Here is a 57,671-nt window from a genome sequence, read left to right as displayed (position 1 = left end):
GATCCGCTCGATCAGCGCGTCGAGGAGCTCCTCGTGGGTGGCCTCGGGGTGCTCCAGCGCCCACTGGGCACCGGCGGCGACCTCGCGCAGATTGTGCGGCGGGATGTTGGTGGCCATGCCGACCGCGATGCCCGCGCTGCCATTGACCAGCAGGTTCGGGAAGCGGGCGGGCAGGACCGTCGGCTCCTGGTTGCGGCCGTCGTAGTTGTCCGTGAAGTCGACGGTCTCCTCGTCGATGTCCCGGAGCATCTCCATGGACAGCGGCGCCATCTTGCACTCGGTGTAGCGCATGGCGGCGGCCGGGTCGTTGCCCGGGGAGCCGAAGTTTCCGTTCGAGTCCACCAGCGGCATGCGCATGGACCACGGCTGGGCCAGGCGGACCAGGGCGTCGTAGATCGAGGAGTCGCCGTGCGGGTGGTACGTACCCATGACGTCACCGACGACGCGGGCGCACTTGTAGAAGCCCTTCTCGGGCCGGTAGCCGCCGTCGTACATCGCGTAGAGCACGCGGCGGTGGACGGGCTTGAGGCCGTCCCGTACGTCGGGCAGCGCACGCGACACGATGACGGACATCGCGTAGTCGAGGTAGGAGCGCTGCATCTCCGTTTCGAGCCCGACGGGCTCGATCCGCATGACCGGCTCTTCTTCTTCGGTCGTGGCGGGGATGTTCTCGTCGGCCATTGCTGGTCGTCAGTCCTTTCGTGCGGTCAGCTGAGACCGACTCAGATGTCGAGGAAGCGAACGTCCTTGGCGTTGCGCTGGATGAACGAGCGCCGCGCCTCGACGTCCTCACCCATCAGCACCGAGAACAGGTCGTCGGCCTGCGCCGCGTCGTCCAGCGTGACCTGGCCGAGCACCCGGTGGTCCACGTCCATGGTCGTGATGCGCAGCTCCTCGGCGTTCATCTCGCCGAGACCCTTGAACCGCTGGATCGAGTCCTCGCGGATGCGCTTGCCGTTCTGCTTGCCGAGCTCGACGAGCGCGTCGCGCTCACGGTCGGAGTACGCGTACTCGAAGTCGTCCCGGCCCCACTTGATCTTGTACAGCGGGGGGCGCGAGAGGTACACGTGCCCGGCCTCGACCAGGGGGCGCATGAAGCGGAACAGGAACGTCAGCAGCAGGGTGTTGATGTGCTGGCCGTCGACGTCGGCGTCCGCCATCAGGATGATCTTGTGATAGCGGAGCTTCTCGATGTCGAAGTCCTCGTGGACCCCGGTACCGAAGGCCGAGATCAGCGCCTGGACCTCGGTGTTCTGCAGGATCTTGTCGATCCGGGCCTTCTCGACGTTCAGGATCTTGCCTCGGATCGGCAGGATGGCCTGGTACATCGGGTTGCGGCCGGACTTGGCGGAACCGCCGGCGGAGTCACCCTCGACGATGAAGATCTCGCACTGGGTGGGGTCGTTCGACTGGCAGTCGGAGAGCTTGCCCGGGAGGGACGCGGACTCCAGGAGCCCCTTGCGGCGGGTCAGATCGCGCGCCTTGCGGGCCGCGACCCGGGCCGTGGCGGCCTGGATCGACTTACGGATGATGTCCGTGGCCTCGTTGGGGTTGCGGTCGAACCAGTCGTTGAGGTGCTCGTGCACGACCTTCTGCACGAAGGTCTTCGCCTCCGTGTTGCCCAGCTTGGTCTTGGTCTGGCCCTCGAACTGCGGCTCGCCCAGCTTGACGGAGATGATCGCCGTCAGACCCTCGCGGATGTCCTCGCCGGTGAGGTTGTCGTCCTTCTCCCGCAGCAGCTTCTTGTCGCGCGCGTACCGGTTGACCAGGCCCGTCAGCGCGGCCCTGAAGCCCTCCTCGTGCGTACCGCCCTCATGCGTGTGGATGGTGTTCGCGAAGGAGTACACGCCCTCGGTGTACTGCGAGTTCCACTGCATCGCGATCTCGACCGAGAGCAGACGCTCCTTGTCCTCGGCCTCGACGTCGATGACGGTCGGGTGGATGAGCTCGCCCTTGCGGGAGTTGAGGTACTTCACGAAGTCGACGATGCCGCCCTCGTAGTGGTACGTCACCGTCCTCGCCGGCTGCTCCTCCGCCGCCTCGGCGTCGGGGTCGTCGGCGTTCATCGTCGCCTTGGCCGACTCGCGCTCGTCGGTCAGCGTCAGGGTCAGGCCCTTGTTGAGGAAGGCCATCTCCTGGAAGCGGCGCGCGAGCGTCTCGAAGGAGTACTCGGTCGTCTCGAAGACGTCCGGGTCGGCCCAGAACGTCACGGAGGTGCCGGAGTCCTCGACCTGCTCGTGCTTGGCCAGCGGCGCGGTGGGCACACCGAGCTTGTAGTCCTGCGTCCAGCGGTAGCCGTCCCGCTTGATCTCGACCGAGACCTTGGTGGACAGCGCGTTGACGACGGAGACACCCACGCCGTGCAGACCGCCGGACACGGCGTAGCCGCCGCCGCCGAACTTGCCGCCCGCGTGCAGAACGGTCAGGACGACCTCGACGGCGGGCTTCTTCTCGACGGGGTGGATGTCCACCGGGATGCCCCGGCCGTTGTCGATGACGCGTACGCCGCCGTCGGCCAGGATCGTGACGTCGATCGTGTCCGCGTGGCCGGCGAGCGCCTCGTCGACGGAGTTGTCGACGACCTCTTGCACAAGGTGGTGAAGTCCGCGCTCACCGGTCGAGCCGATGTACATGCCGGGGCGCTTGCGGACCGCGTCCAGCCCCTCGAGGACGGTGATCGCGCTCGCGTCGTACGAGGCGTTGACCTCGCCGTTCTCGCCGGCAGCAGTGGACGGGGTGTTCTCGTTGGGGTTGCCGGAATCGGCCACGAAGCGCCCTTTCTGGCACAGCACAAGCCGTCTCTCCGGGCATCCGGGAGCGGCTGCGTCGTTCGACATGTTCCGCAGTGGGCGGGATTACCCACCAGTCTACCGGTACCGCTGACATGAATGGGGGTTTGCCGGTACCTGAGTCCGCATGTGCCGCCCTGAACCGGCGCCTTCCGACTCCCCATATCCGGGAAGGGGCTCCAGGAGGCTCACACCGGCACTCAGCGCTTCCACCTGTCAACCTCCAGCAACGGTGACGGGCACCTCACCCGAGGGGCCGTCCGGGGGACCCCGGGAGCCGGTGGGCAGGGGGTCCGACGAGACCCCGGGCGGAAGCGCGGCGGTCACGACGGCGCCCGCACCGGGCGGTGGCCGAGGGCACTGAGCGTGCGAGGGGGGAGCGGACAGGGGGACGGGCACGGGGGCGGTTCGGGGGCGGTAGGGCCCTGGCCCGCGGCCCTGGCCCGCCGCCGCGCGTTCCGCGGGCCACGGTCCGCGGAACGCGCGGCGGGCGGGGCCCAGGACGCCGGAGCGGCGGAGCCGGGGTTGCCGGGGTTGCCGGGGTTGCCGGGGTTGCCGGACAAGGGGGATAAGGGGACACGGGGATACCGGGATGCGCGGTTCCGCGGGGTGGATAAGGGGACACGGGGGTGCGGGCCCCCTCGTTCGGTCCGGGAGCCGGCACGGGGCCGGCGCCCGGGCGGTACGGACCCGGCCCGCCCGGCGCGGGGCCCGCCCGCCGCACGGTCCGCGGGGCCCGCTCAGCCGTAGGTGTCGCCCGGCCCCGTGCTGCCCGGGGCCCGCAGCGGACCGTATCCACGCCGGGGGCCGCCCGGCCCCAGCACCTTGATCAGGCGTACGGTGCCCTGACCCAGGTCCTCGTTGAGCCGCGCGACCAGTCGCGGCGCCAGCAGGCGCAGCTGCGTGGCCCACGCCGTGGAGTCGCACTGCACCGTCAGCACCCGCTCGTCCGGGTCCTCGTCGTACCGCAGCGGCACACAGTGCTTCGCCAGGTCCTCGCCGACGATCTGGGGCCATCGGCCCATCACGCCACCGACCGCCGCGGGTGTCTCCCAGCCGCGTTCGGTGATGAGGCGGTTGATCGCGGCGCCGAGGGCCATCGGGTCGCGTCCGTCCGCCCGCGCGCCCGAGCGCAGCCCGCCGCCCCGCTTGGCCTGCTTCTTCTGCTGGGCCGCGGCGCCCCGTGCCTTGGCCTGTTCCTTCGCCGCGCGCAGCGCGACGCGCGCCAGGTCCACGCCCGACGACTCGGGCGCGCCCGACGGTGCCTTGCCCGATCCGCCCGAAGAGCCCGGGCCGCCCGGGAGAGAGGGGTTCACAGCCGCTCCACCGTCCCCTCGGAGACCGCGTACCGGGCTCCCGCGAGCACCGCCGGCACGTCGTCGTCGACCGCGGCGGTCACCAGCACCTGCTCGCCGGGGGCCACGAGCTCCGCGAGCCGCTCCCGGCGGCGGGCGTCCAGCTCCGCGAAGACGTCGTCGAGGACGAGCACCGGCTCGTTGCCCTCGCCGCGCAGCAGGTCGTACGAGGCCAGCCGCAGCGCCAGCGCGTACGACCAGGACTCGCCATGGCTGGCGTACCCCTTCGCGGGCAGCTGTCCGAGCTTCAGCGTGAGCTCGTCCCGGTGCGGCCCGACCAGCGTGACGCCACGCTCGATCTCCTGCTTGCGCACATCGGCCAGCGCCGACATGAGGTGCTCGTACAGCGCTTCCCTGCCCTGGGCCTCGCCGTCGCCGGCCCCCCGGTACTCCAGGGTGACCGGACCGCCGCCCGGAGCCAGCTGCTCGTACGCCTTGTCCGCCAGCGGTTGCAGGACGGCGATCAGGTCGAGCCGCTGCGCCAGCAGCTCCGCCCCCGCGCGGGCCAGGTGCTGGTCCCACACGTCCAGGGTGGACAGGTCCATGGACCGGCCGCCGTGCCGCCGTGCCATGGCGGCGGACTTGAGCAGGGTGTTGCGCTGCTTGAGCACCCGCTCGTAGTCGGAGCGGACGCCCGCCATGCGCGGGGAGCGCGCCGTGATGAGCTCGTCCAGGAAGCGGCGCCGCTCGCCCGGGTCGCCCTTCACCAGCGCGAGGTCCTCCGGAGCGAACAGCACCGTCCGTACGATTCCCAGCACGTCACGCGGCCGGACCTGCGAGGACCTGTTGATCCGGGCCCGGTTGGCGCGCCCCGGGTTGAGCTCCAGCTCGACCAGCTGGGACCGTTCGCCCTGGGTCACGGCGGCCCGGATGACGGCTCGTTCCGCACCCATCCGGACCAGCGGCGCGTCCGATGAGACGCGGTGGCTGCCGAGGGTCGCCAGGTATCCGACCGCCTCGACCAGGTTCGTCTTCCCCTGTCCGTTCGCCCCCACGAACGCGGTGACGCCCGGGTCGAGGCCCACCTCGACCCGGGCGTACGAGCGGAAGTCGGCCAGCGACAGATGCGTGACGTGCATGGTGTGCGCCGACCTTCCCCGGCAGTGCCGTGCACTCCGTGCACAGCCTGTGGATCTACTTCTTGGACTCGACCGCGTGGCCACCGAACTGGTTGCGCAGCGCGGCGATCATCTTCATCTGCGGCGAGTCGTCCTGCCGGGAGGCGAACCGCGCGAACAGCGAGGCCGTGATCGCGGGCAGCGGCACGGCGTTGTCGATGGCCGCCTCGACGGTCCAGCGGCCCTCGCCGGAGTCCGCTGCGTAACCCCGCAGGTCGTCCAGGTGCTCGTCCTCGTCCAGCGCGTTGACCGCCAGGTCCAGCAGCCAGGACCGGATGACCGTGCCCTCCTGCCAGGAGCGGAAGACCTCGCGCACGTCGGTGACGGAGTCGACCTTCTCCAGCAGCTCCCAGCCCTCGGCGTACGCCTGCATCATGGCGTACTCGATGCCGTTGTGGACCATCTTGGCGAAGTGGCCCGCGCCGACCTTGCCCGCGTGCACCGAGCCGAACTCGCCCTCGGGCTTCAGCGCGTCGAAGATCGGCTGGACCTTCGCGACGTTCTCGGCGTCGCCGCCGTACATCAGCGCGTAGCCGTTCTCCAGGCCCCACACACCGCCGGAGACACCGCAGTCCACGAAGCCGATGTCCTTGAGGCCGAGCTCGACGGCGTGCTTCTCGTCGTCCGTCCAGCGGGAGTTGCCACCGTCGACGACGACGTCGCCGGGCGAGAGCAGTTCCGCCAGCTCGTCGATCGTGGACTGGGTCGCGGCACCGGCCGGGACCATGACCCAGATGACGCGCGGGCCCTTGAGCTTGCCCACAAGCTCTTCGAGGCTGTGGACATCCGCGAGGTCCGGGTTGCGGTCGTATCCGATGACGGTGTGACCTGCGCGGCGGATGCGCTCGCGCATGTTGCCGCCCATCTTCCCGAGACCGACGAGACCGAGCTCCATCAGAGATTCCTCAATCGTTGTGTGCGAGTTCCTACCCGTGTCCGAGACTACGCCCGGACACGGGTGCACACCTGTGGGGTCAGGCGCTCACTCGACCACTGCCCCGGGCCGCTCAGCCGCTCAGGCGAACCGGCATGATCAGGTACTTGTAGGCCTCGTCCGCCTCCGCGTCCACGGCCGGCTTGCCACTGAGCAGCGCGGGCTTGGTGGAGGTGGTGAAGGAGAGCTGCGCGACCGGGGAATCGATGGCGCTCAGGCCGTCCAGGAGGAAGGTCGGGTTGAAGGCGATCGAGATGTCGTCGCCCTCCAGCTTGGCGTCCACGCGCTCCACAGCCTGTGCGTCGTCGCTGGAGCCGGCCTCCAGGATCAGCACGCCCTGCTCGAAGCTCAGCCGCACCGGGGTGTTCCGCTCGGCGACCAGGGCCACACGCTTGACGGCCTCGACGAACGGCGCCGTCTCGATCACCGCGACCGAGTTGAACTCGGTGGGGAAGAGCGTCCGGTACTTCGGCAGATCGCCTTCCAGCAGACGGGTGGTGGTGCGCCGCCCGGCTCCCTCGAAACCGATGAGACCCTCACCGGCGCCGGAGCCGGAGAGCGCCAGGGTGACCGTGTCACCGCTCGTCAGCGCCTTGGCGGTGTCCAGCAGCGTCTTCGCGGGCACCAGGGCGACCGCGGAGGCGTCCGGCGACTCCGGCTTCCACAGGAACTCGCGCACCGCGAAGCGGTAGCGGTCGGTGGAGGCCAGCGTGACCGTGTCGCCCTCGATCTCGATGCGCACGCCGGTGAGGACCGGCAGCGTGTCGTCGCGGCCGGCCGCGATGGCGACCTGGGCGGCGGCGGAGGCGAAGACCTCACCGGGGACGGTGCCCGTCGCGGTGGGCATCTGGGGCAGTGCCGGGTACTCCTCCACAGGCAGTGTGTGGAGGGTGAAGCGGGAGGAGCCGCAGACCACGGTCGCCCGTACACCGTCTGTGGAAATCTCCACGGGGCGGTTGGGGAGAGCGCGGCAGATGTCGGCGAGCAGCCGGCCGGAGACCAGGACCGTGCCGTCCTCCTCGACCTCGGCCTCGACCGAGACCCGCGCGGAGACCTCGTAGTCGAAGCTGGAGAAGCTGAGCGCGCCGTCCTCGGCCTTCAGGAGAAGGCCCGCGAGCACAGGCGCCGGCGGACGGGCCGGGAGGCTGCGGGCCACCCAGGCCACCGCCTCCGCGAGTACATCTCGCTCCACCCGGATCTTCACCGGAACCGCCTCCTGCTGTTGCTGGCTCGCCCTGCTGGCCTTCGTCGTCGTCCGGCACCGGTGTCCCCGCTGCGGCAGGGACCGGATGCCGGGAACCAGTCTGACGCACGTCGCCGACAGTCGGTGCGGCTCGGGGTCAAATCCCGACGGGAGGTGCCGGACGCTCCGGAGCCGAGTTGTGCACAGGGCCTTCTTCGAAGCGAATTTCCCGGTAACTCTAAGTGGGAGTAGTAGTAGGGCCTGTGGAAACCGTGGATAACGTCATCCGCGCAGGTCAAGGCCGCTTTTTTGTCCACCGCGCCTGTGGGTGGCGCCCGTGGACAACCCGGGGGATCTGTGGACGCCCGAAAGTTCTGCACACCTGATGCACAGCCCACAGGGAGTTCTCCCCAGTCCTGTCCCCAGCTTTACCCACCTTCCCCACAGCCCAACCGACCTCTTTGGTGTGACGGCTTTCACTCGGCGCAGTGAGCTCGGGCGTTTCGTTGCCGAACAGTGGACAGCGGTGTGGAGAAGCTGTGGACCGCCGGGCCGTGCCTGTGGGCCGACCGTGGACAACGTCGGCCGTGCCCTGTGGACAAAAATTTCGTCCACAGCCTGTGGAGCGCGCTTGGCCACAAATCCACAAGGCTCTGACCTGCATCGATACACTTTCCCCCGGGCTGCCTGTGGACGCTGTCGGGACAACTCGACAGTCCCCAGCCTGTGGATTGAAGATCGTCCCAGTATCTGTGGAGAACCCGGCGGCCGCCCGACGTATTCGAACACCGGACGCTGTGCACAGGGCCGTGGAAGCCCGGCCGAGGTCCTGTCGAGGAGGTCCCAGGGCTCCGACGGGGCCTTTCGGGGACCGTTTGAGGAGGCTCCTCCGGGGCCGCGTGAGCCGCCCCAGGCGCTCTGTGCGGCCGACCGGGAGCGGTGTACGCGGCCGGTGCCGCGGCGCGTATGCGGCCGGCGGTGCGGCGGCGAGCGCGCGGGGTGCCGGGCGCACCGGGCGCTGTCCACACCTGGGGACGCGGTGTGCCGGTGATGACGACGACGGAGGGCGCCCCGGAAACGTGTCCCGGGGCGCCCTCCGTCGTCGTCATCCTCGTCTGTGCGGTGCCGGCCACCGGTGAGCCGGGGTTCCGCGCGATCCGTGGGCCGGGTCAGCCGTTCTTGATGCGGTTGGTGAGTTCGGTGACCTGGTTGTAGATGGAGCGGCGTTCCGCCATCAGCGCCCGGATCTTGCGGTCCGCGTGCATCACCGTCGTGTGGTCGCGCCCGCCGAACTGCGCGCCGATCTTCGGGAGCGACAGATCGGTCAGCTCCCGGCACAGGTACATGGCGATCTGGCGCGCCGTCACCAGCACCCGGCTGCGCGAGGATCCGCACAGGTCCTCGACCGTCAGCCCGAAGTAGTCGGCGGTCGCCGCCATGATGGCGCCGGCCGTGATCTCCGGAGCCGCGTCCTCGCCGCCGGGGATGAGGTCCTTGAGGACGATCTCGGTGAGGCCGAGGTCGACCGGCTGGCGGTTGAGGCTCGCGAACGCGGTCACCCGGATCAGCGCGCCCTCCAGCTCACGGATGTTGCGCGAGATGCGGGAGGCGATGAACTCCAGCACCTCCGGCGGGGCGTTGAGCTGCTCCTGGACCGCCTTCTTGCGGAGGATCGCGATACGCGTCTCCAGCTCCGGCGGCTGCACGTCCGTGGTCAGGCCCCACTCGAAGCGGTTGCGCAGCCGGTCCTCCAGCGTCACCAGTTGCTTGGGCGGGCGGTCGGAGGACAGCACGATCTGCTTGTTGGCGTTGTGGAGCGTATTGAAGGTGTGGAAGAACTCCTCCTGCGTCGACTCCTTGCTGGCCAGGAACTGGATGTCGTCGACCAGCAGGATGTCCACGTCGCGGTAGCGCTTGCGGAACGTGTCGCCCTTGCCGTCTCGGATCGAGTTGATGAACTCGTTGGTGAACTCCTCGGAGCTCACGTACCGCACACGCGTCCCGGGGTAGAGACTGCGCGCGTAGTGGCCGATGGCGTGCAGCAGGTGCGTCTTGCCGAGACCGGACTCCCCGTAGATGAAGAGGGGGTTGTACGCCTTGGCCGGCGCCTCGGCGACCGCCACGGCCGCCGCGTGCGCGAAGCGGTTGGACGAGCCGATGACGAAGGTGTCGAAGAGGTACTTGGGATTCAGCCGGGCGTGCGGCTCACCGGGGCCCCCGGCCCCGCCCGCCCCTGTCCCCGCTCCGCTTCCGGGGCCGCCGACGGGCCGCGGGCTCCCCGGGCCTCCGGGACCGCCCGGGCGGTGCTGGGACTGCGGCTCGTGGAGGTCGCGTCGCTCGGGGCGCTGGGGCTCGTACGAGCCGTGCTCGGGTCCCTGGGGTCCCCGGTAGTCGCGGTGCGGCTCCGGCGGCCGCGCCGTCGCGTAGGGGTCGCGCTCCTGGAAGCCGCCGAGGCGCTGCTGCTGCCAGGACAGGTCCTCCTGGCCGCGCGGCCAGGCGCCCGGCTCGGGGCGCTGCTGCTGGTAGTCCGGGTAGGCGGGCCGGGCGGTCGGCAGGCCGCCGTCGGGCATGGGCGGCCGGTGGCCGTAGTTCTCGTACGGTTCACCCTGCTGGCGCTCGTCGTAGCGCGGCGGCTGCTGGGCGGAGGGCGCCTGCGGGGCGGGCGGCGGTTCGCCCACGGAGTCGTCGACGGTGATCGCGATCCGGATGGGGCGTCCGCACTCGCGGCTGAGCGTCTCGCTGATCAGCGGGGCGAGCCGACCCTCCAGGACGCGCTTGCCCCATTCGTTGGGGACGGCGAGGAGGGCGGTGTCGGCCACCAGGGCGAGCGGCTGGCACCGCTCGATCCACTGTTTGTCCTTGGGTTCGATGCCTTGCTGGCCTTCGCCGAGGAGCTGCTCGAGCACGCGTGGCCATACTGCGGCAAGATCGGCAGGTACGTCAGCCACAGGGCACGCTCTCTCACAGGTCCCACGAATGTGTGCTTCTAGGGACGGGATGGGAAGACAGGCAGGAAAGGAATCCGAGTCCAGCCACGGTAGTCGTGGCAGCTCGCGCGGTTCAAGTTGTTGTCCACAGCCTGTGCATAGTGGGGCCCCGTGCGGTGCCGGTTTGACCGGATGGCGTAGCCGCGCGTACCGTAACCAGGTCGAGTTGTCGATGGCTGCTGCCGCCTGCCTCCGATGGGCAAAGATCACGGTCCAGTGATTGTGAAGCGGTGCACTCGGGCGTATTGCGAGCTTCTCGTGGGCGCACGGTGACAGCCAGGCGATGTCCCGCCACCACACGATCATTTCTGGAGCCCCCGAGTGAGCAAGCGCACCTTCCAGCCGAACAACCGTCGTCGCGCGAAGACCCACGGCTTCCGCCTGCGCATGCGTACCCGTGCCGGTCGCGCCATCCTGGCGAACCGTCGCAGCAAGGGTCGCGCCAACCTGTCCGCCTGATCACGTACAGGTCGTGACGTGCTGCCTACCGAGAATCGGCTGAGGCGGCGCGAGGACTTCGCGATCGCGGTACGCCGAGGACGCCGGGCAGGTCGCCCACTCCTTGTCGTACATCTACGAAGCGGTGCAACGGACCCGCACGCGCCTGGGGAGAGCGCTCCCCCGACGCGTGCGGGTTTCGTCGTCAGCAAGGCCGTGGGCGGTTCCGTCGTACGCAACAAGGTGAAGCGCAGGTTGCGGCACCTCATGCGCGACCGGCTGCCCACGCTGCCCCCCGGTAGCCTGGTTGTTGTACGGGCGCTGCCCGGAGCGGGCGACGCCGAGCACGCACAGCTGGCCCGAGACCTGGACGCCGCCTTGCAGCGGTTGCTGGGAGGGGGCGCGCGATGAAGTACCCGCTGCTGGCGCTGATCAAGCTGTACCAGTGGACGATCAGCCCCCTGCTGGGGCCCGTCTGCCGGTACTACCCGTCGTGTTCCCACTACGGATTTACGGCCATCGACCGGCACGGTGCGCTGAAGGGCACAGCCCTGACCGCCTGGCGAATCCTGCGGTGCAACCCGTGGTCGCCCGGCGGTGTGGACCATGTCCCTGCACGTAAGCGCCCGCGCTGGCACGAACTGCTGCGCGGCGTGCTGCGTGGCGGCAAGGGCGGGCCCTCCGCCGAGACGAGCCCGGCCGCAGAGACCTCGCCCAATGCTCAAGGAGCCTGATTAGTGGACACGATTGCCAGTCTGTTCAGCTTCATCACCACACCTGTTTCGTGGGTCATCGTCCAGTTCCACAAGCTGTACGGGGCGATGTTCGGTCCCGACACGGGCTGGGCCTGGGGTCTTTCGATCGTGTCCCTGGTGGTGCTGATCCGGATCTGCCTGATCCCGCTGTTCGTGAAGCAGATCAAGTCGACCCGGAACATGCAGGCGCTCCAGCCGAAGATGAAGGCGATCCAGGAGCGCTACAAGAACGACAAGCAGCGTCAGTCCGAAGAGATGATGAAGCTGTACAAGGAGACGGGCACCAACCCGCTCTCCTCGTGCCTTCCCATCCTGGCGCAGTCGCCGTTCTTCTTCGCCCTGTACCACGTGCTCTCCAGCATCGCCTCGGGCAAGACGATCGGTGTCATCGACCAGCCGCTGCTGGAGAGCGCCCGCCAGGCGCACATCTTCGGTGCTCCGCTGGCCGCCACCTTCACGGACAGCGCGGAGAAGGTCGCGTCCCTCGACGCCTCGATCACCTCGGTGCGCATCGTCACCGCGATCATGATCATCATGATGTCGGCGTCCCAGTTCTACACGCAGCGCCAGCTGATGCAGAAGAACGTCGACCTGACGGTGAAGACGCCGTACATGCAGCAGCAGAAGATGCTGATGTACATCTTCCCGGTCATCTTCGCCGTGATGGGCATCAACTTCCCGGTCGGTGTCCTCGTCTACTGGCTGACCACCAACGTGTGGACCATGGGCCAGCAGATGTACGTGATCAGCCAGAACCCGACCCCGGGCAGCAAGGCGCAGGACAGCTACCTGCAGCGTCTGGTGAAGAGCGTCACGTCCCACGGTGAGGTGCGCGGCCGTCGTCGGCGCGGTGTCGTCCAGGCGATCGTCGCCAAGGGCCCGGACCGCAACGACAACGAGCGCCGGTTCATCACCTCCCTCGCCAAGGCCGGCTTCGCCGCCCAGGCCGACGGCAATGTCACCAAGAGCGACCCCGCCACCGCCGAGGCGGAGAGCAGCGCGGCGGCCCGCCGCCAGCCCAAGCGCCAGACCAAGGCGAAGCGCCAGGCCGGCACCACCCAGCCGGGTGCGGCGGTCGGCAAGACCTCCCTTGAGAAGGCCGAGAAGGCCGAGGAGACGGACGCCCCGAAGCCGGCGGCCAAGTCCGCCTCCGGTTCAGGCGCCGCACGCCAGCCCAAGTCCGGACAGCGCAAGGGCCAGCAGCGGCCCAAGCACCCGTCGTCCAAGAAGTAAGAAGGAGTCCATCCGTGACGGAAGGCACCACCACCTCCGCCGCCGAGGGTGTCGACACCCTGTCCCGCCTGGAGCAGGAGGGTGAGATCGCGGCTGACTACCTCGAGGGTCTGCTCGATATCGCCGACCTCGACGGTGACATCGACATGGACGTCGAGGCGGACCGCGCCGCGGTCTCGATCATCAGCGAATCCGGCAGTCGTGACCTGCAGAAGCTCGTGGGCCGTGACGGTGAGGTGCTGGAGGCACTGCAGGAGCTCACGCGCCTCGCCGTGCACCGGGAGACCGGGGACCGCAGCCGGCTGATGCTGGACATCGCCGGCTTCCGGGCCAAGAAGCGCACGGAGCTCGCCGAGCTGGGCGCCCAGGCCGCGGACGAGGTCAAGAGCACCGGTCAGCCGGTGAAGCTGGACCCGATGACTCCCTTCGAGCGCAAGGTCGTCCACGACGCCGTGGCGGCCGCCGGTCTGCGCAGTGAGTCCGAGGGCGAGGAGCCGCAGCGCTTCGTCGTCGTGCTCCCTGCCTGACCCCATCGTTGTCATCGGCCCCGTCTGTTCGCAGGCGGGGCCGATCTTTGTCAGCCTGTTAGTCAGCCACCCAGTGCGGTAGTAGCGGTACGGAAGGACGGTTCCCGTGACGGAGGCAGAAGAGCTCCCCCAAGCACCCGAAGAGGCACGGACGGTCTTCGGTGAGTTCTTCCCGGAGGCGGTCCGGTATGCGGAGCTGCTCGCGGACGCGGGAGTGAAGCGTGGCCTGATCGGTCCCCGAGAGGTCCCGCGACTGTGGGAGCGGCACCTGTTGAACTGTGCGGTGCTCTCCGAGGTCGTGCCCGAGGGTGTCACGGTCTGCGACGTCGGCTCGGGCGCCGGGCTGCCCGGTATCCCGCTGGCACTGGTGCGTCCCGATCTGAAGATCACCCTCCTGGAGCCGCTTCTCCGGCGGACGAACTTCCTCCAGGAGGTCGTCGAGCTGCTGGGTCTGGACCATGTGACCGTGGTCCGAGGCCGTGCCGAGGAGGTCCTCGGCACGCTGACCCCCGTCCATGTCGTCACCGCTCGGGCGGTGGCGCCCCTGGACCGGCTGGCCGGCTGGGGTGTGCCGCTGCTGCGCCCGTACGGGGAGATGCTGGCGCTGAAGGGCGACACAGCCGAGGAAGAGATCCAGGGGGCCCGCGCCGCACTCAGCAAGCTGGGTGTCGTGGGTACCTCGGTGCTTCATGTCGGTGAGGGCATCGTCGATCCCACGTCGACGGTGGTGCGGGTCGAGGTCGGGGAGAGTCCGGGCGGTGTGAGGTTCGCCGCCAAGCGCGCCAAGGCCGCCCGCCCGTCCCGTCGGCGACGCTGACGCTGGTTGTTCCTCATACGTACGCATTTCGGAGTGTCGTGAGGTTCTGACCTTGTGGCGCGTGCATCGTGTTTCACGTGAAACGTCGCTCACTGCTGCAGGGAATCATCAGCCGTGGCCGCGCGGCTGCGACGCCGCGCGACCGTAGGACCGTGAGGGTTACGGAGATGTCCACAGTGGTGGATTCATCCACAGAACGACGGGCCTCGCTGGTTCACGACCCCGAAAGCATGGCAGGCTCTGCTCATCGCGAGCCTGAAGCCGAGGAGAGTGAATCCTTGCGGTCCGACGCCAACATCGCGGGACCGATGACCGATCCGGTCCCCGGTCCCCGAGCCGAATCGGTGGGGGAGGATGTTTCACGTGAAACACCGCCTCCGATGGACGACACCCCTATTGGCCGTGCTGCCCAACTGGCGGTAGAGGCTCTGGGCCGTGCCGGTGAGGGTCTTCCGCGACCTGAGCAGACACGGGTCATGGTCGTGGCCAACCAGAAGGGCGGGGTGGGCAAGACGACCACGACGGTCAACCTTGCCGCCTCCCTGGCGCTGCATGGTGCGCGCGTTCTGGTGATCGACCTCGACCCTCAGGGCAATGCCTCCACGGCACTCGGCATCGATCACCATGCCGAGGTTCCTTCGATCTATGACGTCCTGGTGGAGAGCAAGCCGCTCTCCGATGTGGTCCAGCCGGTCCCGGACGTCGAAGGTCTCTTCTGCGCCCCCGCCACCATCGATCTCGCCGGTGCGGAGATCGAGCTGGTGTCGCTGGTGGCGCGGGAGAGTCGACTGCAGCGGGCCATCCAGGCGTACGAGCAGCCCTTGGACTACATCCTCATCGACTGCCCACCGTCGCTGGGTCTGCTGACCGTCAACGCGATGGTGGCGGGTGCCGAGGTGCTGATCCCCATTCAGTGCGAGTACTACGCGCTGGAGGGCCTGGGTCAGCTGCTGCGGAACGTCGAGCTGGTCCGCGGGCACCTCAATCCCACGCTCCATGTGTCGACGATCCTGCTCACCATGTACGACGGTCGTACGAGGCTCGCGTCCCAGGTGGCCGACGAGGTGCGCAGCCACTTCGGTGAAGAAGTGCTGCGCACCAGCATCCCGAGGTCCGTGCGCATCTCGGAGGCGCCGAGCTACGGACAGACGGTACTCACCTACGATCCGGGTTCCAGCGGATCCCTGTCGTACCTGGAGGCCGCCCGGGAGATCGCATGGCGCGGGGTCGGGATCCACTACGACGCCCAGCACTCCCACACGGGAAGCCAGCACACCCAGCACAGCATGTCGGAGGGGAATCAGTGAGCGAGCGACGTAGAGGGCTGGGGCGCGGCCTCGAAGCCCTGATTCCAGCTGCTCCCCAGGAGCGGCACGTACCTTCCATCGTGCCGGGTTCCGCCTCACCCGGGGCGATTCCGTCCCTGGCCATGGACCGGGGCGTGGCAGCGGCCAAGCTGGCGACGCTGGCGCAGAAGCCGTCCTCCGCGGAGGCGGGCCTGCCGGAAGGGGAGCCCGAGCCGGCGGCGGAGACCAGGTCGCCCGCCGTCGCCCACTTCGCCGAGCTTCCGCTCGACTTCATCACGCCCAATCCCCGTCAGCCGCGTGAGGTCTTCGACGAGGACGCGCTGGCCGAGCTCGTCACCTCGATCAAGGAAGTCGGGCTGCTGCAGCCGGTCGTCGTACGACAGCTCGGCCCGGAGCGGTATGAGCTCATCATGGGCGAGCGCCGGTGGAGGGCCTGCCGTGAAGCCGGTCTGGAGCGCATTCCCGCGATTGTCCGTGCCACGGACGACGAGAAGCTTCTGCTGGACGCTCTCCTGGAGAACCTGCACCGGGCTCAGCTGAACCCCTTGGAGGAGGCAGCGGCCTACGACCAGCTGCTCAAGGACTTCAACTGCACCCATGACCAGCTGGCCGACCGGATCGGACGCTCGCGCCCTCAAGTCTCCAATACGCTGCGGCTGCTCCGTCTCTCGCCGCCGGTCCAGCGCAGGGTTGCCGCCGGAGTGCTTTCGGCGGGACATGCCCGGGCGCTGCTGTCGGTGGATGATGCAGAGGCCCAGGACAAGCTGGCCTACCGGATCGTGGCCGAGGGGCTCTCCGTACGAGCGGTCGAGGAGATCGTCACGCTGATGGGCTCGGAGCCCAGCACCGCGGCGAAGGTGAAGGGGCCGCGAGCCGGTGCCAGGGTTTCACCGGCCCTCACCGATTTGGCCTCTCGGCTCTCGGATCGTTTCGAGACACGTGTGAAGGTCGACCTCGGGCAGAAGAAGGGCAAGATCGTCGTCGAGTTCGCTTCGATGGAGGACCTGGAGCGGATCCTCGGCACTCTCGCCCCGGGCGAGGGACGTGTCCTGGAGCAGGGGCTCTCCCAGCAGGACGCGCAAGACGCATAGGAGTGCCGCGAGGGCTGAGCCTCTTTCCACGCGGTGGGCAGGGCGGTCCGTGTTCCGGTGTTCACCGGAACACGGACCGCCCTTTGGCCTTTTCCCGTATGCGAGTCATCACCCGATCGATACGATGCGTTGTGGTATGCGCATCCATCTGTCCTATCTGATCGAGGGAGAGCCGGCCCATGCGAGAGGTGACCCGCAACCAATGGGTGACAGCAGGACTGGGACTCGGTGCGGTCGGAGGGTTCATCGGCAGCCTGCTCCGGGAAAGGAGTGCGCTGACAGCCGCCCTCGGGGCGGCAGACGACGGAAGTGAGGAACAGCCTTCATGGGGCGTCGGCTCGTACCGCTCACGCTGGACAACCTTCCGGACCTTCCCCAGCGGTGCCGCTCGTGTGTCTTCTGGGAACTTGATCCGGTCAGCGGAGAAGCCGCGGTAAAAGCGGGCACACCCGACCTGGAGAAAGAGGCGTGGATCTCGGCCGTTCTCCTGGACTGGGGGTCCTGCGGCCGCGTCGTCTATGTGGATGACGTGCCTGTGGGGTTCGTCCTCTACGCACCGCCCGCTTATGTGCCCCGGTCGACAGCGTTTCCGACGAGCCCTGTGTCCCCCGATGCCGTGCAGCTGATCACCGCGCTGATCATGCCCGGATACCAGGGGCAGGGGCTCGGCCGGGTCATGGTCCAGACCGTGGCCAAGGACCTGCTGCGCCGGGGGTTCAAGGCGATCGAGGCGTTCGGTGACGCTCGCTGGAAGGAGCCGGCTTGTGTGCTGCCGGCCGACCATCTGCTCTCCGTGGGCTTCAAGACGGTTCGCCCGCATCCCGTCCACCCTCGGCTGAGGCTGGAACTACGGACGACGCTCTCCTGGAAGGAGGACGTCGAGCTGGCCCTCGACCGGCTGCTGGGGGCTGTGCAGAAGGAGCCGGCACTGCGCCCGCTCTAGGGAGTGTCTTCACCATGGCGCCGTCTGCCCGGAGGGCGGCCGGACGGGATGGTGAAGACAGGACCCAGCGCCGACAACACGAATGGCCCACCCCGCGCGGGATGGGCCATTCGTGTTTCACGTGAAACAGCGGCGTCAGGCCTTGGCAGCCTCGTCGCCGATGAAGGCCTCCAGGTCGCGGACGATCGCGGCCTTCGGCTTGGCGCCGACGATGGTCTTGGCGACCTCGCCGTTCTGGTAGACGTTCAGCGTCGGAATGGACATGACGCCGTACTTCGCCGCCGTGGCCGGGTTCTCGTCGATGTTGAGCTTGACGATCTCGATCTGGTCGCCGTGCTCAGCGGCGATCGCCTCCAGCGACGGAGCGATCTGACGGCAGGGCCCGCACCAGGCCGCCCAGAAGTCCACCAGGACGGGCTTGTCGCTCTTGAGGACGTCCTCTTCGAAGGAGTCGTCGGTCACGTTCTTCAGGGCGCCGGCCACGGCGGCCTCCTTGACTTTTTCGGGGTGTGGGGTGGGGATGGGGTGGGTCAGACCGCGGGGGTCTTCTCCGGCTCAGCGGTCTTCTCGGTGTCGGCCAGAGCGGCGAGGAAGCGCTCGGCGTCCAGCGCGGCGGAGCAGCCCGTACCGGCAGCGGTGATCGCCTGGCGGTAGGTGTGGTCCACCACGTCGCCGGCGCCGAAGACACCGGTCAGGTTGGTGCGCGTGGAGGGCGCGTCCACCTTCAGGTAGCCCTCGTCGTCCAGGTCCAGCTGCCCCTTGAAGAGCTCGGTACGCGGGTCATGGCCCACAGCGATGAAGAGCCCGGTCACCGGGAGTTCCGACGTCTCGCCGGTCTTGGTGTTGCGCAGGGTGAGGCTCGAAAGCTTCTGCTCGCCGTGGATCTCGGCGACCTCGCTGTCCCAAGCGAACTTGATCTTCGGGTCGGCGAAGGCGCGCTCCTGCATGGCCTTGGAGGCACGCAGGGTGTCCCGGCGGTGGACGATGGTGACGGACTTGGCGAAACGGGAGAGGAAGGTCGCCTCCTCCATCGCGGTGTCGCCGCCGCCCACGACGACGATGTCCTGGTCCTTGAAGAAGAAGCCGTCGCAGGTGGCGCACCACGAGACGCCCCGGCCGGACAGCGCGTCCTCGTTCGGCAGGCCCAGCTTGCGGTGCTGAGAGCCGGTGGTGACGATCACGGCCTTCGCGCGGTGCACATTGCCGGCCGTATCGGTCACGGTCTTGATCTCGCCCGTCAGGTCGGCGTCGACGACGTCGTCCGGGACGAGCTCGGCTCCGAAGCGCTCCGCCTGGGCCCGCATGTTGTCCATCAGGTCGGGGCCCATGATTCCGTCGCGGAAGCCCGGGAAATTCTCCACGTCGGTCGTGTTCATCAGTGCGCCACCGGCGGTGACGGCACCTTCGAAGACGAGCGGCTTCAGCGATGCGCGCGCTGTGTAGAGCGCTGCCGTATAACCGGCGGGCCCGGAGCCGATGATGATCACGTTACGGACGTCGCTCACGGGTTTCTTCCTCGTCTCTGCAGACTGCCTACTGCCTACGGGGCCGGGTCATGGACTCTCACCCCACCCAACGGATCCTACGGGGCGTGCATTCCCGAGTCGTCCGAGCAGCGCTGAGGCGTCTGTCAGGGGCGGGGATAGGGGTGCGTCAGCAAAACGTCACCCTTGGCTGCCTTCGCCGAGGTGACGCAGGACGCGTCGACGACATAGGCCTCGACCTGCCTGGCATCCGTGGGATGCGGGAGGACCACGAGATAGGCCTTCCGCCCCTCGTATTCACCCATCTCTGCGGCCAGGGGAGGCTCGCTGCGACCGGTGCCCTCCTGGACGCAGGGCGGTACCTGCACGCTCTCTGAGAGCTTCGGGGTGTGGGGGCTCGTCTGAGCCTCCAGGGGGCCCTTTTCCGTCCGGGGGGAGCGGGGAGTCGCTCCGGCCGCCAGCAGTGTCTTCACGTGGCTCTGCACAGAGGTGCCTGAGAACGCGGCCATTCCGGAGGAGCTGGCCGGCGCATCAGCCGCCCCCTTCAGCGCCTGTCCGGAGGGCTGCGTCGTCTGCATCAGCAGGACGCTCACACCCACGGCGGCGGCGCCGAAGACAGCACCGAGGACGGCGTTGCGACGGCGGTGTCGTGTCGGCCTGCTCCGGCCGGGACCGGTGGCCGCGCGAGGACGGCCCGCCGGACGGTCCGCGTGGACAGGCTCCGGGTGTGCCGGATGCGCCGCGGCGGAGGCCGGGACTGTTTCACGTGAAACATGCTCCGCGGGAACGGGGGCGCTGGCGTTCAGCAGCGCCTCGGCGGCGAGAGCGGCATCGATGCGGCCTGCGATGTCGGCCGGCATACGCGCGGGACCGGGGAGGGTGCCCAGTAGCCCGCGGATCTCCTCCAGGGAGGTGCGCACATCGGCGCACAGAGGACAGCCCTCCAGATGGCTGCGCACATCGGCCGCGCGGGACGGGGACAGAAGCCCCTCCGCAAGTTCCGAGATCTCCGAAACGTCCGGGTGCTGAGTCGTGTCGGTTGTGGATGTCACGCGCGCCCACCTCCGCCCTTCACAGCAGCAGGATCACTCGGTCCTGCGTTCCTTGGTCCCGACGCCGGTGGGACGGATGTCCCTGGCGTCCGGTTCCTTCCCCGGTCGAGGTCGTCGCTATCCACGGTGTCACCGCGCAGATGAGTGAGCATCGGCAGCAGCCGGGCCCGGCCGCGTGCGCACCGGCTTTTGATCGTTCCGGTCGGCACGTCGAGCACCCGTGCCGCCTCCGCCACGGGGTAGCCCTGCATGTCGACCAGCACCAGTGCGGCCCGCTGGTCGGCGGGAAGCTTCGCCAGGGCGGCCAGCAGCTCCCGGTGGAGATCCTGGCGCTCCGCAGGTGCCTCGGCCGACTCATGCGGTTCGAGGAGCTGCTCCAGCCGTTCGGTGTCGTCGACCGGTGACGTCTTGCGGGACGCCGCTTTCCGGGCCCGGTCGAGGCAGGCGTTGACGGTGATGCGGTGCAGCCAGGTCGTGACGGCCGACTGGCCCCGGAAGGTATGGGCGGCGCGGAACGCCGAGACGAGCGCGTCCTGGACGGCGTCAGCGGCCTCCTCGCGGTCCCCCAGCGTCCGCAGGGCGACAGCCCAGAGCCGGTCGCGATGGCGGCGTACGAGCTCACCGAAGGCGTCCGGGTCGCCGGCCACATGGCGGGCCAGGAGTTCCTGGTCGCTCATGCCGCCCAGTTCGGCATCGTCCAACGGTGAGCCCCCTCCCCTGTGCCGTCAGCTTGTGATCTTGATGTCCGTGACCTTGCCGCGCCAGTACCCGTCGCCGCCGGACGGCAGGTTCGTCAGCCAGACCAGAACGTACCGCGTGGTGACCGGCTTGGCGGGCTTGAGCGTCACCTTCGAACCGGATCCGGAAGCGACTTCGCTGAAACCGTCGATCCCGCTCGGAGCGGAGGTGTCGTCTGCTGCCGCCGTCCTGAGCTCCACGGACGTCTCGCCCCTGAAGGTGACGTCGACCGTGCCGACCGGCTGCGCCTTGCCGAGGTCCAGAACGATCCCGACACCCGGCTTGAGACCGCCGAGGTCGGCGCGAAGATAGCCGTCCGTCTGCCAGTACGAGCTCGTGTCGTCGTCGTAGGCGTTCTTTATCTCCTGGGGCTTCTCGGCACCGTCCCTGCCGAGGGGATCGAAGTCGTGCGCGTCGACGATCGCGATCGGCTTGCCCGAGAGATCCGGCTTCTTCTCCTTGCTGGGTACGGTCTGGGTGGTTCCGGGGTCCGCGGTCGCGGTCTCCTTGTCGAGCAGCTTGTCCGCGACCTGCCAGCTGCCGAGGCCCAGCGCCGCGATGAGCAGCGCCGAGACGGCCCACTTGAGCGCCTTGCCGGTGCGGCTCTCCAGCGGAGCGGGCGGGGCCATCATCTGCTGGGTGGGCGCCGCGTGGGGACGCGGCTGCGAGCGTCCGTAGGAACCCTGCTGGTAGGTGGTGCGCTGATACTCGGCCGGGGCCGGGAAAACGGGCTCCGGGGGCCGGATACGCGGCATGGCCGCGACGGCCTTGGCCAGCTCGTCGGGGGTGGTGCAGGCGGGCTCCTGGCGGGAGGCCGTCGCACCGTCGTTGGCGAGCGCGCGCATGGCGATCTCCGACAGCCCCCGGTGCACGCCCGCCCGCACCTGGTCGGGAGCGATCAGCCCGACGTCCTTGGGCAGCCCGGACAGACCGTGCGCGTCGTTCTCGTACGGCCAGCGTTGGGTCAGCGCCGCGTACAGAAGGGCGCCGATCGCCTCCGTGTCGGTGCGCTGCGGGCGCTCGGCGGTGATGCCCCGCAGGGCGGCGTTCACGGCGAGCCCGCGAATCCGGTACTGCCCCGTGGAGCTGCGCAGGACCGCACTCGGGGTGAGCCGAAGATGGGCGAGTCCCTCGCGATGGGCGGCCGCCATGGCCTGTGAGACCTGGCTGACCAACTGGTAGGCGTCGTGCGGCTCCATGGGGCCCGCCGCCAGCAGCGCCGTCAGTTCGGTCGCGTCCGGCAGCCACTCATGGACGACGTAGACGAGGTCGTTCTCCTCGACTGCGTCGAGGACCTGTACGAAGCGGGGGTCGCCGAGCAGTGCCGACGACCGCGCGGCGGCGAGCACCGAGCGAGCCCTCGGGTGGTCGGCCGGCAGCAGATGAACGCCTACCGCACGACGCAGCTTCTCGTCGACGGCACGCCAACTGCTGAAACCGTCCAGACGGGTGACGCACTCCTCGAGCCGGTAGCGTCTGGCCAGCTTGTGGCCACTGTGCAGTTCGGGCGTCGTGATGACGGGCTGCTCGCTGCTCCGCCCTTCGCCATCGTTGTCCTGGGCGGACTCGTCCGCCGCCCCGTGCGCTTCCGCCACCCCGTCGTTCGCGGCCTTGTCCGCCTTGGCGGCCAGCGGATCGTCACCGCTGTTGTCGGCCACGTCGACGGCGGCCGTGCTACGTTCCGCCACCGTCGTTCCTGCCTCCCCATCCGTTGCGCCACTTCCAACAGCCATGCCAATTGTGCCCACAGTCCGCCGCCATGCACGACACGCGGTGGCCGACGATGGTTGTGCGGGGACGCTCACGTTCTATCGGCCGAGACGGCCGCGGACCATGCCGACCATGGCGTTGAGCTCCTCGATACGCATCTTCTTCGCCGCGAGGTAGAAAACACCGAGCAGGACGAAACCACCGGCGACCAGTGCCACGAGTGACCCGAAGGCATCCTCGCCCAGTGTCTTGAGGATGCCGAAGGCGGCTGCCCCGCCGACGATCGCGGCCGGTAGGGATGCCATGGACAGCCGCGCGTAGGTGCGCACGACGTGGGACCCGTCCAGGTCGCCGCCCAGCCGGTTGCGGAGCCTGCGCCAGGCGACGCCCACACCGACGGCGTAGGCGAGGCCGTAGGCGGCCGCCATGCCGACGACGGCCCACTGGGCCGGGAGCACGTAGTAGCAGGCGGCGGAGGCGGCGGCGTTGACGGCGGCCACGATGACCGTGTTGTAGAAGGGCGTCCGGGTGTCCTCGTACGCGTAGAAGCCCCGCAGGACCACGTACTGCACCGAGTAGGGAATCAGGCCGAGGCCGAACGCCATCAGGATGAAGCCCATGCTCCGGGCGGCCTCGGTGCCGCTGGACGCGTAGAGCAGGGTGCACATCGGGACGCCGAGCGCCAGGAAGGTGAACGAGACGGGCACGATCGCGACGGCCGAGTTCCGCAGGCCCTGCGAGATGTCGTCACGCACGGCGCCGGGGTCGTTGTCGTGCGCGGAGCGCGAGATGCGGGGCAGGAGCGCGGCCATGACCGAGACGGTGATGATCGCCTGCGGCATGCCCCAGATGAGCTGGGCGTTGGTGTAGGCGAGGAAACCCGTGCCGTCCTTGCCCGAGGCGGCACCGGCGGCCGTGGCGAGCTGGGTGACGACGACGACACCCGCCTGGTTGGCGAGGACGAACAGGACGGTCCACTTGGCGAGTTTGACCGTCTTGCCGAGGCCGTGGCCCTTCCAGTCGAAGCGGGGACGGAAGCGGAATCCCGCCTCGCGCAGGTACGGGATCATCGCCAGCGCCTGGACGACCAGACCGAGCAGCGTGCCGACGCCCAGCAGCCGGACACCCTCGTCCGGGATGGTCCGTACTCCCATCTCGGACTGCGCCGACGAGCCGTAGACCCAGATGAACAGTCCGAACGTGGCGATCACGACGATGTTGTTGAGGACCGGAGTCCACATCATCGCGCCGAACTTGCCCCGGGCGTTGAGGATCTGTCCCATCACCACGTGCACGCCCATGAAGAAGATGGTGGGCAGGCAGAAGCGGGCGAACGTGACGGCGACGCTGTTCGCGGCCGTGTCGTCGGCGATGGTGGGCGACAAGGCGTGGATGAGCATGGGTGCCGCGAACACGGCGATGGCGACGATCGTGCCGAGCGCGACCATGACGAGCGTGAGCAGGCGGTTGGCGTAGGCCTCGCCACCGTCCTCGTCGTTCTTCATCGAGCGGACGAGCTGCGGGACGAAGACGGAGTTGAGTCCACCGCCGACGGTGAGGATGTAGATCATCGTCGGCAGCGTGCTGGCGACGATGTAGGTGTCACCGAGCAGCGCGGCCCCCAGGGCGCCGGTGATCACGAGACTGCGCACGAAGCCGGTGAGGCGGGACACCAGCGTGCCTGCCGCCATCAGCGCGCTCGACTTCAGCAGGCCCGAGGCACGACCGCCGGACTTCTTCGGGGCGGCGGCGGGCGCCGCGGGTTCGGGCTCCGGGGCGGGAGTCAGTCCCTGGCCCTGCTGGTCGCGGTAGAGGTGGGCGAACGCGTCCGGCTCGGGCCGCTCCTCGCCGGCGTGGGTGACCAGCTCGTCGACACCGGTGAACTGAACGGTCCTGGCGTCGTCACCGTATGGGAGGTGGCGGGACGGGCCGTCGGGTTCGGGCGGCGGCGTCTGGGCCCACAGGCGCGGGTCGGGAGCGTGGTGAGGCGTGGCGGGCTGCTGGTAGAGCGGCTGGGGTTCCTGGTAGGTGCCGGGTGGGGGCGGCGGGTGCGCGGCACGGTCGTAGAGGGCCTCGGCCACCGGGTCCTGTGCCGACAGGTCCTGGGCACGGTACGGGTCGTACTCGTACGCGTCCTGGACGTAGGGGTCCGGGGCAGGCGGGGGCGCGGGCGCGGGTACCTGGCCCGTGACCGGGGGCGTACCGCCGGAGGGCGCGGCGGTGCCGCCCGCGCCCTGGCCGCGGTCACCGTCGTACGACGCGTTCATGGTTTACCCCACCTCATCGTCCCCGGCCGACCGGCCACGACATCGCTCAACGGTCCACTTTCTCACCCGGGCCGGACGGGTCGGTGCTTTGCGCTCCGGTGTCCGGTGTCGGGTCACTCGGCTGCCCGGGATCCTGACTCCCGGCGGTCGGCCCGCGCCCGGCGCGCTCCTCATCGGACTCATCGGCCGTGGTTCGCTCCGAGGAGGCCTCATCCGATGCCGGCTCGTCCTCGGGAGACCCGTCCGGTGCCGGCCGGCCCGCCTCGTCCTCGGGAGACCCGTCCCGTGCTGCCTCGTCCGCCGTCGACCCGTCCGCGGCGTTCCCGGCGTCCGTTTCCGCCTGGGCGGCCGCGTCACGGGCCGCGGCCCGCTTGCGGTGGGTGTACATCCTGATGCCCGCCAGTACGAGGAGCAGCACGCCGCCGGCGATCACCAGCATCACGGTGGGGGTGATCTCGGAGACCTTCACCGTGAAGCTCATGGGCTTGCCGTACGGCTTGCCGTCCTCCGTGTACAGCTGCGCCGTCATGGGGACCGGGCCGTTGGCGTTGGCGGAGGCCGTGAACTTCACCGACTGGCTGTGACCGCCGTCGATCCGTACCGGCTGCTGCGCGACGACGGAGTCGCCGTTGAGCTTCAGACGGGTCGGTTTCGTGGAGGTCAGCCGCAGCACCAGGTGATCGACACCCTGCAGCAGCCGGTTCTGCACGGTCACCGGAATGGTGGCGCTGCGGCCGGAGAGCGTCAGATCGGACTTGTCGATCAGCTGGACCTCGGCGGTCAGGCTCTTCAGGTACTGGAAGACGCCTGCCCGGTACACCTGGGCAGGCTCCGGGTGGCCGCGCCAGGACGTGGACATCTCCCGGTTGATCGCGTTGCCGAACGGAGTCACGACCCGGTACGCGGCGGTGAGGATGACCTTGAAGTTGTCCAGCGTGTCCTGGGTCGTCTTCATCTCCTGGAACGCCTGGACGGGCAGTTCCTGCCGACGCAGCTGCTGCGGGTACCGGGCGGTGCTGGGTACCCGGGTCGTGGCGCGGGGGTCGGGCTTGGCGGCGGCTGCCGCCACCAGGTCGCTGGGCTGCGTCCACCGCTGGGCCGCCAGGCCGCGCAGCGCGCCCGCCATGGTCTGCGCCTGGGAGACGGTGGGCATCCGCTGCGGGGCGACGACGATGCTTCGCTGCTTGCCCGGCTGCTGCTGGGTCACGGTGAGCGTGTGGGCGAGGAAGCGCTGGACAGCGAGTGTGGAGTCACCCGCGTGCGTCATGTCGCCCGCGAAGGCCTTGGACAGGAAGGCGTCCGAGACGACGGCCGTCGTGCCGCCACCGATGGGGCGGGCGGCAGTCGGGCTGTAGGACAGGTCGTCGTGCAGGCTGTCGCTGCGGGCGATCACCTTGTCCGCTCCGGCCGAGGTGGCGACATCGACGATCGACGGGTCGAGCGCGCCTTCCACGGGCCAGGCGAAATCGACGGACGGCTTGACGTGGAGGATCGTCTCCACCGTGGTCTCCGCGACCTCGGTGGCCGGCTGGAGGTGGCTGAGGGACCCGGAGACGTCCTTGCCGCGGTGGGCGAGCGACGCCAGGTCGGGGTCCCCGTACGGCAGGGCGACGATCTTGTGTCCCTGGACCGCCTTGTCCAGGGCGCTGAGCCACTGCTTCGCGACGGCCTGGTTCTTGCCCGCGACCGTGGCCGTCCCGTCCTTGACCTGGTAGCTACGGGTCATCGCGTCGACGGTCGCCAGCAGGTCGGGATCGATCACCCAGGTGACGGGCAGCTCGGCGCCGAGCGAGACGAGCTGCTCCAGTCGGCCACCGGGAGCCAGCTCGGCTGCCAGCGCCTCGTTGTCGAGGACCGGGGTCTGCTGGTCGTCCGACCCGGTCTGGGCCGACATGTGGGGCGAGGAGATCAGCGGCCAGAGATAGGTGAACTGGGTCTTCTTCTCGGCTGCGTCCGGCTGCCAGGGCAGGAAGGTCCGCTCGATGCCCAGCACCCGGTCGGACGTATCGCCGGGCGTCCGCCCGGACAGGGAGACGCCGAGCTGATAGACGCCTTCCTCGTCGAGGCCCAGCTTGTCGACCGGTACAGCCAGGCTGAAGTCCTGGCTCCCCCCGGCGGCGAGCCGGGGGATCTTGAAGGTGTAGGTACCGCCGACCGGCGTCCCGTCCCCGTCCTGCGTGAAGGCGCCGCGCTTGGACACCGCCTCGATGGCGCCCCGGCTGGAGACGGACGGACCGACGCGCAGATCCACCTGACCCTGGCTGACGGTCTCCTTGCCCTCATTCGTGACCGTGCCGCTGACGGTGAGTGTGTCGCCCTTGACGGGGGCGCTGGGCGTGAGCGTGTCGAGAGACACATCGACTCCGCGGGCCCCGGCACGGCTCTCGGCGGCGGATGCGGAGGGCGCGGCGGGTCCGCAGAGCAGACCCGCCAGAAGCGGCACACCCGTGATCACGGAGGCTGTGCGCCGCAGCCATCGGCGGGCGGGAGAGGGACTCCTGCCCTGGAATTCTGCCGCCTCGGCCACGCGCTCGCCCGTCCCTCGTCGTCTGTTGCCGTTGGTCGCTGTCGGTTTCTGCGTCCACGCATGGTAACGAGGCTTGTCGGGGCTGAGTGCTGCGGAGTGCTCCACATGATCGGCGGAGCGGGCGGGCCCGCCGGAAACCGGGGCGCCCGCGGGGGCGGCGGCACGTACCCTTTTCTGTTGTGCCGAACGCCAACGAAGACAACCCCACCGCACTGAGCCAGGTGCAACGCCGCGCGGTCAGCGAACTGCTGCGGGTGTCCCCTGTCGCCGACGACCTCGCCCGCCGTTTCCAGGAGGCCGGATTCAGCCTCGCGCTGGTCGGCGGCTCGGTACGGGACGCACTGCTCGGCAGGCTCGGCAACGACCTGGACTTCACCACCGATGCCCGCCCCGAGGACGTTCTGAAGATCGTCCGGCCCTGGGCGGACTCCGTGTGGGAGGTGGGGATCGCCTTCGGAACGGTCGGCTGCCAGAAGAGCGGCTACCAGATCGAGGTCACCACGTACCGCTCGGAGGCGTACGACCGCACCTCGCGCAAGCCCGAGGTGTCCTACGGCGACTCCATCGAGGAAGACCTCGTCCGTAGGGACTTCACCGTGAACGCGATGGCGGTCGCACTTCCGGCCAAGGAGTTCATCGACCCGCACGGTGGCCTTGAGGACCTCGCGGCACGCGTCCTGCGGACTCCCGGAACACCTGAGGAGTCCTTCTCCGATGATCCGCTGCGCATGATGCGTGCGGCCCGCTTCGCGGCCCAGCTCGACTTCGAGGTGGCCCCCGAGGTGGTGACGGCCCTGAAGGAGATGGCCGAGCGGATCGACATCGTCTCTGCCGAGCGGGTGCGTGACGAGTTGAACAAGCTCCTCCTCTCCGCCAACCCGCGCAAGGGCCTGGGACTGCTGGCGGAGAGCGGTCTCGCCGCACGGATGCTGCCCGAGCTGCCCGCCCTGCGCCTGGAGAGCGACGAGCACCACCGGCACAAGGATGTGTACGAGCACTCACTGACCGTGCTGGAACAGGCCATCGACCTCGAAGAGGACGGCCCTGATCTCGTCCTGCGACTGGCGGCGCTCCTGCATGACATCGGCAAGCCGCGCACCCGTCGCTTCGAGCAGGACGGCCGGGTCTCCTTCCACCACCACGAGGTGGTGGGAGCGAAGATGACCAAGAAGCGCATGACCGCGCTGAAGTACTCCAACGAAATGATCAAGGACGTGTCCCGCCTGGTGGAGCTGCATCTGCGCTTCCACGGCTACGGCACCGGAGAGTGGACCGATTCCGCGGTGCGTCGCTATGTGCGCGACGCGGGTCCGCTGCTCTCCCGGCTGCACAAGCTGACACGGTCCGACTGCACCACCCGTAACAAGCGCAAGGCATCCGCGCTCTCCCGCGCCTATGACGGCCTGGAGGAGCGCATCGCACAGCTCCAGGACCAGGAGGAGCTGGACGCGATCCGTCCTGACCTGGATGGCAACCAGATCCAGGAGATCTTGGGAATTCGCCCGGGGCCGGCTGTGGGACAGGCGTACAAGTTCCTGTTGGAGCTGCGGCTGGAGAACGGGCCGATGGGGCACGACGAGGCCGTCGCCGCGCTCAAGGAGTGGTGGGCGGCGCAGAGCTGATCCCGAAGCTGCCGGTCGTGAGCTGATCGTTCGGCAGGGCCGATAGCGAAGCCGCCGTTGTGTTTCACGTGAAACACAACGGCGGGAGCGGGTGGCCCGGAGGGCGATGTTTCACGTGAAACATCGCCCTCCTTCGGGCGTGGGGCTGGGGTGGGACCGGCTAGCGCAACCCTCCGGTCCGCCTCCAGCGCAGCAGCAGGGCGGCAGTGGCGGTGTAGAGAACGGCGACCAGGACCACCAGTGCCACTGACCGCCCCTCAGGGGGCAGCAGCAACGCGGCGACCCCGGCCGCCCCGACGAAGGCGACGTTGAACAGGACGTCGTAGAGCGAGAAGACCCGGCCGCGGAAGCTGTCATCCACGGCTGTCTGCACGACCGTGTCCGTAGCGATCTTGGTGCCCTGAGTGATGAGACCGAGGAGGAAAGCGGCGGCCAGCAGCGGTACAGGGGCGAAGGACAGACCGAGAGCCGGTTCCAGAACCGCTGCCGACCCCGCGCACAGTGCCATCCATCCGCCCGCTCCCAGTCGGCCCACAGCCCAGGGCGACACCACCGCGGCGGCGAAGAAGCCGACACCCGTGAGCCCGACGGCCAGCCCGAGAAGAGCGAGACCTTCCTGTTCCGTCGACGACCAGGCGTATCGGCAGAGCATCAGGACCATGACCGTCAGTGCTCCGTAGCAGAACCGCATCAGCGTCATGGCGGCCAGCGCCCGGGCCGCCGTCCGCCGCTCGGCCAGATGGCGCAACCCGAGAACCAGCCCGTGCGCGGTCGAGGCCAACGCCGCTCCCAGACGTGGCTGTGCCAGGCCCTCGTCGGGGCCGAGGAGGCCGCGTCCCATACGGAGCGAGGCGAGGGCGGAGCAGAGGTAGAGCGCCGCCCCCAGCAGGACCACCATGGCGTTGGAGTCATCGGCCAACAGACGTACGCCGACGGCGAGGCCACCGCCCGCGGTGGCGGCGAGCGTGCCGGCGGTGGGAGAGAGCGAGTTGGCCATCACGAGGCGGTCGGCGTCGACGACTCGGGGCAGGGACGCCGAGAGACCGGCGAGGACGAAGCGGTTGACGGCAGTCACCGTGAGGGCCGACGCGTAGAAGAGCCAGTCCGGCACGGAGGCGGTGATCAGGATCGCCGTGCAGCCGGCCAGCAGGGCGCGCAGCAGATTCCCGTACAGGAAGACCTGACGCCGCTGCCACCGATCCAGCAGGACGCCGGCGAACGGGCCGACGAGGGAGTACGGAAGAAGCAGCACCGCCATGGCGGACGCGATGGCGCCCGGCGAGGTCTGTTTCTCGGGGGAGAAGACCACGTACGTCGCGAGCGCGACCTGGTAGACGCCGTCGGCACACTGGGACAGCAGTCGTACGAGGAGCAGGCGGCGGAAGTTCGTCAGGCGTAGGAGTACGCGCAGATCACGTACGACAGGCATGTGGGCAAGGGTCACATACGGCGAGGGCCCCCGGGCAGTAGCGCGGGGGCCCTCGTCAGTACGGCAGGCGGCAGGCGGAACTCAGCGCTCGACCTCGCCCTTGATGAACTTCTCGACGTTGGCGAAGGCCTCGTCGTCGAAGTACTGCACCGGCGGGGACTTCATGAAGTACGAGGACGCGGAGAGGATCGGGCCGCCGATGCCCCGGTCCTTGGCGATCTTCGCGGCGCGCAGGGCGTCGATGATGACACCGGCCGAGTTCGGGGAGTCCCAGACCTCGAGCTTGTACTCCAGGTTCAGCGGGACGTCACCAAAGGCGCGGCCTTCGAGGCGGACGTACGCCCACTTGCGGTCGTCCAGCCAGGCGACGTAGTCCGACGGACCGATGTGGACGTTCTTCTCGCCCAGATCGCGGTCGGGGATCTGCGAGGTGACGGCCTGCGTCTTCGAGATCTTCTTGGACTCGAGGCGGTCGCGCTCCAGCATGTTCTTGAAGTCCATGTTGCCGCCGACGTTGAGCTGCATGGTGCGCTCAAGACGGACACCGCGGTCCTCGAACAGCTTCGCCATCACACGGTGCGTGATGGTGGCGCCGACCTGCGACTTGATGTCGTCACCGACGATCGGGACGCCGGCCTCGGTGAACTTGTCCGCCCACTCCTTGGTTCCGGCGATGAAGACCGGAAGGGCGTTGACGAAGGCGACCTTGGCGTCGATGGCGCACTGCGCGTAGAACTTCGCAGCGTCCTCGGAACCGACGGGGAGGTAGCAGACGAGGACGTCGACCTGCTTGTCCTTGAGGACCTGGACGACGTCGACCGGAGCCTCGTCGGACTCCTCGATGGTCTGGCGGTAGTACTTGCCGAGGCCGTCCAGGGTGTGGCCGCGCTGAACGGTCACGCCGGAGTTCGGCACGTCGCAGATCTTGATGGTGTTGTTCTCGCTGGCACCGATGGCGTCCGACAGGTCGAGGCCGACCTTCTTCGCGTCGACGTCGAAGGCGGCGACGAACTTGACGTCACCGACGTGGTAGTCGCCGAACTGGACGTGCATCAGACCCGGCACCTTGGACGCCGGGTCGGCGTCCTTGTAGTACTCGACGCCCTGCACCAGCGAGGCGGCGCAGTTGCCTACGCCGACGATGGCTACGCGAACCGAACCCATTCCGGTTGCTCCCTGTTTGTTCTCGACGAAGCCCTGCAGGTCGCAGGGCCTCACTTGGTGGTGTCGTCGGACGGATCCGGCCGGGTGCTGCCCCCGTGCCGGGGCAGGCCGCCCGTCTCTCCAGATGTGTTGTCCTGCTGAGCGGTGCCCTCCGGGCCATCGGGGCCGGATCGTCGCCGATCCCGTCCCGCCCGCTCGCTCTCGATGAGCTCGTTCAGCCAGCGCACTTCGCGCTCCACGGACTCCATTCCGTGGCGCTGGAGCTCAAGCGTGTAGTCGTCCAGACGGTCCCGTGTGCGGGCCAGGGAGGCACGCATCTTCTCCAGACGCTCCTCCAGTCGGCTGCGGCGGCCTTCCAGCACCCGCATCCGCACCTCACGCTCCGTCTGGCCGAAGAAGGCGAAGCGGGCCGCGAAGTGCTCGTCCTCCCAGGCATCGGGACCGGTGTGGGAGAGGAGCTCCTCGAAGTGCTCCTTACCTTCGGCCGTCAATCGGTAGACGATCTTGGCGCGACGCCCGGCGAGGGAGGCGGCGAGCGCTTCCTCGGGGGCGCTGCCGGGCTCCTCGATCAACCAGCCGTTCGCGACCAGAGTCTTGAGGCAGGGGTAGAGGGTCCCGTAGCTGAAGGCTCGGAAGATCCCCAGTGACGTGTTGAGCCGTTTACGCAGCTCGTAACCGTGCATCGGGGCTTCGCGGAGAAGGCCGAGGACGGCGAACTCGAGGATGCCGGAGCGTCTGCTCATGCGCCGCCTCCTTCGCCATCGCCGCCACTTATGCCGTGCTGATGTATCGACTCGATACATCCAGACGATAGAACGGCGACTCTATCGCGACAAGTGGAGTGATCGTGAACGGCGTCACATCGCTAATTCGCAGTAAACGACTTGCCTGATTTGGGGTGAACTTCGGCTCTAGGCGGGTTTTGACCGTGCGTAGTCTGTGCGGCATGCACACCACCGGGAACCGCGCGACGTCGATGGACGTCCTCGTTCTGAGTGCATGGCGGATGAGCCCTCCGAAGGGCTGGTCCGTAGTCATTTCGGGGGGACCGGAACTCAGCTGCCGCTTCCAGGCGTACTCGCCTGCCCGAGGAGTAGTCGTTCGATGAGCGAGCACCGTCGCAAACTGCCGCCGCAGCCCCAGGGCGGCGGACGTGCCGCGGCCAGACGAGCCGCCCAGCAGCCTACGGGCCGCAGGGCGGCTCAGACACGGGGGTCCGACAGCGGGTCCCCTTCGGAGTCGTACGGCGAGGAGCGCCCCTACGGCGGCCGCGCCGAAGCCCGCCGTGCCGCCCAGCGCGGCCCCGGCCGCCGGCGCGGAGCGGAGGCGGCCGCGGCGGGAGCCGGCGCCGGCCGTGGCCGTGGTGGTCCCCCCGGCAAGAAGCGCCTGATCGACTACCCCCGGCACGACAAGTACGGCTGGCGTCGCTGGATGCCGTCCTGGAAGCTCACCAGCGGTCTGTTCCTGGGGTTCGCGGCGTCGTTGCTGGGCGCCGCGACCATCGCGTACGCCATGGTCGAGGTCCCCGACCCGGACAAGGCCGCCACGGCGCAGAACAACGTCTACTACTGGGACGACGGCACGCAGATGGCCGCGACCGGTGGTGAGATCAACCGCCAGATCATCCCGATCGAGGAGATCCCGCTCGCGATGCAGAACGCGGTGATCTCGGCCGAGAACAAGACGTTCCGCGACGACTCGGGCATCGACCCGATGGGTATCGGCCGTGCGCTGTTCAACATGGCCACGGGAGAGCAGACCCAGGGCGGCTCGACCATCACCCAGCAGTACGTGAAGAACAACCGGCTCAACAACCAGTCCCAGACGCTGAGCCGTAAGTTCAAGGAGCTCTTCATCTCCATCAAGGTCGGTACCGACCTTGATAAAAAAGACATCATGGCGGGGTACCTGAACACCTCGTACTACGGCCGCGGCGCCTACGGCATCCAGGCCGCGGCCCGCACGTACTACAACAAGGACGCCCAGAAGCTGAACCCCAGCGAGTGCGCGTTCCTCGCCTCCCTCCTGAAGGGTTCCACGTACTACGACCCGGAAGGCGCCCCGGAGATCGACCCGGAGGCCACGGCCAAGAACAACGAGGAGAGGGCCACCAAGCGCTGGAAGTGGATCCTCGACGAGATGACCAACGACGGCTACCTCAAGCCGGGTGAGCGTGCCAAGTTCACGACGTTCCCGATGCCGTTGAAGACGACGAAGAACGCGAAGCTCGGTGGTCAGATCGGTTACCTGGTCGACCTCGCCAAGGCGTACTTCATCAACAACAACGACCGGGGCATCACCGCGCAGGACCTGGCCCAGGGCGGCTACGAGATCCACACCACCTTCAACAAGAAGCGGGTCAAGGACCTCGAAACGGCCGTGAAGAACGTCTACGACGCCAACATCGACCCGGCCAAGCGGCCCAAGACCGACACCCACGTCCAGTTCGGCGGGGCCTCGGTCGACCCGGAGACCGGCGCGATCGTCGCCATCTACGGCGGCAGCGACGCGACCAAGCACTTCACCAACAACGCCGACCAGACCGGTGCCCAGGTCGGATCCACCTTCAAGCCCTTCGTGCTCGCCGCGGCGATGCGCGACGGCGTGCGCGACCCCAACGGCGGTCCCGAGCAGGGCCCGGACCAGCGCAGGCTCGTCGACCCCGACAAGAGCATCTACGAGGGCAGGAACAAGCTCAAGATCAAGAACTACGACGGCAGCGTCTGGCAGGACGAGAACGGCGAGCAGTGGCTCCAGACCAACGACGGTCAGGTGTCGTACAAGGACATCAACCTGCGTCAGGCGATGATCCACTCCGCCAACTCGCCCTTCGTGCAGCTGGGCATGGACATCGGCATCCCGAAGGTCAGGCAGGCGGCCATCGACGCCGGTCTGCGGGAGAACTCCCTCGCCAAGGCCAATGTGCCGTCGTTCTCGATCGGCATCTCCGACCCGAGCGCCATCCGCATGGCCGGCTCGTACGCGACGTTCGCAGCCAACGGCGAGCAGCGTGACCCGTACTCCGTCACCAAGGTCGACGCGGGCGGCAAGACGGTCTTCGAGCACGAGGTGAAGACGAAGGCGGCCTTCTCCACGGCCGTCGCCAGCAACGTCACCGACGTGCTGCGCGATGTCGTCGAGGACCCCGAGGGCACGGGTAAGAACGCCCGCATCCCCGGCCGTGACGTCGCGGGCAAGACGGGTACGACCGACGGCAACAAGTCCGCCTGGTTCGTCGGTTACACCCCCCAGCTGTCCACCGCCATCGACATGTACCGTCTCGACGACAACGCGGAGAACAAGAACCGCAAGTTCCTCGAGATGTACGGCACCGGTGACCAGGACAAGATCCACGGATCGTCGTTCCCGTCCGAGATCTGGCAGAAGTACATGTCCTCGACGCTCAAGGGCGAGAAGGTCATGCGCTTCCCCAAGCCGGAGACCCTGGATGCCGAGGCGGTCTACGGCGGTGGCGCCCCGAGCCCGCAGCCCACACCGTCGGAGAAGCCCTCGGAGACGCCTTCCCAGTCGCCGTCCCCGACGCCCTCGCAGTCGTCGTCCTCGCCCAGCCCCGAACCGGACACCTCCTGCGGTCCGTTCGAATGGGACTGTTCCGAGGACAACGGTGGTCAGAACGGCGGAAGCGACGAGGGTGCGACCGACACCGGCGGAAGTACCACCGGCGGAGTCACCACCAGCCCGTCGCCGCCCACCGGCGGGAACGTGAACGGGAACCCCACCGGGGGCAGCGGCAACTCCAACGGCGGCGGCTGGCTCGGAGGCTCCGAGGGCTGACAGCCGCCCCGGCCGGCCCAGGGCCGCCCTATCCGGAACGCGCACATCTCGCGCACCGGATACGGCGGCCCTTCCGCTTGTCCACAGGTTCATACGGGCCACAGGCCGGTACGGCAGGATGTCCCCATGCCGAGCCCAGAGAAGACGAGCGCGCACCGGGACAGACCCGTCGTGCGCCCCACCCAGCGGGATGAAGTCGCCGCCGCGGGAAGCGAGCTGATCGGCGGTCCCATCGGCCGCTGGGCGCGGCTCGGCAGCAGTCCGCTCACCCCGGTGCGTGTCGTCGCACTCACCGCGATCGGCATGTTCGCGCTGGGGATGGTGCAGAAGATCCCCTGCTACAACTGGGCGTGGTTCCGCGGGACAAGCTCGCAGTACACGCACGCCTGTTACTCCGACATCCCGCACCTCTTCGTGGGACGGGGCTTCGCCGACGGGCTGATCCCTTACTTCGAGCGGCTCCCCGGCGACATGGACTTCCTTGAGTACCCGGTCCTGACGGGCCTCTTCATGCAGGTCGCGGCATGGTTCACGCTGCCGTTCGACGGCGACATGCAGTACCGCGAGCAGGCGTACTGGATGGTCAACGCGGGGATGCTGATGATCTGCGTCGCCGTCCTCGCCGTCTGCGTCGCCCGGACGCACCGCCACCGCCCCTGGGACGCCCTGCTGGTGGCCCTCGCGCCCGCGCTCGCCCTCACCGCGACCATCAACTGGGACCTGCTCGCCGTGGCGCTCACCGCGGCCGCCATGCTGATGTGGTCACGGGAGCGGCCGCTCGCCTTCGGCGTCCTGCTCGGTCTGGCGACGGCCGCCAAGCTCTATCCCGTCCTGCTGCTGGGGCCGCTGCTGGTGCTGTGCTGGCGGGCCTGGAAGTGGCGGGAGTTCGGAGCGGCGCTGCTGGGGACGGCCGGCTCCTGGTTCGTGGTGAACCTGCCCGTCATGCTGCTGGCCCCCGAAGGGTGGAAGAAGTTCTACACCTTCAGCCAGGAACGGACCGTCGACTTCGGTTCCTTCTGGCTGATCATCACCCAGCGCACCGGCGAGAACCTCGAGGTCGAGGCGGTCAACACGTACGCGGTCCTGCTGATGCTGCTGGCCTGCGCCGGTATCGGTGCGCTGACCCTCACCGCGCCCCGCCGCCCGCGGTTCGCCCAGCTCGCGTTCCTGGTGGTCGCCGCGTTCATCCTGACCAACAAGGTCTACTCGCCGCAGTACGTCCTGTGGCTCATCCCGCTCGCCGCTCTCGCCCGTCCCCGCTGGCGGGACTTCCTGATCTGGCAGACCTGCGAGGTCATGTACTTCGCGGGGATCTGGCTGTACCTCGCCTACACCAGCAGCGGCAACAAGCAGGGGCTGCCGACCGAGGGCTACCAGTTCGCCATCGCTCTGCACCTGGCGGGGACGCTGTTCCTGTGCGCCATGGTCGTGCGCGACATCCTGCTGCCCGAGCGCGACGGGGTGCGGCGCGACGGGTCGGACGACCCGTCCGGCGGTGTCCTGGACGGCGCGGAGGACGTCTTCGTGCTGGGACAGGCCGCCCACCCGCCCCAGCACGCCGCACAGGCGGTCGAGGGGCCGCGTGTGGAGTGGGGCGTCGTACGGGAGTAGGACGGGCTCCCGGGACGTGTCCGGGAGCCCGTCCGACAAGCGGGCTCCACGAGATCATGGCGTTCGGCAGGGGCCCTGCTCTCGGCCCCTGCCGGGCGGCCTGATGCGGAAGCGGAACCCGGACGCGACCTACCGCTCGACGAGACGGTCGAACTGCGTGGTGGTGTGCCGCAGGTGGGCCACCAGCTCGTCGCCGACCTTCGGCTCCTGCGCGTCCGCGGGGACGAACAGGATCGACACCTGCATGTGGGGCGGCTCGGCGAACCAGCGCTGCTTGCCCGCCCACACGAACGGAGAAAGGTTCCGGTTGACGGTCGCGAGACCCGCGCGTGCCACGCCCTTGGCGCGCGGCATCACACCGTGCATCGCCTTGGGGGCCTCAAGACCCACGCCGTGGGAGGTACCGCCGGCGACGACCACCAGCCAGCCGTCCGACGCCGCCTTCTGCTGGCGGTAACCGAACCGGTCGCCCTTGGCGACGCGCGTGACGTCCAGGACCGAGCCCCGGTACTCCGTCGCCTCGTGGTCGCCGAGCCACAGCCGCGTACCGATCCGTGCCCGGAACCGGGTCTGCGGGAACTGCTGCTGGAGCCTCGCCTGCTCCTCGGACCGCAGGTGGCTGACGAACAGGGTGTGCAGCGGGAGCCGGGCGGCCCGCAGCCGGTCCATCCAGCCGATGACCTCCTCGACGGCGTCGGTGCCGTCCGTGCGGTCCAGCGGCAGGTGCAGCGCGAAGCCCTCCAGGCGCACGTCCTCGATGGCCGCGTGCAGCTGGCCCAGCTCGTGCTCGCCGATGCCGTGACGCCTCATCGAGCTCATGCACTCGATGACGACCCTGGCGCCCACCAGGGCGTGGACGCCGTCCACCGACGACACGGAACGGATCACCCGGTCCGGCAGCGGGACGGGCTCCTCACCCCGCCGGAACGGGGTGAGCACCAGCAGATCGCCACCGAACCAGTCCTTGATGCGGGCTGCCTCGTACGTCGTACCGACGGCCAGCATGTCGGAACCGAAGCGCGCGGCCTCGTCCGCCAGCCGCTCATGCCCGAAGCCGTAGCCATTGCCCTTGCAGACCGGGATCAGCCCGGGGAACTTGTCGATCACGGACTTCTGGTGCGCCCGCCAGCGAGCGGTGTCGACGTAAAGGGAGAGCGCCATGGCCGGCCCGGAACCTTTCTGGTGGCTTCGGTGATCAAAGATGAGTACGTGGGTACGGAACCGTCAGCGGCGCGACATGTACATGTCGAGCGCCTTGTGGAGCAGCTTGTTGAGCGGGAAGTCCCACTCGCCGATGTACTCGACGGCCTCGCCGCCCGTCCCGACCTTGAACTGGATCAGGCCGAAGAGGTGGTCGGTCTCGTCGAGGGAGTCGGAGATGCCGCGCAGGTCGTACACGGTCGCCCCCATGGCGTACGCGTCGCGCAGCATCCGCCACTGCATCGCGTTCGAGGGGCGGACCTCACGGCCGATGTTGTCCGAGGCGCCGTAGGAGTACCAGACGTGACCGCCGACGACCAGCATGGTCGCCGCGGACAGGTTCACGCCGTTGTGGCGGGCGAAGTACAGCCGCATGCGGTTGGGGTCCTCGTTGTTGAGCACCGTCCACATGCGCTGGAAGTACGAGAGGGGCCGGGGGCGGAAGCGGTCGCGCACCGCGGTGATCTCGTACAGGCGCTGCCACTCGGCCAGGTCCTCGTAACCGCCCTGGACGACCTCCACGCCGGCCTTCTCGGCCTTCTTGATGTTGCGGCGCCACAGCTGGTTGAAGCCCTTGAGGACATCGTCGAGCGAACGGTTGGCCAGCGGCACCTGGAAGACGTAGCGCGGCTGCACGTCGCCGAAGCCGGCGCCCCCGTCCTCACCCTGCTGCCAGCCCATCTTGCGCAGCCGGTCGGAGACCTCGAAGGCACGCGGCTCGATGTGCGAGGCCTCGACGTCACGAAGGCGCTTGACGTCCGGGTCCTGGATGCCGGACTTGATCGCGGTCGAGTCCCAGCGGCGGATGACGACCGGCGGGCCCATCTTCACGGAGAAGGCGCCCTGGTTCCTGAGGTGCGCCAGCATCGGCTGGAGCCAGTCGTCCAGGTTCGGGGCGTACCAGTTGATCACCGGGCCCTCGGGCAGGTACGCGAGGTAGCGCTTGATCTTCGGCAGCTGGCGGTAGAGCACGAGGCCCGCGCCGACCAGTTCGCCGCTCTTGTCGAACCAGCCGAGGCTCTCCGACCGCCACTCCGTCTTCACATCTGCCCATGCCGGGACCTGGCAGTGACTCGCCGCGGGCAGGCTCTGGATGTACGCCAGATGCTGCTCACGGCTGATGGTCCTCAGGGTCAGGCTCATGCGGGGCGCTCCTCGGCAGGTGTGTCCCCATGGGTACAGGGGCTCCGGCTCTCGCGCCGAAGCCTACTGGCACCGAGGAGCGCCCCGACTGGCTGGACGCCGCTAGGGCCTAGCCGAGGAGTCCGCCGAAGAGTCCGCCGTGCGCCATTCCGAGTCCGAAGCCGATCGCCGAGGCGCCCAGCCCGATGATCAGGAGGGTGCGTTCCCGGGTCGTCTCCGAGATGTACTGGCCGTACGCGCCCGTGAGAATGCCGACCAGGCCGGCCCAGGAACTGATCAGGTGGAGGCTGTGGAACTGCGCCGTGATGAAGGCGAGAACACCCAGGACCAGGGTCACCGCCATCAGGGTGTCCTGGAGCGGATGGGCCTTGCCGTCGGAGGCGAAGAGGGACGAGGTGGGATGACGCTGGAAGGCTTGAGCCATGAGGCACCTCCTGGTGTGCCGGAAGGCGGCGCATCGTAGCGCCGCACGCACCCGATGTGTACAGATTGTGGCCCCTGACGGGCGGATTTCAACCGGAAGCAGATGTGCGGGTACTCTGTACGGTCTGCACCGGTGTCTGCCCATGCCTCGGGACGAGCCCCTCGTACGTCGAGGTCGCTTGTCAGTGGCGGCCGATACCGTTGCGTACGCATCACGACCCTCCTGCCACGGAACGACCGTGGCCGCTGAGTCCAAAGGAGGTGGGTTCCACATGCGTCACTACGAGGTGATGGTCATCCTCGACCCCGATCTCGAGGAGCGCGCTGTCTCCCCGCTGATCGAGAACTTCCTCTCCGTCGTCCGTGAGGGCAACGGAAAGGTCGAGAAGGTCGACACCTGGGGCCGTCGTCGTCTCTCTTACGAGATCAAGAAGAAGCCCGAGGGCATCTACTCGGTCATCGACCTGCAGGCCGAGCCTGCGGTCGTCAAGGAGCTCGACCGACAGATGAACCTGAACGAGTCGGTCCTCCGGACCAAGGTCCTCCGTCCCGAGACCCACTGAGCTTTTCCCGCTCAGAGGTCATCGGGTCCGAGTAGCAGCAAGCAGCCAGCAGCAATCCCGCCGAGAGGTTCCCCATGGCAGGCGAGACCGTCATCACGGTCGTCGGCAATCTTGTCGACGACCCCGAGCTGCGCTTCACCCCGTCCGGTGCGGCGGTCGCGAAGTTCCGTGTCGCGTCCACTCCCCGCACTTTCGATCGTCAGACCAATGAGTGGAAGGACGGCGAAAGCCTCTTCCTCACCTGCTCGGTCTGGCGTCAGGCGGCGGAGAACGTCGCCGAGTCGCTCCAGCGCGGCATGCGTGTCGTCGTGCAGGGTCGGCTGAAGCAGCGGTCCTACGAGGACCGCGAGGGCGTCAAGCGCACGGTCTACGAGCTGGACGTCGAGGAAGTCGGCCCCAGCCTCAAGAACGCCACGGCCAAGGTCACCAAGACCACCGGTCGCGGCGGCCAGGGTGGCCAGGGTGGCTACGGCGGCGGCCAGCAGGGCGGCGGCAACTGGGGTGGAAACTCCGGTGGTGGCCAGCAGGGCGGCGGCGGGGCTCCCGCAGACGACCCGTGGGCGACCAGCGCGCCGGCCGGCGGCCAGCAGCAGGGCGGCGGGGGCAGCTGGGGCGGAAGCTCCAGCGGCGGTGGCTACTCGGACGAGCCCCCCTTCTAGGACGTCCCTTCCAGGACCTCCAGGGGGCAGCTCGTACCCCACTTCTTGATCACACAGGAGATACACATGGCGAAGCCGCCTGTGCGCAAGCCGAAGAAGAAGGTCTGCGCATTCTGCAAGGACAAGACCGCGTACGTGGACTACAAGGACACGAACATGCTGCGGAAGTTCATTTCCGACCGCGGCAAGATCCGTGCCCGCCGCGTGACCGGCAACTGCACGCAGCACCAGCGTGACGTCGCCACGGCCGTCAAGAACAGCCGTGAGATGGCGCTGCTGCCCTACACGTCCACCGCGCGATAAGGGAAGGGTGACCGAATCATGAAGATCATCCTCACCCATGAGGTCTCTGGCCTCGGTGCCGCCGGTGACGTCGTCGACGTCAAGGACGGTTACGCTCGCAACTACCTGGTCCCGCGTGGTTTCGCGATCCGCTGGACCAAGGGTGGCGAGAAGGACGTGGCGCAGATCCGCCGCGCCCGCAAGATCCACGAGATCGCGACCATCGAGCAGGCCAACGAGATCAAGGCCCGCCTCGAGGGCGTCAAGGTGCGTCTGGCTGTTCGCTCCGGCGACGCCGGCCGTCTCTTCGGCTCCGTGACCCCGGCCGACATCGCCTCGGCGATCAAGACCGCGGGTGGCCCGGACGTCGACAAGCGTCGTGTCGAGCTCGGTTCGCCGATCAAGACCCTGGGCTCGCACCAGGTGTCCGTGCGTCTGCACCCCGAGGTCGCCGCGAAGCTCGGCGTCGAGGTCGTCGCCGCCTGAGCACTGCTTCCAGCAGGGCTTCAGAGCGGTACGGCCGTGCGTAGTACGGCTTGACAGCGGTACGACGCAGCATCGGCAGAACAAAGGGCCGCACCCTTCGGGGTGCGGCCCTTTGTCGTGTTTCACGTGAAACACGACAGGTTCAGCGAGTGGCGCCCGTGACCACCCAGCGGCCGGAGCGCATCCGGAGCCAGAGGGTGAGCATCCGGGTCGTCATCATCAGCGTCATGGCCCACCACAGGGTGGTGAGCCCGCCCCCCAGCACGGGTACCAGCAGGGCGGCCGGGGCGAACACCGCCAGCGTTACGACCATGGCCCCCGCGAGATAGGGGCCGTCGCCCGCGCCCATGAGTACCCCGTCCAGCACGAATACCACTCCGGCGATCGGCTGCGTGAGCGCCACGACCAGCAGGGCGGGAAGAAGGGTGTCCTGGACTGCCTGGTCGCTCGTGAAGAGCGGGATGAACAGCGGGCGGGCGAGAATGATGAGACCGCCGAGCAGCACTCCGGATATGACGCCCCACTGCACCATGCGTCGGCATACCTGGCGAGCGCCGTCGGCATCGTTCGCCCCCAGGTAGCGCCCGATGATCGCCTGTCCGGCGATGGCTATCGCATCAAGGGCGAAGGCCATCAGGCTCCACAGGGACAGGATGATCTGGTGGGCGGCCACGTCGACATCGCCCAGCCGGGCTGCGACGGCCGTGGCGATCATGAGGACCGCGCGCAGCGAGAGCGTACGCACCAGCAGGGGGACCCCGGCCTGGGCGCTCGCCCTTATGCCGGCGGCGTCCGGCCGCAGTGAGGCTCCGTGCTTGCGTGCTCCCCTCACGACCACGACGAGATAGGCGAGGGCCATACCGCACTGGGCGATCACGGTGCCCCAGGCGGACCCGGCGATACCGAGGCCGGCGCCGTAGACGAGACCGATGTTGAGGGCCGCGTTGGCAGTGAAGCCGGCGATGGCCACGTACAGCGGAGTGCGGGTGTTCTGCAGACCACGGAGGATGCCGGTGGCTGCCAGAACGACCAGCATCGCCGGGATGCCGAGGCTGGAGATCCTGAGGTAGGTGGTGGCGTGGTCGGCAGCGGCCTCGGAGGCTCCGAAGAGCCCGACGACCCAGGGCGCCGTGGGAAGCGTGACCGCGATGACGACGGCGCCCAGGAGGAGTGCGAGCCAGATGCCGTCCATGCCCTGCCGGATGGCGGCCGGAAGGTCCCCCGCTCCCACGCGCCGGGCGACGGCTGCGGTCGTGGCGTAGGCCAGGAAGACGAAGACGCTCACCGCTGTGGACAGAAGCGCGGACGCGATGCCGAGTGCGGCCAGCTCGGGTGTCCCCAGATGGCCGACGACAGCGCTGTCGACCATCAGGAAGAGCGGCTCGGCCACGAGCGCGCCGAAGGCCGGGACGGCGAGTGCGAAGATCTCGCGGTCGTGGTGTCGGCGGGCGTTCTTGGAGGGCGCGGGAGCCTGGGTCATGGGTCCAATCTAATCTTCCACAGGTAAGAGATGCAAAGGACCTGCGATCCTTACCGGGAGTGGAGTTGACGCTTCGTCCGGGCGCCGTTTGTTCTGATCTTGGCCCAGCCGGGAAAGTTTTTCTCCCCCACAGCCGGTGGACGGAAAAAGGCCAGGTCAAAGGCTGTTCGAGGGCGTCGTTATGAGTTTGTCCACACGGCTGTCCCCTGTTCCGTGCACAGGTTCCGCCGGGTTCTCCACAGCATCTGGGTCTTCGCCCACAGGGCCTGTGGATAACCAGATTGGCTGACGGTGCCGACGGGCCTACCGTGGTCCGGCGCTCGACGCTTCAGAAGCGGAGTCGAGCGGCTCGTTTTGTCAGTGTCGTGCCGTAGAAAGAGTGGCACGGCGAAGGTCCGCGGAGCGGACGGGAGGAGGTGGGCCGGTGACTATCCCTGAGCCCTTGGACGACCCCTGGGCCGAGACCGGTCCCAGTGACCGCCTGCCCGTCTCCCGCCAGCGCGGCAGCGAAGGCCGTGGCCGCGGGCGAGGCCGGGACGACCAGCACGAGCGGGGCAGCGACAGCGGACCCTGGGACAGCGGAGTGGGCGCGTTCGAGCGCGTACCGCCGCAGGACCTCGATGCCGAGCAGTCGGTGCTCGGCGGCATGCTGCTCTCCAAGGACGCCATCGCCGACGTCGTGGAGATCATCAAGGGCCACGACTTCTACCGGCCGGCGCACGAGACGGTCTTCCAGGCGATCCTCGACCTCTACGCCAAGGGAGAGCCGGCCGACCCCATCACCGTGGGCGCCGAGCTGACCAAGCGCGGGGAGATCACCCGGGTCGGCGGGGCCTCGTACCTGCACACCCTGGTCCAGTCGGTACCGACCGCGGCCAATGCTTCGTACTACGCGGAGATCGTCCATGAGAGGGCGGTCCTGCGCAGGCTCGTCGAGGCCGGCACCAAGATCACGCAGATGGGATACGCCGCCGACGGAGACGTCGACGAGATCGTCAACTCGGCGCAGGCGGAGATCTACGCGGTCACCGAGCAGCGCACCAGCGAGGACTACCTGCCCCTCGGCGACATCATGGAGGGCGCGCTCGACGAGATCGAGGCGATCGGTTCCCGCAGCGGTGAGATGACCGGCGTACCGACCGGGTTCACGGACTTCGATTCGCTGACCAACGGTCTCCACCCGGGCCAGATGATCGTGATCGCGGCCCGCCCCGCCATGGGTAAGTCGACGCTGGCACTGGACTTCGCCCGTGCGTGTTCGATCAAGAACAACCTGCCGAGCGTGATCTTCTCCCTTGAAATGGGGCGCAATGAGATCGCCATGCGCCTGTTGTCGGCAGAGGCGCGGGTGGCGCTGCACCACATGCGTTCCGGCACGATGACCGACGAGGACTGGACGCGTCTCGCACGGCGCATGCCCGATGTCTCGCAGGCACCCCTCTACATCGACGACTCCCCGAACCTGTCGATGATGGAGATCCGGGCGAAGTGCCGTCGGCTCAAGCAGCGGAACAATCTGAAGCTGGTCGTCATCGACTACCTCCAGCTGATGCAGTCAGGAGGCTCCAAGCGCGCCGAGAGCCGTCAGCAGGAGGTCTCGGACATGTCCCGAAACCTCAAGCTGCTGGCGAAGGAGCTGGAGCTGCCGGTGATCGCGCTGTCACAGCTGAACCGTGGTCCGGAGCAGCGTACGGACAAGAAGCCGATGGTCTCCGACCTGCGTGAATCCGGCTCGATCGAGCAGGACGCGGACATGGTGATCCTGCTGCACCGCGAGGACGCCTACGAGAAGGAGTCTCCCCGAGCGGGCGAGGCGGACCTGATCGTGGCCAAGCACCGTAACGGCCCCACGGCGACGATCACCGTCGCCTTCCAGGGCCACTACTCGCGCTTCGTGGACATGGCGCAGACGTGACGGACGTCTGCAGCGTCTCAAATCCAGCTTCATAATCTCACCGCCCGCTTCATATCGGCTGCACTTATGAAGCGGGCCGTGAGATACCGCAGGTCACTGGCCTGCCCGGTGCGGGTGGGCGTGCCCACGTGGTGGTCGGCGCGTGCAGTGCTGTCTACACCTTGTTCTACACCTCGTTGAAACCGCGCGATGGGTCGTGGATGTCAAGCTCGATGACGATCACGAAGAAGGTCGTGACGACGTAGTGGACCATTACGTGGTCTTCCCACACCGCGCGCGTCACGGTGTCGCTCGTGTAGACGAGGTGGCTGCCGGGGCCCTCGGGCTCAGCGGTGATCCTGTCGACGAGACGCAGGAACGTGTCCCGATCCTCGGTCGGCATGTAGTCGCGGAAGCGCGCAACCTGCTCGGTGAACTGCACTCGTCTCTTCATCGAGGCCGGAGTCTAGGGACACCGCGAAGCTTCCTGCGGGCCATTATCAAGGGGTGCCCTACGGGCAGGCGACCTTTGGCAGCTCGCTCCGCCCGCGCTGCGGCGATCGCCGTCCCGGGGCGGGCTGGGTACGCGCCACTCGCCTTGCCGAGCCGCAGGTCACGGCCTCGGTGTATGCAGCAAAGCGCGAGGTCCTACAACGTTATCGCGCGGCTTCATGGCCGGCGGTCCGCCCTCGGCCGCAGCGCCTCGTGTTGCGTTCCCGCCTGGACAGCTGGCCGAGATACGCGTGGCCGAACAAGTGGTCGGTCGTTCCCCTGTTTCCCCTGCTTTCCCCTGCGACGGACGAGGTTGATCGGGACTGAGGCCACGCACCTGGGACGGCTGCGAACGCACCGCGAGTCATGCCACGGATGAAAGTGCTCGACCCGGGCTGAGTCGAACGGTAGATCTGGGGCATGACGTCAGCCGCTGATCCCCTTGAATCCTCCGCCTCCGTGTCCCCCACGTCTTTCGAGACTCTGCTCCCCGGCACCGAGCGTGCCCTTCTGTACCGGGTCGCCACCGCTCAGGCCGAGGGCCGCACCCCCTCCTTCGTCGGGGCCGTGGCCCGGGGCGGCCGCATGGTGTGGAGCGGCGCGCGAAGCTGCGTCGACGGGCACGCGCCGGACGCCGATACGCAGTACCGCATCGGGTCCATCACCAAGACTTTCACCGCCGTCCTGGTGATGCGGCTGCGTGACGAGGGACTGCTCGATCTGGGCGACCCCTTGGAGAAGTACCTTCCGGACACCGGAGTGGGTGAGGTCACCATCGCCCAACTTCTGTCGCACACCGGCGGTCTGGTCGCCGAAGCTCCCGCGCCGTGGTGGGAGCGGACGCCGGGGTCGCTGCGGCCGGAGCTGTCGGATGTGCTCGGGGAGCGGCCCCTGCTCCATCCATCAGGCCGGCGGCACCATTACTCCAACCCCGGTTACACCTTGCTGGGTTCGCTTGTCGAGGCGGTTCGTGGGGTCTCTTGGGAGGACGCCTTGCGCAGTGGGGTCCTGGAACCACTGGGGCTGGGGCGGACAACGGGCCGGCCGGTCGCTCCGCATGCCGGTGGCTGGGCGGTGCACCCCTGGGCCGATGTGATGCTGCCCGAGCCGTTGGAGGATCTGGGGTTGATGGCACCCGCCGGGCAGCTCTGGTCCACGGCCGAGGATCTGTGCCGGTTCGCGTGCTTCCTCGTGAAGGGGGACGAGCGGGTGCTCAGTGCGCAGTCCCTGCGGGAGATGCGCACGCCTGCCGTACCACCCGAGGCCGGTGACTGGGATGGTGGTTATGGCCTGGGGATGCAGTTGGCGCGGCGGAACGGCCGGACGCTCGTGGGCCACAGCGGTTCACTTCCGGGGTTCGTCGCCGGTCTGTGGCTGAGCGAGGAGGACGATGTAGCCGCTGTGACGTTGGCCAATTCCACCTCGGGGCCACAGGTGGGTCAGGTCGCCGCCGATCTCGTACGGATCGTCGCCGATGCCGAACCGCGCCTTCCCGAGCCCTGGCGGCCACTGCCCGAGGCCGATCGAGAGCTGCTGGCTCTCACGGGTCCCTGGTACTGGGGGACGCACGCCTATGGGTTGAGGGTCCGTGCCGACCGAGGCATTGAACTGAGCCCTCTGGGGGGACAGGGCCGTGGCTCGCGCTTCCGGGCCGAGGGGGACGGCACCTGGACCGGCCTGGAGGGTTACTACGCGGGGGAGACGCTGAGGGTGGTCCGGCGCCAGGATGGCTCGGCGAGCCATCTCGATCTCGGGTCGTTCGTCTTCACACGTGAGCCGTACGAGCAGGGCGGGGCGGTGCCGGGCGGTGTGGATGAGGCAGGCTGGCGCGGCCTGTGATGTTTCACGTGAAACGGGCCCCTGGCTGCGGCACCCGACCGAGGGTCAGAGGTTCATCTTGAAGCCCAGGTGCGAGGACTCGAAGCCGAGCCGTTCGTAGAAGCGGTGTGCGTCGGTGCGTGTGGCATCCGAAGTCAGCTGCACCAACTGGCAGTTCTGGCGCCGGGATTCGGCGATGGCCCACTCGATGAGCTGGGTCCCGAGGCCGCTGCCGCGCTCATCGGCGTGGATGCGCACGCCTTCGATGATCGAGCGGGTGGAGCCGCGGCGGGACAGGCCGGGGACAACGGTGAGCTGCAATGTGCCGACGACCCGGCCGTCGCGTACGGCGACGACGAGGTGCTGATGGGAGTCGCCCGCAAGCCGCTCGAAGGCGGCCGTATAGGGGGACAGATCATCCGGTGATTCCCGCTGGGCGCCCAGCGGGTCGTCGGCGAGCATGGCGACGATGGCAGGGAGATCGCCGGAGTCTGCGGGCCTGATTTCAAGATCGTTCATGGCCCGCAGGCTACTCCCGGCCTCCAGGGCTGCCCAGACCTCGGGGTCACGCGGGCTGCAGGACATCGGAGTCCGCTGGCCGTCCCGGTCCCTCGCGGGCCTGTCACCAGCCCCTCACCGGTCCTTCGCGGGCGTGTCGCCGACCCTGGGTCGCGGGCACCGCCTGGGTCAGGCCGGGACGTGCAGCTCCTCGACGACTCTGACCAGTGGGTTCAGCTCGGGGTTCTTCGCCGCTTCGTCGAGTGCTTCGCGAAGCGCCGCGTCATTGGTGGGGCGTGCTTCGGCGAGCAGGGCCTGGCCGGCTTCGGTGACGTCGGTGTAGATGCCTCGACGATCCGTGTCGCACAGATAGCGGGTGAGCAGTCCCCGGTCCTCCAGGCGGGTGACCAGCCGGGTGGTGGCGCTCTGGCTGAGGACGACGGCGTCGGCCACCTGCTTCATCTGAAGGTGACCCCCGGGCCCGCTGTGCTGGCGGCTGAGCACGTCGAGCAGCGAGTACTCGCGCATGCTCAGGCCGTGCTCGGCCTCCAGTGCGCGCTCGATGTGAGCCTCGATCTTTCCGTGGAGCAGAGAGAGTGCGCACCACCCCTGGGAGAGGGCGGTGAGTGCCGGATCGGTGGCGGTCATGGGTCTCTCCTCGTTCCCGGAGCAGCTTGTCACCAGAGTAGACGACCGACGCAATAGCCCGCGCTTGCAATTAACCCGCGTCTGCAATTATTGTGGACGCTCGTAAGGTGCAGACGCAATCTTCTGGGAAGGTGAAACCCATGCCGCTCGCGCTCCTCGCCCTCGCTATTGGGGCCTTCGGTATCGGAACCACCGAATTCGTGATCATGGGACTGCTCCCCCAGGTTGCGGCCGAGTACCAGGTTTCGATCCCAACAGCCGGTTACCTCGTCACCGGCTACGCACTCGGCGTCGTGCTCGGCGCCCCTCTCATGACTGTTCTGGGCACCCGGGTCTCCCGCAAGCGCATGCTGATGCTGCTGATGGGGCTGTTCATCGCGGGCAATGTGCTCTCCGCCCTGGCGCCCGGCTTCGGCCTGATGCTCACCGGCCGGGTCGTGGCATCACTGGCGCACGGCGCGTTCTTCGGCATCGGTTCGGTCGTCGCGGCCGATCTCGTCGCCCCCGACAAGAAGGCCGGCGCGATCGCGATGATGTTCACCGGTCTGACCGTCGCCAACGTGGTCGGCGTACCGCTGGGCACTCTCGTCGGTCAGACGGCCGGATGGCGTGCGACCTTCTTCATCGTCGCCGCCCTCGGTGTGCTCGGCCTGCTGGGCGTCGCCAAGCTCGTACCCGAGCAGCCCAAGCCGGAGGGCGTGCGCCTGCGGCATGAGATCGCCGCATTCCGCAACGTACAGGTGCTGCTCGCCATGGCGATGACCGTGCTCGGCTTCGGTGGAGTGTTCGCCGCCATCACCTACATCACGCCGATGATGACCGAGGCCGCCGGCTTCGCCGAATCATCCGTCACCTGGCTCCTGGTCCTGTTCGGCCTCGGCATGGTCGGTGGCAACCTGATCGGCGGCAAGTTCGCCGACCGGGCGCTGATGCCGCTGCTGTACGTATCGCTGGGCGCTCTCGCCCTGGTCCTGGCGCTGTTCACGGTCACCGCGCACCACCAGGTCGCCGCTGCGGTCTCCATCACGCTCATCGGCGCGCTGGGCTTCGCGACCGTACCGCCGCTGCAAAAGCGGGTCCTGGACCAGGCATCCGGTGCTCCCACCCTGGCCTCCGCCGTGAACATCGGTGCCTTCAACCTCGGCAATGCGCTCTCGGCCTGGCTCGGAGGCGTCGTCATCTCGGCCGGCCTCGGCATCACGGCCCCCAACTGGGTCGGCGCCGTACTCGCCGTATCCGCTCTGGCTCTGGCCGTTCTCTCCAGCGCCCTGGAACGCCGGGACGTCCGTCGAGAGAGCCGGATCGTGGCCGGTGCCGCCGCCGAGCGGGTCACCGTGCCCACCCACTGAGGACCCAGAGACCCTCGCACCTCCTCCCCCTGGGTACCGGCACCTCGGCCTTCACCGCACCTGTCGCACCTGTCGCACCTATCGCACCAAGGAGTCACCCCCATGAGCACCACCACGGGCATCGCCGTAGCACCGCTCACCACTGAGGACGCGGAGATCCTCGTGGACGCCGCCCGCCGCGCCGCCGCCGCGGCCGAAGTCACCGTCGCGATCAGTGTTCTCGACGCGGGCGGCCACCTGCTGGCCTTCCGGCGCGACGACCGCGCCGTGCTGATCGCCGGAGAGACCAGCACCCGTAAGGCGTTCACCGCCCTCCAGCTGAACGCTCCGACCGCCGATCTCGTCGACGCGGTGCAGCCGGGCGGGCCGTTCCACACTCTGCCGACCGCCCTGGACCGCCCCCTCCTCTTCATCGCCGGCGGCGTACCCGTCCACCGCGACGGCCGCCTGATCGGCGCGATCGGCGTGGGCGGCGGAGCCCCCGAGCAGGACCACGGCTTCGCCACTACGGCGGTGGAAGCCCTCGCCTGACCGATCACCGGTCACTGTTCACCGCTCGTTGCTGACGGCGAACCGGCGTCACCGCCTCACGCGCCAGGGTGTCGCCGGACCCCCGCAGGCTCGTCACCCAGGTACCGGCAACATCCGGGCCAGGGGGCGAGCCTGCTTCGCTGCTCGGAGCGCCCTGCTCATCGGTCCGGTCCTGCTTGGTCCCGCTCGGTCCTCCTCGGCCAGCCGGGCTCGCCGACTCGTCGGGCGGGTTTCACGTGAAACATCGTGACAGCCATCCGTCCGATGCCCTCCGACACCCGGGCCGTTAACCTCGGCGTACATGGCGAGCGGACGCAGACTCCATCTCTTCGACCTTGACGGCACCCTGATCCGCGGTTCGGCGGCAGCCGTCGAGATATCCCGGCAGCTCGGGCTCAGCGCCGAGACAGCTGAGCTTGAGCGTCAGTTCCTCGCGGGGTCTCTGACTCCGGACGAGTTCGCGGTACGAGCCCGGGAACTCTGGTCCGAGCTGACCGAGGATCATGTGGCTGCCGCCTTCGCGGGAGCGCCTTGGCTGGAGGGCATCCGTGAGGTCTGGGCAGACATCCGGGCCGAAGGCGGCTACTGCGCGGTCATCTCGTTGTCACCCGACTTCTTCGTGGAGCGGTTGCTGGAGTGGGGTGCGCACGCCACCCATGGTTCACTCTGGCCTGCGGTGCCCTTCACCCAACCGGTGAACCGGGACGGCATACTCAACGCGGCCGCGAAAGTGAAGATCGCGGACCGGCTCTGTGCAGAGTTCGGGGTGGAGCTGGACGAGTGTCTTGCATACGGTGATTCCATGTCCGACGCGGAGATCTTCGCAACGGTCCCGGTAGCGGTGGCGATCAACGCGGACCATCATCTGTCCGGGCTTGCCACACACGCGTACACGGGAGGCGATCTCCGGGAGGCCTACGAACTGGTACGGCACGGCCGCTAGAGCCGGGGCATGGGGCGATCCAGCGTAACGGGAGAGCGGGTGCGGGAACCCGGACTTTTCACTCCTGGTCCGGTACAGCGGACACCCTGCCATGCTGCGACAGCCGCGGCTGCCGGCAACCACACCACCCGGTGTACTCGTCCCTGATACGGGACAGGGTTCGCGGTGAGGGTCTTCCGTTCGGATCAGGCCTGCGCGGTGGCTGCCAGGGCACACGAGCATGGCAACAGCCCAACGAGAGCCCTCGTGCGGGTGAGCAGCGATCACGGGGCGAGCGGGATATTGAGGCACCTCCGGGACGGCGGAAGTGCGTAGACCGACCGAAAGATGTTCGAGGCGAGGCACTCTATGGACGCTCCGACCACCAGGCCGGCCGACAGCGGCACTTCTGGTGACAACGGCACTCCCGGTGACAGCGGTGGTGGCAGCGGCTGGTTCACCCCGCGCAAGACCGTCGACGCCAGGCCTGCGGACTCCGGTGCGGAGCACCCCGCAGAGGAGCTGCGGGGTGCTCAGGACCGAATAGCGGCACAGCGTCGCTCCCTGGCCTCCCTGCGGGTGGTGGGAGCCGGCGCGGCACCCGAATCCTCCGGGGCCCCGGTCGGCGGGCAGGCGGCGCGGGCCACGCGGCGGACGCCCGAACCGCCTGAGGCGGACCGGCCGCCGACCGCTCAGCCCCCGGCCTCCGAGCCACCCAAGGCGTTCCACGCCTTCGCTCCCCGGCCCTCCGCCCGCCCCGGGGCCGGGGCGGCGGCCCCGGAGCACGCCGTCTCCGAGCCGCTACCGGCGTATCGATCCCCAGGCACCCCCGCGTACCGCCCCGACGGCCCTGACGGCTCCGGCACCCCCGCGTACCGCCCCGACGGTCCGCACCCGCAAGAGTCCCGCTACGACGCCGTCGAGGGTTCCGCGAACCATCCGGCTCCCGAGGGTTCCGCGACCCGTCCGGCTCCCGATTCCGACCGTCCCGCTCCCATGGGGACCGAGAGCGGCTCGCCCGACGCGATTCTCGTCAGGCGCACCCTGGCCGAAGCGGCCCCGGTCGCCGACAAGGTCACGGCCTACTTCTACGCGCTGCTCTTCGTCCGCCACCCCGACCTGCGCTCACTCTTCCCGGCCGCCATGGACACCCAGCGCGACCGGCTCCTCAAGGCCCTGCTGACCGCCGCCGAGCACATGGACGACGCCGACCTGCTCACCGACTACCTTGAGCATCTGGGCCGGGGCCACCGCAAGTACGGCACGGAGGCCGCCCACTACCCGGCCGTGGGCGAGGCCCTCATCGGGGCACTGAGCCGGTACGCGACGACGACCTGGGACGACGAGGCCGAGGGCGCCTGGATCAGGACGTACACGACCATTTCCCAGATCATGATCGACGCGGCCGCCGAGAACCAGCTGCACGCCCCCGCCTGGTGGCAGGCGGAGGTGGTCTCGCATGATCTGAGAACGCCGGACATCGCTGTCATCACCGTCCGGCCCGACCAGCCGTACCCCTTCCTGGCCGGCCAGTACACGAGCCTGGAGACACCCTGGTGGCCCCGGATCTGGCGCCACTACTCGTTCGCCTCGGCGCCCAGGTCGGACGGTCTGCTCTCCTTCCATGTCAAGGCGGTCCCCGCCGGCTGGGTGTCCAACGCCCTCGTCCACCGCGCCCGCCCGGGCGATGTGCTGCGCCTCGGGCCGCCGGCCGGCTCCATGACCGTCGACCACACCACGGAGAGCGGCCTGCTCTGTGTGGGCGGCGGCACGGGCATCGCACCGATCAAAGCCCTCGTCGAGGATGTCGCCGAGCACGGTGAGAGCCGGCCCGTCGAGGTGTTCTACGGCGCGCGCACCGATCACGACCTGTACGACATCGACACCATGCTGCGGCTCCAGCAGGCACATCCCTGGCTCGCGGTCCGCGCCGTCATCGACGGCAGGACGCAGCTGCCCGACGTGGTGCGGGAGTACGGGCCCTGGAACGAGTACGACGCGTATCTCTCCGGCCCGCCCGGCATGATCCGCAGTGGCGTCCACGCGCTCCGGGGGGTGGGCGTCCCGTTCGAGCGGATCCGCCACGACTCCCTCGAAGAGCTCGTCGCGGCGGTCGACTAGCGGGGGCGGGCTGCGGCTCCCTCCAGAGGCTTCATCCCAGGTCAGGTGCGTGCATCGCGCGGACGCCCTCGATGTTGCCGTCCAGGTAGTGCCGCAGGGAGAGCGGTACGAGGTGGACGGCGGCGATACCGACCCGGCTGAAGGGCACCCGTACGACCTCGTACTCACCGCACGGTTCGTCGATCTCGGGCCCGTGCCGACGGCTGAGGTCCATCGACTCCAGCCGGCACACGAAGAAATGCTGCACCTTCACGCCCGAGACGCCGCCGTCCACGATGTGCTCGACGGTGTCGACGAAGCACGGCACCACATCGGAGATCTTGGCGCCCAGTTCCTCGTCCACCTCACGGTGGAGCGCGTCGACGACCGTCGCGTCCTCCGGCTCCACGCCGCCGCCCGGCGTGAGCCAGTACGGATCCATACCGGGTTTGGTGCGTTTGATCAGGATGAGGTCATTGCCATCGAGGAGGACGGCACGTGCGGTGCGCTTGACCACTGGACGTTCGGTCATGGCATGAAAATGGCCCGTCGGGGGGCATCTGAAACCGGCCGGTGCGTCTCGTTACCAGTCGGTGGCAGCGCGCAGCAGGGCCTCGTGCGCCCGCGCGATGTGCGGCAGGGCCAGTGTGCCGGTGCGGACGGCCATGAAGTAGGTGCGCAGCGGGGGCACCGGTGGATCGAGCAGGGCCACCAGACGGCCGTGCTCCAGGGCGTCGTCGCACAGGTATCGGGGCAGCACGGCGAGGCCGGCGCCCGAGGCGGTGGCCTCCAGGACGGCGCGCAGGTCCGGTGCGACGACGGTGGCGGCGGCGGCCGGTTTCGACTCGAAGACGGCCGCCCAGTACCGGGCCACGAAGGGAAGCGACTCATGCACTTCGACCACGGGCAGCTGTTCCAGGACGACGGCGCCCTTGCGCAGCAGGACGCCGGGGGCCAGCCGGGCCGCCCAGCGCGGCGAGGCGACCAGGACGTGCTCCTCGTCGCAGAGCGGGGTCGCGGTGAGCAGTCCGCCCCGTGGACGGGCCGTCGCGATGGCCAGGTCGTGATGGCCCGCGGCCAGGCCGTCGAGGGCCTCCTCGGAGGTGCCGACCATGGAGGTCCGCAGGGCGAGGCCCTGTGCGACCAGCGGGGTCAGGGCGGGCAGGGCGCGGACCGAGACGAACTCGGGCAGTCCGGCGAGGTGGAGGGTCCGTGAGCCGGCTTCCTGGTCGAGGTTCGCCTCGGCGATCGCCACGAGAGCGTCCAGGTGCGGGGCGGCCCGGTGGGCCAGCTCGTCACCGGTGGTGGTGGGAGTGACCCCGCGGGCCTGGCGCAGGAAGAGCGGCCGGCCCAGCTGCCGCTCCAGGGCGCGGATCTGGCTGGTGACCGCGGGCTGGGAGAGGCCGAGAAGGGCGGCGGCGCGGGTGAAGGAGCCGGCTCGGTGCACCGTGACGAACGTGCGCAGCAAGGCCAGGTCCATGCCCTTCCCTTCTGCCGCGCACACGGCCGGTGCCGACGCTCCCCGTGGCCGGGGGCGTCCGATGGTGCCTCTGAGCCGTCCAACTATAAATAAGTCGATAGGTCGCTGTCGCTAGGGTGATTGGACACTGACGGAGAGTCAACTAGCCTGGACCAGACGGTTCTCCGCGCGTAAAGCCAGGACGGTCCGAGCCATGAGGGGGGAGGTTCGGACCGTCCTTCTCAACCCGCCCCGGTGTTCATACGGCCTTCTCCGCCGACTCGTCGAGGGCCCGCAGTACGTCCGCCACCAGGTCCTCCGGGTCCTCGGCACCGACGGAGAAGCGGATGAAGCCGTCGGGCACGGCGTCCCCGCCCCATCGCCCGCGCCGCTCGGCGGTGGACCGTACGCCCCCGAAGCTGGTGGCGTCGTCCACGAGCCGCAGGGCGTCCAGGAACCGCTCCGCCCGCTCCCGGTCGGGCAGGACGAAGGAGACGACCGAGCCGAAACGCCGCATCTGCCGGGTCGCGAGCTCGTGCGACGGGTCCTCGGGCAGTCCCGGGTAGCGCAGCCCCGTCACGTCATCCCGTCCCGCCAGCGTCCTGGCGAGGGTCAGCGCGTTCGCGCACTGCCGGTCGACGCGCAATTGGAGCGTGGACAGGGAGCGATGGGCGAGCCATGCCTCCATCGGCCCGGGGATGGCACCGACGACCTTGCGCCAGCGCCGTACCGAGGCGGCCAGTTCGGCGTCATGGCAGGTCACGTGGCCGAGCAGGATGTCGCCGTGCCCGGTCATGCCCTTGGTGTCGCTGGCCACCGAGAAGTCGGCGCCCAGTTCCAGGGGCCGCTGTCCGAGCGGGGTGGCGAGCGTGTTGTCGACCGCGACCAGCGCGCCGCCGTCGTGCGCCGCGGCCACCAGCCGGCGGATGTCGCACACATCGAGACCCGGGTTGGAGGGAGTCTCGATCCACAGCAGCTTCGCGCCCTCCAGCACGGACAGCTGCGCGTCGCCCCCGGTCGGCGCGGTGCGCACCTCGATGCCGTACGCCTCCAGGCGCTCGCGCACCAGGGGCAGCGCCTGGTAGCCGTCGGACGGGAGGACGACCACGTCACCGGTCTTCAGCTGGGAGAAGAGCACCGCCGAGATGGCGGCCATGCCGGAGGCGAACACCACCGTCTCGGCCGGCTTGCCTCCCGGGGTCTCCAGTTCGCCGATGGCCCGCTCAAGATGTGTCCACGTCGGGTTCTCGTCCCGTCCGTAGGTGTACGGTCCGGTCGGCTCGCCGGGCAGGTGGAAATGGGCGGCGAACACCGGTCCCGGCAGGGTCGGTTCGTATTTCAGCGGTTCGGGCAGCCCGGCCCGTACCGCGCGGGTCCCGTCCCCGTGGATCACTCCGGCCATCAGTCCCTGCCCTCGGGGAGGATCACGTTCAGCGCCCATGACACGACGGAGATGATCAGGCCGCCCAGCACGGCGGTCCAGAAGCCCTCCACGTGGAAGCTGAGGTCGAGCTTGTCCGCGAGCCACGAGGTCAGCAACAGCATCAGGGCATTGACGACAAGCGTGAACAGGCCGAGGGTCAGAATGAACAGCGGGAGCGTGAGCAGCTTCACCAGCGGCTTGACCAGGATGTTGACCACACCGAAGACCAGCGCCACCAGGACCAGTGTCAGGGCCTTCTTCCCGGTGCTGGTCCCGGTCAGGGTGATGTCGTCGAGCAGCCAGATCGCCACCGCCAGCGCTGCCGCGTTCGCGATCGTCTTGACTAGGAAATTCATCATGTGTCTGATCGTGGCAGACGTGATCGGACCGAGTGCAGGGGCGGACGGGCGATGAAGGCATTCCGACTGGACGAGCTGGAGGCGGAACGCGCCGCCAACGACGGCGCGTATCTGCAGTTCCTGCGGGAGCGGAACATGTCGGTGGGCCTGTACGCGCTGGACGCGGGAGAGCTCGATCCGCAGCAGCCGCACAACCAGGACGAGGTGTACTTCGTGGTGAGCGGCCGCGCCGCGATCACCGTGGGCATGGAGACGACGCAGGTGGCCCGGGGCAGTGTGGTGTACGTCCCGGCGGGGGTGGCGCACAAGTTCCACCACATCACCGAGGACCTGCGGGTGATGGTGGTCTTCTCCCCGCCCGAGGGCTGACGGCTCCTTGGCGCGCCCGGGCCGGCACGGAAACCAGGCTTTTCGTGCCGGACACTCCCTAGGGGTCGAGTCAGGGAAGAGCAAGGGCTGTCGGGCCTCCGCGAGCCACCCCGCGGCCCCTAGCATCGAGGGTGTTCACGTACGAGGCTGCGGTGACTTCCACCGCGGCCCCCAGGGAAGAGGTAGGGACGATGGCGGTACGGGAGATTCTCGCGGGGATGCCCTGGTGGGTGAAGTGGGTCGCCATACCCGTCATCGCCGTGGTCGTCTTCGGCGGTCTGATCGCGAGCGTGGTCGGATTCGTGATCGGACTGCTGTTCAAGCTGCTGGTGTTCGTCGCGCTGGTCGGCGGACTCATCTACGTCGTACGGAAGTTCATGTCGTCCTCGTCGTCACGCGGCGACTGGTGACGAGGACGGTTCCTTCCCGCGGTACCCGGCCCGGCCAGCTGAACGGTCGTTAGCCCGGCCGGGGGAACGAACCTGGCGAGGCCCCACCCCGAATGGGGGCTGCCATTAGAGTGGCAAGCCTCCGCAGCCCTTGAGAACCAAGGGCCGTCGACCGTCCCACCAGCAGTTTGTACGACTGGAGGGGCGAAACGCCTGGGGGTGACCTTTGGCCATGGCTCCACATCCTGCTGCGCCGACGCTGATCGGCTCCGTGCAGCGGGCGCTGAGACTGCTGGAAGCCGTCGGCT

At 68.7% G+C, this 57,671-nt stretch carries 53 protein-coding genes (2 of these 53 cut by a window edge); 25 read left to right on the top strand and 28 right to left on the bottom strand.

The features are described from left to right. From gyrA to dnaA, 7 genes are all read right to left on the bottom strand, one after another. On the bottom strand, positions 1-681 hold the 5' portion of the coding sequence (gene gyrA / locus PUR26_RS18320) for a DNA gyrase subunit A (RefSeq protein WP_329873461.1). The gene continues 1,959 nt to the left of window position 1, outside the view; 681 of the gene's 2,640 nt are visible here — the first part of the coding sequence; its start codon is at positions 679-681; the stop codon falls past the left edge of the window. 41 nt (positions 682-722) lie between these two features. Next, the gene (gene gyrB, locus PUR26_RS18315) at positions 723-2,792 is read right to left on the bottom strand and encodes a DNA topoisomerase (ATP-hydrolyzing) subunit B (RefSeq protein WP_329873525.1); all 2,070 of its coding nucleotides are present in this window, start codon (positions 2,790-2,792) and stop codon (positions 723-725) included. Between the two features lie 737 nt (positions 2,793-3,529). Further along, positions 3,530-4,105: a DUF721 domain-containing protein gene (locus PUR26_RS18310; protein ID WP_329873460.1), complete on the bottom strand. Its 576-nt coding sequence runs from the start codon at positions 4,103-4,105 to the stop codon at positions 3,530-3,532. Beyond that, a complete protein-coding gene (gene recF, locus PUR26_RS18305; protein WP_329873459.1) occupies positions 4,102-5,223 on the bottom strand; it encodes a DNA replication/repair protein RecF in 1,122 nt (373 codons plus the stop codon). Before recF ends, PUR26_RS18310 begins: the two co-directional genes overlap by 4 nt. 55 nt (positions 5,224-5,278) lie before the next feature. Further along, the gene (gene gnd, locus PUR26_RS18300; protein WP_329873458.1) at positions 5,279-6,157 is read right to left on the bottom strand and encodes a phosphogluconate dehydrogenase (NAD(+)-dependent, decarboxylating); all 879 of its coding nucleotides are present in this window, start codon (positions 6,155-6,157) and stop codon (positions 5,279-5,281) included. A 112-nt stretch (positions 6,158-6,269) separates the two neighbouring features. Then, positions 6,270-7,400 carry a DNA polymerase III subunit beta gene (gene dnaN / locus PUR26_RS18295; protein WP_329873457.1) on the bottom strand — a complete coding sequence of 377 codons (1,131 nt, stop codon included), beginning with the start codon at positions 7,398-7,400 and terminating at the stop codon, positions 6,270-6,272. A gap of 1,148 nt (positions 7,401-8,548) precedes the next feature. Continuing rightward, positions 8,549-10,327, bottom strand: a complete 1,779-nt coding sequence (gene dnaA, locus PUR26_RS18290; protein WP_329873456.1) for a chromosomal replication initiator protein DnaA — start codon at positions 10,325-10,327, stop codon at positions 8,549-8,551. 360 nt (positions 10,328-10,687) lie between these two features. Between dnaA and rpmH the strand changes: the two genes are divergently transcribed. The 9 genes from rpmH (at position 10,688) to PUR26_RS18245 (ending at position 17,477) form a co-directional block, all read left to right on the top strand. Continuing rightward, entirely contained in the window at positions 10,688-10,825 is a 138-nt protein-coding gene (gene rpmH / locus PUR26_RS18285; RefSeq protein ID WP_018846094.1) for a 50S ribosomal protein L34, read from the top strand. A gap of 18 nt (positions 10,826-10,843) precedes the next feature. Then, the gene (gene rnpA, locus PUR26_RS18280) at positions 10,844-11,215 is read left to right on the top strand and encodes a ribonuclease P protein component (protein WP_329873455.1); all 372 of its coding nucleotides are present in this window, start codon (positions 10,844-10,846) and stop codon (positions 11,213-11,215) included. Further along, entirely contained in the window at positions 11,212-11,538 is a 327-nt protein-coding gene (yidD, locus tag PUR26_RS18275; RefSeq protein WP_329873454.1) for a membrane protein insertion efficiency factor YidD, read from the top strand. Before rnpA ends, yidD begins: the two co-directional genes overlap by 4 nt. Before the next feature lie 3 nt (positions 11,539-11,541). Next, positions 11,542-12,792 (top strand): membrane protein insertase YidC, encoded by a 1,251-nt coding sequence (gene yidC, locus PUR26_RS18270; RefSeq protein ID WP_329873453.1) that lies wholly within the window; start codon positions 11,542-11,544, stop codon positions 12,790-12,792. Positions 12,793-12,806: 14 nt separating this feature from the next. Beyond that, complete coding sequence (locus tag PUR26_RS18265; RefSeq protein WP_329873452.1) at positions 12,807-13,319, top strand: Jag family protein; 513 nt, start codon at positions 12,807-12,809, stop codon at positions 13,317-13,319. A gap of 106 nt (positions 13,320-13,425) precedes the next feature. Then, positions 13,426-14,136, top strand: a complete 711-nt coding sequence (rsmG, locus tag PUR26_RS18260; RefSeq protein ID WP_329873451.1) for a 16S rRNA (guanine(527)-N(7))-methyltransferase RsmG — start codon at positions 13,426-13,428, stop codon at positions 14,134-14,136. Between the two features lie 230 nt (positions 14,137-14,366). After that, positions 14,367-15,443: an AAA family ATPase gene (locus tag PUR26_RS18255; protein ID WP_329873524.1), complete on the top strand. Its 1,077-nt coding sequence runs from the start codon at positions 14,367-14,369 to the stop codon at positions 15,441-15,443. Then, the gene (locus PUR26_RS18250; protein WP_329873450.1) at positions 15,440-16,534 is read left to right on the top strand and encodes a ParB/RepB/Spo0J family partition protein; all 1,095 of its coding nucleotides are present in this window, start codon (positions 15,440-15,442) and stop codon (positions 16,532-16,534) included. Before PUR26_RS18255 ends, PUR26_RS18250 begins: the two co-directional genes overlap by 4 nt. 325 nt (positions 16,535-16,859) lie before the next feature. Beyond that, entirely contained in the window at positions 16,860-17,477 is a 618-nt protein-coding gene (locus tag PUR26_RS18245) for a GNAT family N-acetyltransferase (RefSeq protein ID WP_329873449.1), read from the top strand. A gap of 135 nt (positions 17,478-17,612) precedes the next feature. On the opposite strand, the gene trxA is transcribed toward PUR26_RS18245, so the two are convergent. The 7 genes from trxA to PUR26_RS18210 all read right to left on the bottom strand — a co-directional run bounded on the left by trxA (position 17,613) and on the right by PUR26_RS18210 (position 27,255). After that, positions 17,613-17,960, bottom strand: a complete 348-nt coding sequence (gene trxA, locus PUR26_RS18240) for a thioredoxin (RefSeq protein WP_329873448.1) — start codon at positions 17,958-17,960, stop codon at positions 17,613-17,615. Positions 17,961-18,007: 47 nt separating this feature from the next. Next, positions 18,008-18,982 (bottom strand): thioredoxin-disulfide reductase, encoded by a 975-nt coding sequence (trxB, locus tag PUR26_RS18235; protein ID WP_329873447.1) that lies wholly within the window; start codon positions 18,980-18,982, stop codon positions 18,008-18,010. A gap of 125 nt (positions 18,983-19,107) precedes the next feature. Further along, entirely contained in the window at positions 19,108-20,013 is a 906-nt protein-coding gene (locus PUR26_RS18230; protein ID WP_329873446.1) for an anti-sigma factor family protein, read from the bottom strand. Beyond that, entirely contained in the window at positions 20,010-20,714 is a 705-nt protein-coding gene (sigM, locus tag PUR26_RS18225; protein WP_329873445.1) for an RNA polymerase sigma factor SigM, read from the bottom strand. Before sigM ends, PUR26_RS18230 begins: the two co-directional genes overlap by 4 nt. Before the next feature lie 24 nt (positions 20,715-20,738). Continuing rightward, positions 20,739-22,439, bottom strand: coding sequence for a protein kinase family protein (locus PUR26_RS18220; protein ID WP_329873444.1), 1,701 nt, complete (start codon positions 22,437-22,439; stop codon positions 20,739-20,741). Positions 22,440-22,559: 120 nt separating this feature from the next. Continuing rightward, entirely contained in the window at positions 22,560-24,728 is a 2,169-nt protein-coding gene (gene murJ / locus PUR26_RS18215; protein ID WP_329873443.1) for a murein biosynthesis integral membrane protein MurJ, read from the bottom strand. Positions 24,729-24,774: 46 nt separating this feature from the next. Continuing rightward, entirely contained in the window at positions 24,775-27,255 is a 2,481-nt protein-coding gene (locus PUR26_RS18210) for a DUF6049 family protein (RefSeq protein WP_329873442.1), read from the bottom strand. A 179-nt stretch (positions 27,256-27,434) separates the two neighbouring features. Here PUR26_RS18210 and PUR26_RS18205 point away from each other — a divergent pair, with 179 nt between their 5' ends. Beyond that, entirely contained in the window at positions 27,435-28,877 is a 1,443-nt protein-coding gene (locus PUR26_RS18205) for a CCA tRNA nucleotidyltransferase (protein ID WP_329873441.1), read from the top strand. Positions 28,878-29,037: 160 nt separating this feature from the next. Here the strand turns inward: PUR26_RS18205 and PUR26_RS18200 are convergent, their stop codons facing one another. The 3 genes from PUR26_RS18200 to PUR26_RS18190 form a co-directional block, all read right to left on the bottom strand. Continuing rightward, positions 29,038-30,306: an MFS transporter gene (locus PUR26_RS18200; RefSeq protein WP_329873440.1), complete on the bottom strand. Its 1,269-nt coding sequence runs from the start codon at positions 30,304-30,306 to the stop codon at positions 29,038-29,040. Positions 30,307-30,387: 81 nt separating this feature from the next. Beyond that, the gene (locus PUR26_RS18195) at positions 30,388-31,470 is read right to left on the bottom strand and encodes an inositol-3-phosphate synthase (protein ID WP_329873439.1); all 1,083 of its coding nucleotides are present in this window, start codon (positions 31,468-31,470) and stop codon (positions 30,388-30,390) included. A 50-nt stretch (positions 31,471-31,520) separates the two neighbouring features. After that, complete coding sequence (locus PUR26_RS18190; protein WP_329873438.1) at positions 31,521-32,213, bottom strand: PadR family transcriptional regulator; 693 nt, start codon at positions 32,211-32,213, stop codon at positions 31,521-31,523. 361 nt (positions 32,214-32,574) lie between these two features. Here PUR26_RS18190 and PUR26_RS18185 point away from each other — a divergent pair, with 361 nt between their 5' ends. Further along, the gene (locus tag PUR26_RS18185; RefSeq protein WP_329873437.1) at positions 32,575-35,265 is read left to right on the top strand and encodes a transglycosylase domain-containing protein; all 2,691 of its coding nucleotides are present in this window, start codon (positions 32,575-32,577) and stop codon (positions 35,263-35,265) included. A gap of 126 nt (positions 35,266-35,391) precedes the next feature. Further along, on the top strand, positions 35,392-36,876 hold the full coding sequence (locus tag PUR26_RS18180) for a glycosyltransferase family 87 protein (RefSeq protein WP_329873436.1): 1,485 nt from the start codon (positions 35,392-35,394) through the stop codon (positions 36,874-36,876). 129 nt (positions 36,877-37,005) lie between these two features. Here PUR26_RS18180 and PUR26_RS18175 read toward each other — a convergent pair whose 3' ends face one another. The 3 genes from PUR26_RS18175 to PUR26_RS18165 all read right to left on the bottom strand — a co-directional run bounded on the left by PUR26_RS18175 (position 37,006) and on the right by PUR26_RS18165 (position 39,643). Then, positions 37,006-38,037 carry an alanine racemase gene (locus PUR26_RS18175; RefSeq protein WP_329873435.1) on the bottom strand — a complete coding sequence of 344 codons (1,032 nt, stop codon included), beginning with the start codon at positions 38,035-38,037 and terminating at the stop codon, positions 37,006-37,008. Between the two features lie 63 nt (positions 38,038-38,100). Continuing rightward, positions 38,101-39,219 (bottom strand): lipid II:glycine glycyltransferase FemX, encoded by a 1,119-nt coding sequence (locus tag PUR26_RS18170; protein ID WP_329873434.1) that lies wholly within the window; start codon positions 39,217-39,219, stop codon positions 38,101-38,103. Positions 39,220-39,328: 109 nt separating this feature from the next. Continuing rightward, positions 39,329-39,643, bottom strand: coding sequence for a hypothetical protein (locus PUR26_RS18165; protein ID WP_329873433.1), 315 nt, complete (start codon positions 39,641-39,643; stop codon positions 39,329-39,331). A 271-nt stretch (positions 39,644-39,914) separates the two neighbouring features. Here PUR26_RS18165 and rpsF point away from each other — a divergent pair, with 271 nt between their 5' ends. From rpsF to rplI, 4 genes are all read left to right on the top strand, one after another. Then, complete coding sequence (gene rpsF / locus PUR26_RS18160) at positions 39,915-40,205, top strand: 30S ribosomal protein S6 (protein WP_006604399.1); 291 nt, start codon at positions 39,915-39,917, stop codon at positions 40,203-40,205. A gap of 74 nt (positions 40,206-40,279) precedes the next feature. After that, positions 40,280-40,864: a single-stranded DNA-binding protein gene (locus tag PUR26_RS18155; RefSeq protein ID WP_329873432.1), complete on the top strand. Its 585-nt coding sequence runs from the start codon at positions 40,280-40,282 to the stop codon at positions 40,862-40,864. Positions 40,865-40,930: 66 nt separating this feature from the next. Beyond that, the gene (gene rpsR / locus PUR26_RS18150) at positions 40,931-41,167 is read left to right on the top strand and encodes a 30S ribosomal protein S18 (protein ID WP_005315025.1); all 237 of its coding nucleotides are present in this window, start codon (positions 40,931-40,933) and stop codon (positions 41,165-41,167) included. 18 nt (positions 41,168-41,185) lie between these two features. Then, positions 41,186-41,632 (top strand): 50S ribosomal protein L9, encoded by a 447-nt coding sequence (rplI, locus tag PUR26_RS18145; RefSeq protein WP_327375218.1) that lies wholly within the window; start codon positions 41,186-41,188, stop codon positions 41,630-41,632. Between the two features lie 142 nt (positions 41,633-41,774). Here the strand turns inward: rplI and PUR26_RS18140 are convergent, their stop codons facing one another. Further along, complete coding sequence (locus PUR26_RS18140) at positions 41,775-43,112, bottom strand: MATE family efflux transporter (RefSeq protein WP_329873431.1); 1,338 nt, start codon at positions 43,110-43,112, stop codon at positions 41,775-41,777. Between the two features lie 424 nt (positions 43,113-43,536). Here PUR26_RS18140 and dnaB point away from each other — a divergent pair, with 424 nt between their 5' ends. Next, positions 43,537-45,027: a replicative DNA helicase gene (dnaB, locus tag PUR26_RS18135; RefSeq protein ID WP_329873430.1), complete on the top strand. Its 1,491-nt coding sequence runs from the start codon at positions 43,537-43,539 to the stop codon at positions 45,025-45,027. Between the two features lie 166 nt (positions 45,028-45,193). On the opposite strand, the gene PUR26_RS18130 is transcribed toward dnaB, so the two are convergent. Beyond that, on the bottom strand, positions 45,194-45,448 hold the full coding sequence (locus PUR26_RS18130; protein ID WP_329873429.1) for a hypothetical protein: 255 nt from the start codon (positions 45,446-45,448) through the stop codon (positions 45,194-45,196). Between the two features lie 509 nt (positions 45,449-45,957). Between PUR26_RS18130 and PUR26_RS18125 the strand changes: the two genes are divergently transcribed. Then, a complete protein-coding gene (locus PUR26_RS18125) occupies positions 45,958-47,337 on the top strand; it encodes a serine hydrolase domain-containing protein (protein ID WP_329873428.1) in 1,380 nt (459 codons plus the stop codon). A gap of 45 nt (positions 47,338-47,382) precedes the next feature. On the opposite strand, the gene PUR26_RS18120 is transcribed toward PUR26_RS18125, so the two are convergent. Further along, on the bottom strand, positions 47,383-47,835 hold the full coding sequence (locus PUR26_RS18120) for a GNAT family N-acetyltransferase (RefSeq protein ID WP_329873427.1): 453 nt from the start codon (positions 47,833-47,835) through the stop codon (positions 47,383-47,385). Between the two features lie 168 nt (positions 47,836-48,003). Beyond that, on the bottom strand, positions 48,004-48,462 hold the full coding sequence (locus PUR26_RS18115) for a MarR family winged helix-turn-helix transcriptional regulator (protein WP_329873426.1): 459 nt from the start codon (positions 48,460-48,462) through the stop codon (positions 48,004-48,006). 140 nt (positions 48,463-48,602) lie between these two features. Here PUR26_RS18115 and PUR26_RS18110 point away from each other — a divergent pair, with 140 nt between their 5' ends. From PUR26_RS18110 to PUR26_RS18095, 4 genes are all read left to right on the top strand, one after another. Next, a complete protein-coding gene (locus PUR26_RS18110) occupies positions 48,603-49,811 on the top strand; it encodes an MFS transporter (RefSeq protein ID WP_329873425.1) in 1,209 nt (402 codons plus the stop codon). 102 nt (positions 49,812-49,913) lie between these two features. Next, positions 49,914-50,342 carry a GlcG/HbpS family heme-binding protein gene (locus PUR26_RS18105; RefSeq protein ID WP_329873424.1) on the top strand — a complete coding sequence of 143 codons (429 nt, stop codon included), beginning with the start codon at positions 49,914-49,916 and terminating at the stop codon, positions 50,340-50,342. A 301-nt stretch (positions 50,343-50,643) separates the two neighbouring features. Next, complete coding sequence (locus PUR26_RS18100) at positions 50,644-51,285, top strand: HAD family hydrolase (RefSeq protein ID WP_329873423.1); 642 nt, start codon at positions 50,644-50,646, stop codon at positions 51,283-51,285. A gap of 348 nt (positions 51,286-51,633) precedes the next feature. Continuing rightward, on the top strand, positions 51,634-53,385 hold the full coding sequence (locus tag PUR26_RS18095) for a globin domain-containing protein (RefSeq protein ID WP_329873422.1): 1,752 nt from the start codon (positions 51,634-51,636) through the stop codon (positions 53,383-53,385). A gap of 31 nt (positions 53,386-53,416) precedes the next feature. On the opposite strand, the gene PUR26_RS18090 is transcribed toward PUR26_RS18095, so the two are convergent. The 4 genes from PUR26_RS18090 to PUR26_RS18075 all read right to left on the bottom strand — a co-directional run bounded on the left by PUR26_RS18090 (position 53,417) and on the right by PUR26_RS18075 (position 56,605). Continuing rightward, entirely contained in the window at positions 53,417-53,896 is a 480-nt protein-coding gene (locus tag PUR26_RS18090) for an NUDIX hydrolase (RefSeq protein ID WP_329873421.1), read from the bottom strand. 51 nt (positions 53,897-53,947) lie between these two features. Then, positions 53,948-54,844 carry a LysR family transcriptional regulator gene (locus PUR26_RS18085; RefSeq protein WP_329873420.1) on the bottom strand — a complete coding sequence of 299 codons (897 nt, stop codon included), beginning with the start codon at positions 54,842-54,844 and terminating at the stop codon, positions 53,948-53,950. A gap of 238 nt (positions 54,845-55,082) precedes the next feature. Next, entirely contained in the window at positions 55,083-56,225 is a 1,143-nt protein-coding gene (locus PUR26_RS18080) for a cystathionine gamma-lyase (protein ID WP_329873419.1), read from the bottom strand. Continuing rightward, a complete protein-coding gene (locus tag PUR26_RS18075) occupies positions 56,225-56,605 on the bottom strand; it encodes a phage holin family protein (protein WP_329873418.1) in 381 nt (126 codons plus the stop codon). The genes PUR26_RS18080 and PUR26_RS18075 overlap by 1 nt, the downstream gene beginning before the upstream one ends. A gap of 51 nt (positions 56,606-56,656) precedes the next feature. Between PUR26_RS18075 and PUR26_RS18070 the strand changes: the two genes are divergently transcribed. The 3 genes from PUR26_RS18070 to PUR26_RS18060 form a co-directional block, all read left to right on the top strand. Further along, a complete protein-coding gene (locus PUR26_RS18070) occupies positions 56,657-56,974 on the top strand; it encodes a cupin domain-containing protein (RefSeq protein WP_329873417.1) in 318 nt (105 codons plus the stop codon). Between the two features lie 191 nt (positions 56,975-57,165). Then, positions 57,166-57,384, top strand: coding sequence for a DUF5326 family protein (locus PUR26_RS18065; protein ID WP_329873523.1), 219 nt, complete (start codon positions 57,166-57,168; stop codon positions 57,382-57,384). A 211-nt stretch (positions 57,385-57,595) separates the two neighbouring features. After that, on the top strand, positions 57,596-57,671 hold the start of the coding sequence (locus PUR26_RS18060) for an IclR family transcriptional regulator (RefSeq protein ID WP_329873416.1). 689 nt of this gene lie beyond the right edge of the window; the window shows 76 of its 765 coding nt (coding positions 1-76); it begins with the start codon at positions 57,596-57,598; its stop codon lies beyond the right edge, outside the window.

The organism is Streptomyces sp. SP18CS02 (assembly GCF_036322365.1).
In the GTDB taxonomy this organism is placed as follows: Bacteria; Actinomycetota; Actinomycetes; order Streptomycetales; family Streptomycetaceae; genus Streptomyces.
This window is presented reverse-complemented; position numbering and strand designations above follow the sequence as displayed.

Excerpts from the sequence above, each read along its gene's own strand:
- recF (WP_329873459.1), bottom strand. The coding sequence starts at position 5,223 with ATGCACGTCACGCATCTGTCGCTGGCCGACTTCCGCTCGTACGCCCGG.
- gnd (WP_329873458.1), bottom strand. The coding sequence starts at position 6,157 with ATGGAGCTCGGTCTCGTCGGTCTCGGGAAGATGGGCGGCAACATGCGC.
- yidD (WP_329873454.1), top strand. The coding sequence starts at position 11,212 with ATGAAGTACCCGCTGCTGGCGCTGATCAAGCTGTACCAGTGGACGATC.
- PUR26_RS18255 (WP_329873524.1), top strand. The coding sequence starts at position 14,367 with ATGGCAGGCTCTGCTCATCGCGAGCCTGAAGCCGAGGAGAGTGAATCC.
- PUR26_RS18245 (WP_329873449.1), top strand. The coding sequence starts at position 16,860 with ATGGGGCGTCGGCTCGTACCGCTCACGCTGGACAACCTTCCGGACCTT.
- murJ (WP_329873443.1), bottom strand. The coding sequence starts at position 24,728 with ATGAACGCGTCGTACGACGGTGACCGCGGCCAGGGCGCGGGCGGCACC.
- PUR26_RS18200 (WP_329873440.1), bottom strand. The coding sequence starts at position 30,306 with ATGCCTGTCGTACGTGATCTGCGCGTACTCCTACGCCTGACGAACTTC.
- PUR26_RS18195 (WP_329873439.1), bottom strand. The coding sequence starts at position 31,470 with ATGGGTTCGGTTCGCGTAGCCATCGTCGGCGTAGGCAACTGCGCCGCC.
- PUR26_RS18190 (WP_329873438.1), bottom strand. The coding sequence starts at position 32,213 with ATGAGCAGACGCTCCGGCATCCTCGAGTTCGCCGTCCTCGGCCTTCTC.
- PUR26_RS18185 (WP_329873437.1), top strand. The coding sequence starts at position 32,575 with ATGAGCGAGCACCGTCGCAAACTGCCGCCGCAGCCCCAGGGCGGCGGA.
- PUR26_RS18180 (WP_329873436.1), top strand. The coding sequence starts at position 35,392 with ATGCCGAGCCCAGAGAAGACGAGCGCGCACCGGGACAGACCCGTCGTG.
- PUR26_RS18175 (WP_329873435.1), bottom strand. The coding sequence starts at position 38,037 with ATGGCGCTCTCCCTTTACGTCGACACCGCTCGCTGGCGGGCGCACCAG.
- PUR26_RS18170 (WP_329873434.1), bottom strand. The coding sequence starts at position 39,219 with ATGAGCCTGACCCTGAGGACCATCAGCCGTGAGCAGCATCTGGCGTAC.
- PUR26_RS18165 (WP_329873433.1), bottom strand. The coding sequence starts at position 39,643 with ATGGCTCAAGCCTTCCAGCGTCATCCCACCTCGTCCCTCTTCGCCTCC.
- rpsF (WP_006604399.1), top strand. The coding sequence starts at position 39,915 with ATGCGTCACTACGAGGTGATGGTCATCCTCGACCCCGATCTCGAGGAG.
- PUR26_RS18155 (WP_329873432.1), top strand. The coding sequence starts at position 40,280 with ATGGCAGGCGAGACCGTCATCACGGTCGTCGGCAATCTTGTCGACGAC.
- rpsR (WP_005315025.1), top strand. The coding sequence starts at position 40,931 with ATGGCGAAGCCGCCTGTGCGCAAGCCGAAGAAGAAGGTCTGCGCATTC.
- rplI (WP_327375218.1), top strand. The coding sequence starts at position 41,186 with ATGAAGATCATCCTCACCCATGAGGTCTCTGGCCTCGGTGCCGCCGGT.
- PUR26_RS18140 (WP_329873431.1), bottom strand. The coding sequence starts at position 43,112 with ATGACCCAGGCTCCCGCGCCCTCCAAGAACGCCCGCCGACACCACGAC.
- PUR26_RS18120 (WP_329873427.1), bottom strand. The coding sequence starts at position 47,835 with ATGAACGATCTTGAAATCAGGCCCGCAGACTCCGGCGATCTCCCTGCC.
- PUR26_RS18115 (WP_329873426.1), bottom strand. The coding sequence starts at position 48,462 with ATGACCGCCACCGATCCGGCACTCACCGCCCTCTCCCAGGGGTGGTGC.
- PUR26_RS18110 (WP_329873425.1), top strand. The coding sequence starts at position 48,603 with ATGCCGCTCGCGCTCCTCGCCCTCGCTATTGGGGCCTTCGGTATCGGA.
- PUR26_RS18105 (WP_329873424.1), top strand. The coding sequence starts at position 49,914 with ATGAGCACCACCACGGGCATCGCCGTAGCACCGCTCACCACTGAGGAC.
- PUR26_RS18100 (WP_329873423.1), top strand. The coding sequence starts at position 50,644 with ATGGCGAGCGGACGCAGACTCCATCTCTTCGACCTTGACGGCACCCTG.
- PUR26_RS18095 (WP_329873422.1), top strand. The coding sequence starts at position 51,634 with ATGGACGCTCCGACCACCAGGCCGGCCGACAGCGGCACTTCTGGTGAC.
- PUR26_RS18090 (WP_329873421.1), bottom strand. The coding sequence starts at position 53,896 with ATGACCGAACGTCCAGTGGTCAAGCGCACCGCACGTGCCGTCCTCCTC.
- PUR26_RS18085 (WP_329873420.1), bottom strand. The coding sequence starts at position 54,844 with ATGGACCTGGCCTTGCTGCGCACGTTCGTCACGGTGCACCGAGCCGGC.
- PUR26_RS18080 (WP_329873419.1), bottom strand. The coding sequence starts at position 56,225 with ATGGCCGGAGTGATCCACGGGGACGGGACCCGCGCGGTACGGGCCGGG.
- PUR26_RS18075 (WP_329873418.1), bottom strand. The coding sequence starts at position 56,605 with ATGATGAATTTCCTAGTCAAGACGATCGCGAACGCGGCAGCGCTGGCG.
- PUR26_RS18070 (WP_329873417.1), top strand. The coding sequence starts at position 56,657 with ATGAAGGCATTCCGACTGGACGAGCTGGAGGCGGAACGCGCCGCCAAC.
- PUR26_RS18065 (WP_329873523.1), top strand. The coding sequence starts at position 57,166 with ATGGCGGTACGGGAGATTCTCGCGGGGATGCCCTGGTGGGTGAAGTGG.